This window comes from Aestuariibaculum suncheonense (genome assembly GCF_014596935.1).
GTDB classification, from domain to species: domain Bacteria; phylum Bacteroidota; class Bacteroidia; order Flavobacteriales; family Flavobacteriaceae; genus Aestuariibaculum; species Aestuariibaculum suncheonense.
Genome location: NZ_JACVXC010000001.1, coordinates 1 through 57,671 on the forward strand (window position 1 = coordinate 1; position 57,671 = coordinate 57,671).

Sequence of the window (57,671 nt, forward strand, 5' to 3'; positions counted from 1 at the left end):
AAATAACACTAAATTTAACCACAAATGAATAGATTTTGAGCACTTAGTTTACTATGCTCACTTTGACCCGCCGCGGGTAGCTCACTTTGTCCGCCCTATCCATGTACCTTCATAATTTTATAAAGCTTGAATTATGAACGACCATTTAAAGGTGTTTATTGTTTACAGTTTTAGAGATGCTTGTTACTTAAAGCTATACTATACACCTCTGTGGTTCCCTCGAGGGTGAGACTGGAGTATCTTATTTGTGGTTGTATGTTGTCTGTTGTGAGGCGTGATTCTTTGACCCTACGACCTCTCGGCAAGCTCGAGGCAGGCTAAGCTTAGGGTGACAGTGAGGTGTTGTCTGTTGTGGGTATTTAATCTCAGTCTCAGGTTACAATTATAGATCTCGCTCATTGTATTTTGTTTAAGGTTTTACTCTTGTTTAATTCAGGTATGCTATTCTCAAAATAAAGCAATTATCAAGAAAATAATCGTTGTATGGGCATGATCTATTGAAGAAAAGTAAAAAGCATAGTTAAATAGTATGAATTCTCTTGCTAGGACGGTTTAATGTTTTATTTTTGCCAAGTGAGTTAAAAAGTACACTTTTTCGAATTATAATTAATGAAAGTATTAATAACTGGAATAGCAGGATTTATTGGGTTTTATCTAGCAAAAACGCTTTTAGAAAAAAACATAAAGGTAGTTGGAATTGATAATATTAATAATTATTACGATACTAATTTAAAATATGCTAGACTAAATGAATTAGGGATTAACAAGAAAAATATTTTAGCTGATGGTAGTCTAGTAAAAAGTGAAATTTATTCAAGTTTAGGTTTTGCTAAGTTGGATATTATTGAGTTAAAAAGTATAGAAAAATTGTTTCAAGAAGAAGGTTTTACTCATGTTGTAAATCTAGCTGCTCAAGCAGGAGTAAGATATTCTTTAGAAAACCCGCATACTTATGTACAATCTAATCTAGTTGGTTTTGTAAACCTTTTAGAGTGCTGTAGACATTATAATGTGAAACATTTTGTTTACGCATCTAGTTCTTCGGTTTATGGGGCTAATTCTAAAATTCCTTTTTCAGAAAAGGATAGAACAGATGAACCTGTAAGTTTATATGCTGCAACTAAAAAAAGTAATGAATTAATGGCATATACATACAGCCATTTATATAATTTACCAACAACAGGACTTCGTTTTTTTACGGTTTATGGGCCTTGGGGTAGACCAGATATGGCGCCTATGTTATTTGCTTCTGCAATTTTAGAAGGAAAACCTATAAAGGTATTTAATAATGGTAATATGCAACGAGACTTTACCTATGTTGAAGATATAGTTAAAGGGGTTGAGTGTATTTTAGATGTTTTACCAGAAAAAATGCCTAAAGCCGATATTTTTAATATTGGAAATTCTAAACCAATAAAATTAATGGATTTTATTTCGGAGTTAGAAACAGCATTGGGTGAACAGGCAATTAAAGAGTTTTACCCTATGCAAGATGGTGATGTTCAAAGAACTTATGCCGATGTTTCTCATTTAACGGAGAGAACAGGATATAAGCCAAAAACAAATTTAAGAGATGGAGTAAAGGAGTTTGCCAAATGGTTTTTAAATTATGAGCGATAATTTATTTATGATTAGATTTCTATTTAAAGCAGTTAATTATTTTAAGCGAATAATACTTTTCCATTATTTTAAATTTCATAGGAATATAAAAGTTGGTAAAGGAATTATGTTTCATAATAAGCCTTTAATCCATATACATAAAGGAGCTTTGTTAGATATTGGAGACAACGTAACTATTAATTCTAAAAATTTAGGATATCATGTAAATATGTATTCTAGATGCAAGTTGATGGCAGACAGGGATGGAGCAATAATAAAAATAGGAAATAATACTAGGCTTCATGGGAGTTGTATCCATGCAATTGAAAAAATAGTTATAGGGAAAAATTGTTTAATTGCTGCTAATTGTCAAATTATAGATGGAAATGGACACGATCTTTCTTTTTCCAATGTTTCTAATAGAATTAATACAATAGGAAATAGTAAGCCAGTTATAATTGAAGATGATGTATGGTTAGCTACTGGAGTTATAGTTTTACCAGGAGTAAAAATTGGAAAGGGGAGTGTAATAACCGCTAATAGTGTTGTAAATAAAGATATTCCTGAAATGGTTATTGCAGGAGGTAATCCAATAAAAATTTTAAAAGAATTTCCTTAATAAAACAAAATTAACACGTAGTTTTATAAGTATAGATGGGTATTAATGTAGATTTGAGAGATTTAAGGAATAATTTTATTTCTTTATTGGTATTAAGAGCGGGTAATTATATAATTCCATTATTAACGCTTCCCTTCTTAGTCAAAGTTTTAGGGGTAGAAAAATTTGGATTAGTTGCATTTGGAGAAATGATTGTTTTGTATTTCAAATCAGTTGTTGACTATGGTTTTGATTTAACAGGGACAAGATCTATTTCTGAAAATAGAGAAGATCATAAAGTATTAGATAAACTTATAAATACAATTTTTGGAGCCAAACTATTGCTTCTTTTAGTTTGTTTTTTGTTTTTAGTTTTTCTGATATTAATTTTTCCTAAGCTTAACGAAATTAAGTTACTTTTAATTTACTCGTATGGTATTGTTTTAGGCAATGCTTTGTTGCCTACATGGTATTTTCAAGGAATTGAACAAATGAAATATATAACAATAGTAAACTTAATATCTAAAATTAGTTATCTCTTGTTATTATTCCTTTTAGTAAGTAATGAATCAGATTATATTTATGTTCCCTTACTAAATGCATTAGGATTAGTTATTGGAGGATTAGTTTCATTATATATAATGAAAAGGAAATTCAATATTAACTTCTATTTTCCTAAACTTGAGGATGTTTTTTTTAGATTAAAAGAAGACTTTAATATTTTTATTTCAACTTTAGCTCCTAATTTATATAACAATTCAATGGGAGTTTTATTGGGTGTTTTTACAAATAATATTCAGGTAGGGTATTATTCTGCGGCCACGAAATTAATTGAAGTTGGAAACTCCATTATCAATATAATTTCAACTACAATTTTTCCCTATTTGAATCGGAATATAGATTATAGGAAAAAGCTAATTAGTTTAACACTTATCGTAGGATTCTTTTCCTCAATGTTCTTTTTAATCTTTAGTAAGACTATTGTGGTATTTTTATTTGGGGATGAAATGTTATCCAGTGTTTTTATTTTAAAAATACTGTCTTTAAATCCACTTTTTATTGCTGTTATGAGTGCCTATGGTATTAACACTTTAATTCTACAAAAAAGAGATGTTTTAGTGAGAAATATAATATTATTTTATTCAATTATTGGTTTTTTGTCTGGGATAATTTTTATAGAAAAATATGGAATAATTGCAGCAGCGATAATATTGGTTTCGATAAGAGGATTGATAGGATTAACTCAGTTTATTGTAGTTAAGATAAAATATTAATAAAGTGGTATAATGAAAGATATTTATAATTTTTATAAAAAAAGAAAACGTTCCTTTTTTATAAAACCGTTAATTTTTGGTTATAATCTTTTTAGGTATAAAATAATATCTGAAAAATTATTTATTCTTCTTGAGTATAAAAAAATCTTTGGAGTTTATCCTAACTTGGAATCCCCAAAATTATTTACGGAAAAAATACAATGGCTTAAATTATATGATAAGAATCCTCTTTATACAAAATGTGCTGATAAATATGAAGTTAGAGAATATGTTAAAGAGAAAATTGGAGAAAAACATTTAATTCCACTAATATTAGTAACTGAAAATGTAGAGGATATAGCTGCTGAAAATTTACCCAATTACCCGGTAATAATCAAAACAAATCATGATAGTGGAGGAGGTATTATAGTTAGACAAAAAAATAATGTTAATTATAAAGAGATACATAAGTTACTAAAGAAAAGATTAAGTAAGAACTATTACAATTTGAATAGAGAATGGGAGTATAAAGATATCAAACCGAAAATCATTGTAGAAAAGCTTATGTCAGATGAAAGTGGTAATACATTACTTAATGATTATAAAATATTTTGTTTTAATGGTAAGCCTAGATATATACAAACCTTATTAGATAGAGAGACAGGTGTCAAAGAAGATTGGTATGATATTAATTGGAATAGACAAGAATTCAGATACTTTTCTGAGGAAAGTAAAGAGATAGAAAGGCCAAAGGAGTTAGATTTAATGCTTAAATTGAGTGAGAGATTAGCATCAGATTTTAAATTTGTTCGAGTTGATTTGTATAAAGTTAAAGATGAAATATACTTCGGAGAATTAACTTTTAAACCTTATTCAGGATTGATGATTTGGAATCCTAGACAATGGGATTTTGAATTAGGAAGTCAATTAGATTTGAAAATATCAAAAGGTGAGAAATGAGAATAAATATTTTTATTATTATTCCTAGTTTGGAAGGAGGAGGAAGTGAAAGGGTGATTTCAAATGTTGTTAAGTATTTAGATCAAGAAAAGTTTAATATAACATTAGTTTTAGGTTGTAAAAAAGGGAAATATTTAGAAGAAATACCCAAATCAGTAAATATAATTGATTTTAAAAAGGCCCGGGTTAGATATGCTATTTTTCCAATTATAAATTTTATTAGAGGCCATAAGCCAGATATTGTTTTATCGACCTTAGGACATTTAAATTTATTAATTGCTTTTTTTAGACCAATACTACCAAAAAGGACTAAATTTATTGCAAGAGAATCAAATACGATTAGTATAAGAAACAAAGACGAAAGATATCCTAAACTTTTTGATTTTTTATTTAAAACAGTATATAAGAATTTTGATTTAGTTATTTGTCAGGCTAAATCAATGAAGAAAGATTTAATTATAAACTATAACTTTCCTGAGCAAAAATTAAAAATTATTAATAACCCTGTAGATTTTGACAAAATAGAATATTTAAGTACTAAGGACATAGAGGTGGTGTCTTTACCTAAAGATAAATATAATTTATTAGTAATAGGTAGATTAACTCACCAAAAAAGAATGGATCATGCGATAAAGGTAATGTCGTGTATGCCTGATAATTTTCATTTAACAATTGCAGGAGAAGGCGAATTAAAAGAATATTTAGAAGAGTTAGTCGTTAATTTAAACCTGAAAGATAAAGTAACATTTAAAGGGTTTGTTAAAAATCCATATGTTTTACTTAAAGAGGCAAATTTAGTGCTATCTACATCTAGGTATGAAGGCTTTCCTAATGTTGTTCTTGAAGCTAATGCTTGTGGTAAACCTGTATTAGCTTATAATTATGTAGGGGGCATTGATGAGATTATAGAAAACGATGTTAATGGAGAATTAATTGAAGATGGGAATTTGAAGCTCTTATCTGAAGCTCTTTTTAAAATATTTCAATCAAATAATTATAATGGTGAAATAATTCGCAATTTAACCAAGCAAAAATTTAATGTTAAGCATATTGTTGCAAAATATGAATCTGAGTTTTTTAATATTTTAAAGTAATGATATGCCAGAATCATTTAGCATTACATCCAGTTGGATTCAAAATAAAATATTTTGGTTATTATTAATTGTTCCGCTTTGTTTTAAAATTGAAATATTGCCAAGTGTCATAATAATGCCTCAAGAAGTAATACTACCTATTCTTATTGGATTATATTTTTTAGCAAAAGGTAAGTTCAATACAAAGATGTCAATAATTTCAATGCCATATATATACTTGTTAATGGCATTAATATTAACACTAATATTAACCGTATTTTCTCTGTTTTATAGTTTTGATTTGGTTGGGCTTTTAAAAATAATTAAATACTCTATTTATGTTATTGCTATTATAATTATATCAAATTATACTCCGACCAATTTTATAAAAATACTTAATAAGATAACTATAACCACAATAGTATTAACGTTAATTATATTTTACCTAAATAAGATAGAATCAGGTAAAATTTGGGCTACCTATGTAGCAATGGCTACTTATGTAAGTAGTTATATGCCGACAGGTTTTTCAAATAGAGTATTAAATTTACAATCTGGCTCATTTGTAATTTATTCTGGAAATCACGGAATTTATGGAAGCTATTTAGCGTTAATTTTATTCTTTAATTTTTCTAGCATATTAAGAAGTAAGAGAAAAAACTTTTTGGGGTTACTCACAATTATATTATGTTTTATTAATTTAATGCTATTAACATCTAGAGAAACTTTCTTACTTATTTTTATAACGATTTTTACTTATTCTTTTTATTATGTGTCATACAAGAAGTTTAATCCTTCTAAATTAGTTTCGGTTTTTATTTTGTTTGTTTTGTTTTTATTATTAATAATATGGGCAGTAAATTATTTTGATATTGAATTATCTATAATAAACAAAGTAGAAAATTCTATTCGTAAATTTAGAGAAGAAGGAGGTGATGGAAGTGTAGATGTAAGGTTGAACACATGGTTATTAATATTAATTTTTTTATTTACTAATCCTCTAAGAGTAATATTTGGAACAGGGTTTAATCCAACTCTTTTTCGAGAAAAAATAGATTTTGTTGCCAGTCAAAATCCAGATATAGGCAAATATGTAGGTATTCCTGAAAGCCTGTTTTTACAGTTTTTATCTTATGGTGGAATAGTATCCTTATTTTTTATTTTTTTATTTTTTTATTCATTATATAAGAATGTATGGAAGGTAAAAAACATATCAGTGAATGGGATGTTTATTCCTTTTTTTTTGTTGGGTTTATTTGTTACAAACAATACAGGAGCATCAATCTTAGCTGAACTCCTAATGACGCAATTTGCCCTAGTATATGTTTTTATAATGAATGATAATATTAATGAATATGAAAAAAATTCTTTTAGTAACTGTTAGAGCAGATATAGGAGGAGGACCAATTCATGTTAATGAATTAATAGAAGGAATTGATCATGACTCATTTAAATTGTTTTTAGGGTGTCCGTTTGAAGGATATATGTATGATGAATGTTGGAAAAATAGTAGTAGAATTAGGGGGTTAGTGAAAATTCCGTATAGATCTTTTTCACTAAGATATTTTTTACATCTAAAAGCATTTGTTAAAAGGCACAAAATTGATATTGTTCATTCTCATGGAAAAGGGGCTGGAGTCTATTCCCGGTTATTAAGATTAACAAGTAAAAAGGTTATTGTAATACATACTTTCCATGGCATTGGAAATGTCACAGAAGAAGGTTTTTTTAATAAGATTAAAAATGTTTATACAGAAAGATTATTAAAACGTTTTACCAAATTATTTATTTCAGTAAGTCTAGGTGAAAGAAAATTAGCTGTAGATGTTTTGGGAATCAAAAAAGAAAATGTAAGACTTATTTATAATGGAGTTCGAGATTACTCATTAATAAATAAAGTGAATGCTCCTAAAAGAGTTGTTATGTTTACAAGGTATTCTTATGAGAAAAATATGGAATTAGCTTATAATATTTTGAAAAAAGTAAATCCTAATATAATATTTTGTTGGGTAGGAGATGGTGAAGAATTTAAAAGATTTAAAAGATTGAAGAGTGATGACAATGTGAAAAACCTTATCATGATTGGATTTGACAATAGTCCTCAGAAATACTTAACAGAAGGTTCCATTTATCTTTCTACTTCACGGCATGAAGGGTTGCCATTATCTCTTTTGGAAGCCGAATCTAGTGGTGTTCCAATTGTTGCGACAAATGTAGTTGGTAATAATGAGGTGGTTACAGAGGGTTATAATGGATTTCTATTCGATTCAAATAATCCTCAAAAAGCAGCAAGTAAAATTGAGCAGTTGTATTTTGATAGCAGTTTATATTTAAAAATTTCTCAAAATGCAAGAGAAGACTACTTGGCTAGATTTACAAGGGAAAAAATGGTTGTAGAAACAGAAAAACTTTATTATGAGTTTAGTTAAAAAAAATATTTTAAATATTAAAATAGAACTTTTAGTAGGGCTCTTATTTATAAGTATATTATTTAATAATATTATTTCTCCAATAATTGTTTTTTTATTGTGTTTAATAATTTTTTTAGATAAAAAGAATTATGTGTTTAGATTAAGTTATAAAAATTCGATTGTTTGTTTGTTTTTCGGTTATTTGTTAATAAGAGAATCATTTAGCTCAGATATAAAAGGATGGAGTTATTTGTTTAGACTTTTGCCTATTCTAATTTTTATATTTACAGTAGGTTTATATAAATTTAGTAAGAATGAAGAAAAAAGAATTGCCTTATTACTCATAATCATAAATTACTTTTTTTATGTTTTAACTTTTGTGGTGATTTTATTTGTGCATTATGATAATTATAAAAGAGGTGTAAAATTGGATTTTAGTTATTACCAATGGATTGTACCCATAAAAATAGGGATTCATCCACCATATTGGGGTTTTTTTATAAATTTAAGTCTGATAACTATAATTAATGAAAATAAAATTAGGAAAGCTGTTAAGCTGATCTTTTGTTTTGTTTCCTTTTTATTTCTTCTTTTTTTATCTTCTAGGGTTGCTCTATTTGTTTTTTTTGGGGTTGTATTAATTGAATTAGTTCTAAATAATCAAATAACTATAAAGACAAGATTATTTGTTTTTGTACTATTGTCGGTTATAGGAGTTTTTATAGGGAGTCAATCTTCATATTTGTTAAAGAAAATGAAAAATAATGAAGGGGTATCAAATCGTCTAAAACTATGGGAGGCCTCTATTGAGGCTGTAAATGAGAATTATTTATTTGGAAACTCAATTCCGGAAGGAAGGTTTTTAATTAAGTACTTTTATGAAAAGAACAACAAAATAATAAAGGATAATTATGATCCTCATAATCAATTTTTATCTTTTACGGTAAATTACGGAATTATTGGCTTGATTTTGTTTGCTGGATTTTTGCTTTACCATGAACGTTTAAATATCCTTTATTTTGAGTTTTTGTTCATTATCTTTATATCTTTTTTAACAGAAAGTATTTTAAATAGGCAAATGGGGGTAATTTTATTTGCTTTTTTCCTAAGTTATTTTTCAAATAATAATACTTATAAATTATTAAAATGAAAAAAGCACTGATTCATGATTGGTATTATGTAAATGGAGGCGCAGAGAAAGTGCTTAAATCGTTGAATAACATTTGGTCAGATTTTGATCATTACGCTTTAATTGATTTTCTTTCTCAAAAAGATAGAGAAGAAATTTTTGTTGGAGATAAAAGTTACGTTAATACCTCTTTTATTCAAAAATTACCAACCTCAAAATCTAATCATCGTAAGTTTTTAGAGTTCTTTCCATACGCAATTGAACAATTTGATTTATCTGAATATGATTTGATAATTTCCTCTTCAGCATCTATAGCTAAAGGTGTATTAACTAATTCTAATCAATTACATATTTCTTATATTCATTCTCCTATGCGTTATGCATGGGACTTGTATCATCCTTATTTAAAAGAGTCTAAGTTAAAGGGGATTAAAGCTTGGTATGCCAAACGCGTTTTAAGTAAAATAAGACTCTGGGATGTTTTAAGTACGAATAGGGTGGATTATTTGATCGCAAATTCTAATTATATAGCTAAACGCATAAAAAAAGTATACAGAAGAGATTCAATAGTTATTTACCCGCCTGTCGATATTTCTAGTTTTGCATTAGAAAAAAATAAAGAGGATTATTATGTTACAGCTTCAAGATTTGTGCCTTATAAAAAAATTGATTTGATTGTTGAGGCTTTTTCAAAAATGAAGGATAAAACGTTAGTTGTGATTGGGGATGGTCCAGAAAAGAAAAAGATTCAATCAAAAATGTCTTTAAATATAATTTTAACTGGACATATTGAATTTTCTGAGGTGATACGTTATTTTCAGAAGGCAAAAGCTTTTATTTTTGCAGCTGAAGAAGATTTTGGAATTGTCCCTGTTGAGGCTCAAGCTTGTGGAACACCTGTATTGGCATATGGAAAAGGAGGGGCATTAGAAACTATAGAAGATGGTGTTAGTGGAACTTTTTTTTATGAACAATCTGTAGAAGCTATTATTAATGGGGTTTCGAAAATAGATAAAATGGAATTTGCCCCTGAAAAGGTAAGAGCTAATGCTGAAAAATTTGGTAAAGAGCGATTTGAAAAGGAGTTTAAAGAAGTAGTAGAAATATTCTACAAAGACTGGAAGGAGAAAATAAATAATTAGTTTTAAATAAAATGAATGTTAAAAATATTTGTTGCCTAGGTGCTGGCTATGTAGGCGGACCAACAATGGCGGTTATCGCACAACAATGTCCACATATAAATGTTACCGTAGTCGATGTTAATGCAACACGCATAGCGGCTTGGAATGATGCCGATTTAGATAAATTACCAGTGTTTGAGCCAGGACTAGACAACGTTGTTGGTGAAGCACGTGGTAGAAACTTGTTTTTCTCTACGGATGTTGATCAAGCCATCGATGAAGCCGATATGATATTCATTTCTGTGAATACACCTACAAAAACCTATGGTAAAGGTAAGGGTATGGCGGCTGATTTAAAGTATATCGAGTTGTGTGCGCGACAGATTGCTTCAGTTTCAAAGACAAACAAAATAGTCGTTGAAAAATCCACATTGCCGGTACGTACAGCTTCTGCTATTAAAAATATTTTAGATCATACGGGTAATGGTGTGGAGTTTCAGATTTTATCTAACCCTGAATTTTTAGCAGAAGGTACAGCTGTAGACGATTTATTGGCTCCAGATCGTGTGTTGATTGGCGGAGATACGTCGGATAAAGGTCAGGAGGCCATTCAGGCTTTGGTGGATGTCTATGCCCATTGGGTGCCTAAAGAACGCATTTTAACCACTAATGTGTGGTCTTCGGAATTGTCGAAACTTACTGCTAATGCCTTTTTGGCGCAGCGTGTGTCTTCCATCAATTCTATGTCGGCGCTTTGTGAAAAAACCGGAGCCGATGTGAATGAAGTGGCAAAAGCTATTGGACTAGACTCCAGGATAGGCTCTAAGTTCTTAAAATCTTCTGTTGGCTTTGGAGGGTCTTGTTTTCAAAAAGATATCTTAAATCTTGTTTATATTGCCAAAACCTATGGATTAAACGAAGTGGCTGATTACTGGGAGCAGGTCATCATTATGAACGATTATCAAAAAAATCGTTTTTCAAACAATATTGTTTCTACACTCTATAATACGGTTTCAGGTAAAAAAATAACCTTTTTAGGTTGGGCGTTTAAAAAGGATACCAACGATACCCGTGAGTCTGCAGCGATTCAAGTAGCTGATAATTTACTGAATGAACAAGCGCATATTGCGGTGTACGATCCTAAGGTAACCGAAGAACGTATTTACGCCGATTTAGATTATTTAAATACTCGTGCTGAAGAAGAAAACAGAAGTTTATTGAATGTTAAAAACGATCCGTATGAGGCGTGTAAAGATTCCCATGCTATTGCGGTCTTAACTGAGTGGGATGAGTTTAAAACTTACGATTGGCAAGCTATTTATGATAACATGTTAAAGCCAGCTTTTGTTTTTGATGGTCGTGGTATTTTAGATATAAAATCTTTAGAAAATATTGGTTTTGTATGTTATTCAATAGGAAAAGGTTTCAATAAATAATTTAAAGATGAATAGGGTTCTAATAACAGGTGCTGCTGGATTTTTAGGATCACATTTATGTGATCGGTTTATTAAAGAAGGTTTTTATGTTATTGGCATGGATAATTTTATTACCGGCGACCTAAAGAATCTCGGGCATTTAGAGAATCATCCGAATTTTGAGTTTATAGAGCACGATGTTACCGAGTTTATTCAAATAGAAGGAGAATTAGATTATATTCTTCATTTTGCCTCGCCAGCCAGTCCGATAGACTATCTTAAAATACCTATTCAAACCTTGAAAGTAGGTTCTTTAGGAACGCATAATCTGTTAGGTTTAGCCAAAGCGAAAAACGCAAGGATAATAATTGCTTCAACGTCTGAGGTGTATGGCGATCCTTTAGTGCATCCGCAGTCGGAAGATTATTACGGAAATGTCAATACCATTGGCCCTCGTGGGGTTTACGACGAAGCCAAACGTTTTCAGGAATCTATAACCATGGCCTATCACCGGTTTCATGGCCTGGAAACCCGCATTGTGCGTATTTTTAATACTTACGGACCAAGAATGCGATTGAATGATGGTCGTGTGATTCCTGCGTTTATGGGACAGGCTTTACGAGGAGAAGATTTAACGGTGTTTGGTGATGGGTCTCAAACGCGATCGTTTTGTTATGTAGACGATCAGGTGGAAGGTATTTACCGCTTGTTATTCAGCGATTATGCTTATCCTGTTAATATTGGTAATCCGCATGAAATTTCAATTAGAGATTTTGCAGAAGAAATCATTAAATTAACAAACACAAACCAAAAAGTAATTTATAAGACATTACCTGTTGACGACCCGTTACAGCGCCAACCCGATATCACTTTAGCAAAAAAACTATTACATTGGGAGCCTAAAGTGAATCGAGAACAGGGCATGAAGTGGACGTTTGATTACTTTAAAACCCTGTCGGAAGAAGAGCTATTTAAAAGTGAACACAAAGATTTTAAACAACATATCAAAAAGTAAATTGAGAACAACCCAAAAAGGACGTTTTTCGAAATTCATTAATCCGCTATCACGTTGTATTGATATTGGGCTCATGATTGGAACTATTTTTATATTTCCCATAAATTTCAATCATGTATATTTATTCCTATTGTATTTGGTGATCTTTTGGGAAGCCATTGCCTTTTATAATCGTTTTTACGAGGTACAACGCCACACAAGGTTGTTTCAAATCGTGGCTTTGTTATTGAGGCAGTTTGTCTTATTGGCATTTGCCTTATACGCATATATAGGATTTTTTAAGCAGCCTAATATTAGTCGTTTGGCTTTAGGGGAATATTTGGTTTCTGTATTTCTTTTGGTATCTTTTTTTAAAATTTTAACCTTTTTTCTACTGAACAGGTATCGTGCTGTTTTAGGAGGAAACTTAAGAAATGTTATTGTTTTAGGAAATACGGAAAAGTCCAGACAATTAATTAAAATTTTTAACACCAAACTTCATTTTGGTTATAAGTTTAAGAAACAGTTTGTGGTTAAAGATGATGACTTTTCTCTAAAAAAATGTTTCGATTATGTTGTTGATAACGATATCAATGAGATATACTTTTCGGTAGCTGATTTATCAAATAAACAGATTAACAAACTTATCGATTTTGCCGATAATAATTTAAAAGAGTTAAAATTCATCCCCGATAATAAGGATATTTATTCAAGAAAATTAAAATATGAGTATTACGATTATATCCCAATCTTATCTTTAAGAGATATTCCTATTCAGGAACCTGTAAATAAATTTGCGAAACGCGCCTTCGATATCATTTTTTCATCGTGTGTAATCATTTTTTTATTATCATGGTTAACACCGATTTTAGCGATAATTATCAGATTAGAATCTAAAGGGCCAATATTCTTTAAGCAATCCAGAAATGGATTTAATTATAAGGAATTCGATTGTTATAAATTCCGATCTATGACGCCCAATGACAATGCGCATGAACAACAGGCAACAAAAGGGGATATGCGAATTACAAAGGTGGGTGCTTTTATTCGAAAAACGAGTATCGATGAACTTCCGCAGTTTTTTAATGTGCTTTTTGGAGATATGTCGGTGGTAGGACCAAGACCTCATATGGTGAAACATACCAATATGTATGCAGAGCGAATCGATAAATTTATGGTGCGCCACTTTGTGAAACCTGGTATTACCGGTTTAGCTCAAACCAGTGGATTTAGAGGTGAGATAGAAACCGATAAGGATATTGTAAACCGCGTTAAATACGATATATTCTACATTGAAAACTGGTCCTTATTACTTGACTTAAAAATTGTAATACAGACGTTTTTAAATGCTGTTAAAGGTGAAGAAAAAGCATATTAATGGATGGTTTAGTTTCAATAGTAACGCCTTCTTTTAATTCGGCAAAGTATATTACTGAAACTATTCAATCGGTTCTTAATCAAACGTATCAACATTGGGAATGGATTATTGTTGATGATGGCTCGACTGATAATACGATTGATATTGTAAAATCATTTATTTCTAGAGATTCGAGAATACAATTCATTCAGTTAGCATCCAATTCAGGTCCGGCTATTGCCAGAAACAAAGGGATTGATCAAATTAGCGGTCAGTACATGACCTTCTTGGATTCCGATGATATCTGGTTTCCGGATTTTATTGAAAATAGCATCAAGACCATTAAAATTACTAAAATTCCGTTTGTATTTTCATCTTATAAAAGAGCAGACGAGGATTTAAATTTTGTGTATTCCGATTTTATTGTGCCTAAAAAGGTGACGTATTACGACATACTCAAGTCTAATTCCATTAGTTGCTTAACGGCTTTTTTAGATGTTAGTGTTTTAGGAAAAAAACATATGCCTGAAATTAAAAAAAGACAGGACATGGGTTTGTGGCTTCAGTATTTAAAAGAGATTCCGTTTGCTTATGGTGTTCAAGAGTCTAAGGCCATTTACAGAATTCGAAAACATTCGCTTTCCAGAAATAAAAAGGGCTTAATAAAATATCAATGGCAGTTTTATAGAGAGGTTGAAAATCTAAACTTCATAAAATCAGTTTATTATATGTGTCAGTGGATGTGTAGAGGTGTTCTAAAATACAGAAACTAAACAAAAGAGGTAAACTGCTTTAATTTGCCGCTTTTTTCACGGTTTAACCGCTCTTTCCTTTCAAATTGGATGGTTAGCCCGGATTCTAAATAGGTTTCAATTGCAGCTTTTATATTGGTTTTATCTGCATCAGATAAAGGATTGTTGCTAACATAACTGATTTTAAACCTATCGATTTGGGTTTGTTCAATAACAAATTCTTTTACGTTCCCCGAATCTTCAATCACGGTTTTAGTCACGTAATAAAAGGTTAATCCGGCGGCCTTTTTTCCGCTTGGCAGCTTGACAATATCGTTGGTGCGGCCGGTTAAATGTTTAAGTATTGGGGTTTTCAAGGTGCTGGATTCTGCTAAAGTTCCTATATCGCCTAAGTCGTAACGAATAAAGGGGTGTGCTTTATTGTAGAGAGATGTAACAACTATTCGACCTTCTCGATCATAAGGAAGAATACGGTTGTTTTCATCTAATATTTCTACATATAAATCTTCACTATTTACAATCCATTGATTTGTGATATTTTGAAAAGCAATAATCCCTAATTCGGCTGCGCCATATTCGTTAATAATCGGAATCCCGAATTGCGTCTCTAAAAGCGTTTTATCATCTTCAAAAAGCATTTCGGAAGTTGTCATACACAGCTTTAGTGTCGGACAAAGCTGTTTGAGTACAATCTCTTTTTTTTGAAGAAATTTTGCAAACTGAACGATGGGACTGGTGTATCCGTTCAAATATTCAAATTTGGTGGTTCTGAATTTCTCAAGGCATTTTTCTAATGCAGTATCGCTCAAATCGAAAACCGAGAAGCGATGCCTTTTGCTTAAAATATCTTTAAAACGTTCTTTGGAATAGCCTTTTTTGTCTAAAGGAATGCCGTAAAACCGAGCTTGTTTTGATTTGTTTAAATCAATTTCATACCAACCATAGCAATCAAAAATGTCCGACCATGTTAAAGCATGACAAAATTTATCTTTTGCGAAAATAAACGGGTCTCCAGAAGAGCCGGAAGTCTTATTTACAAAAACTTTTTTTTTTGAAAAACCTTCAGAAAGTCTATGAGATAATGGTTGCTGTAAATCCCGTTTGGTCATAACAGGAATGCTGTTCCAATCGTCCGGATTTATATCTTTTGCAAAGTTTTTGTAAAACGGATTATGTTTTAAATGATAGGTAACAATTGCCTTCTTTTGTGATTCTAAGTGTTCTGTGTAGTGTTCTTCAGGTAAGCTTTGAATTTGCTTTAAAAGTCGGTTAGTTTCCTCAATGGGAAAGCCTTTTAGCTTTAAGGATAGGTTAAACAAATTCAAGACGACACATAATTTTTGTAAAGTAAATAAAAAAAAGTCGTGAATTCGAGGCATTAATTTTATTTTTGCTCACGGAAAAATCAGTTTTAGTGCTTAGCATTAAAAAACAATAATTTGAAATCCCACGAAAAAGGGAAATCTAAAAACGTAAAACAGATGAATATATTAGTTCTTGGTTCAGGGGGAAGAGAACATGCTTTCGCTTGGAAAATCGCTCAAAGCCCGTTATGTAATGAATTGTATGTAGCACCTGGAAATTCAGGTACTGCTAATGTAGCGACCAATGTAAATATTGGAGTAACCGATTTTGAAGCTATTAAAGAATTAGTGTTGGACAAGAAAATCGATATGGTCGTTGTAGGGCCAGAAGATCCTTTAGTACAAGGGGTTCACGATTTCTTTTTGAATGATGATGAAATCAAGCATATTGCTGTTATCGGGCCGCAAAAAGTAGCTGCAGAATTAGAAGGTAGTAAAGAATTCGCTAAAGAATTTTTATACCGTCACAACATTCCAACGGCGGCTTACGAGAGTTTTACGGCTGAAACAGTTGAAAAAGGCTATGCCTTTTTAGAAACGTTAAACGCACCATATGTATTAAAGGCCGATGGTTTAGCTGCTGGAAAAGGGGTTGTTATTTTAAATGACTTAGAGGAAGCTAAAGCGGAATTAAAAAGCATGTTAGTAGATGCTAAATTTGGCGAGGCGAGTACAAAAGTGGTGATTGAAGAGTTTTTAGATGGAATCGAGTTAAGCTGTTTTGTATTAACCGATGGTGAAAATTATAAAATATTACCAACAGCTAAAGATTACAAGCGTATTGGAGAAGGGGATACCGGATTAAATACCGGTGGTATGGGAGCTGTTTCTCCGGTGCCTTTCGCTACAGACGAGTTTTTAAATAAAATTGAAGAGCGCATCGTTAAACCAACTATTGAAGGCTTTAAGAAAGATAAATTACCTTATATAGGGTTCGTATTCATAGGATTAATCAAAGTAGGAGACGACCCTAAAGTGATTGAATACAACGTTCGTATGGGCGATCCAGAAACAGAAGTGGTATTACCAAGATTGAAGAATGATTTCGTTGAGGTGTTACAGGCTATGGCTAACGGCACATTAAATGAAATTGACATCGAAATTGACGAGCGTGCGGCGACTACGATTATGATGGTGTCTGGAGGATATCCTGAAGCTTACGAAAAAGGTAAAGAAATTACAGGCTTAGAAGCTGTTACAGAGTCTATTCCGTTTCATGCAGGAGCACAGTTAAAGGATGGAAAAGTAGTGACTACAGGAGGTCGTGTTATTGCGATTACCTCATACGGAGAGACGTACCAAGAGGCCATAAAAAAATCTTACCAAAGCATAGATAAACTAAACTTTGATAAGATGTATTATCGTAAAGATATAGGATTCGATTTATAAAAACGAGTGCGAAGAAACAGTTTTGTCTTCTTCGTTATTGTCGTTAAATTTTTTAAGTTGTAACATCCAGTACACGATAGCTACTAGACAAATCACAACAAAAATCCAAGATACGATACTTGCAGCGAACCAGTTTTCAAGTTCTAAAGCACGTAAAGCATCTAAAGGTTTAAAAAGAACATTAACGAATAAATCCTGTATCGCATAAAAAAAGTCTTTCATGAGTGTGTTATATTAATTTTTTAAGGCTCATGTCACAGTCAATATTTAAAATTTCAAATAGAATTAATTTAAATATATCAGTTTCATAGTTAGTATATTTACGTAGCAAAAATACAAAAACGGTTAATGATAGCAAGTCTTTTTAGTAAATCTAAGCCAATAAATTTTGTCGTAGTACTTTTTATTACGCTTTTAGCTTTTACTATGGCTAGAATTCCAATAGTAAATCAACCGGTAACCATTGCTTTTATTTTTAAGCAGTTATCGGTTTTTTTATTGTGTTGTATTACCATTTTGGTGGTTAATTTTATCATCTCGAAGAATAATTTAACTAAGAAAAACAACTACGATATCCTGTTGTATAGTGTGTTCCTGCTTACGTTCGTGCAAACAACAGGCGATGTGAATATCTTGTTTTCTAACTTTTTTTTCCTGCTCGCGTTACGACGAATAATGAGTCTGCGCACAGAAAAAAGTACGAAGAAGAAATTGTTTGATGCCGCCTTTTGGATTGCCATTGCCTCCTTGTTTTATTTTTGGGCGATTCTCTTTTTTGTTTTGATAATCGTGAGTTTATTGTTGTATTCCGACAACGATTTACGTCATTGGATTGTGCCTTATACCGGTGTTGCAACGGTATTTATATTATCGGTTTGTACCTCGATTGTTATAACCGGAGATTATTTCGATTTGTTGCATATTAATCCTGAAATTGGTGCTGATTTTACAGCTTATAATACAGTAAAATACCTTATAGGAATCACGATGTTGCTTTCCTTTGGTATTTGGGCTTCTATGTTCTATCTGAAAAATTTAAGAAGTAAAAAGAAGTCTTTTAGAGCCTCATTTCAAATTATTATTATTGCCTTTTTAGTAGCTGCTTTGGTGATTGCTATGGCACCAGATAAGACGGGAAGTGAATTTTTGTTTGCCTTTGCACCCTTAGCGATTATCATTACCAATTACCTGGAAACCATCGATGAAAATTGGTTTAAGGAAGTGTTTTTGTCGATGTTAGTTGTCGTGCCTTTTATTTTGCTATTGCTGTAATTTTTGTCCGAACGCTAAATCGCCTGCATCGCCTAATCCAGGAACAATATAACTGTTATCATCTAGTTTTTCGTCAATTGTGGCAATCCATAAATGGGCATTAGTGTCAAAATGCTGATTGACTAAATCGACACCTTCTGGCGCACCTATTAAACTCACCAAATGCACCTCTTTTGGTGTTCCAAAGGGCTTTAAGGCTTCATAAGTAGCAATCATCGATTGTCCGGTGGCTAACATGGGGTCAGCGAGAATGAGTGTCTTTCCTTCTAAACTTGGGCAGGCTAAATATTCGACTATAATTTCAAAGCTTTCAGGTTTGTGTTTATGGTGGCGATACGCTGAAATAAAGGCATTTTCAGCTTTATCAAAATAATTTAATAAGCCATTATGTAAGGGCACACCAGCGCGTAAAATGGAACATAACACAATATTATTGTTAATTAAATTCATCTGACTTGTACCTAAAGGCGTGGTGATTTCCTGAGTTGTATAGTTAAGGGTTTTACTCATTTCGTAGCTTAAAATCTCACCAATACGTTCAATGTTTCGTCTAAAACGCATGCTGTCTTGTTGAATATTTACATCTCGCATTTCAGCAATAAAGGTATTTATGATAGAATTTTCAGCAGAGATATTATGGATTTTCATGCGTTCAATTTTAGAATTCAACAATAAAGTTAATTAATTAGGCTTATATTTGTGCTCCAAAATATTATTACATCATGTTTACAAGTAAAGCCAATAAAATATTTCAAGAGGTTATTGAAAAATACCACGTTGTAGATTCAGTAGATCAGCCATTCGAAAACGCTTATCCTGAAAGCGATTTAATCGAGCATTTGTTGTACAGAAAGTGTTGGATTGATACGGTACAATGGCATTACGAAGATATTATCCGCGATCCGCAAATCGATCCGGTAGCGGCTTTAAAATTAAAACGTCAGATTGATGCTTCTAATCAGGATAGAACCGATATGGTGGAGTATATTGACAGTTATTTTTTAGAGACATATAAAGATGTTGAAGCTAAAGCTGATGCGACGATCAATACGGAGAGTCCGGCTTGGGGAGTGGATAGATTATCTATTCTTGCTTTAAAAATCTATCACATGAATGAAGAAGCAACGCGTACTGATGCTTCCGATGAGCACCGAGCGGCTTGCCAAAAGAAATTGGACGTTTTATTAGAGCAACGTGTCGATTTAAGTACGGCTATCGATACTTTATTAAGTGATATTGAAAAAGGTGATAAGTACATGAAAGTGTACAAGCAAATGAAAATGTACAACGATGACGAGCTTAACCCGGTTTTAAGAGGTCAGAAATAATAATTGTCATCCTGAACTTGTTTCAGAATATCATTTAACATACATCTCATGCCAAAATCACCGGAACATATTCTTGTTATTCGCCTTTCGGCAATGGGTGATGTGGCTATGACGGTTCCAGTACTTCGTGCATTTACAAAACAATATCCTCTGGTTAAACTTACGGTGTTAACCAGAGGTTTTTTTATGCCCTTTTTTAAGGATATTGCCAATGTTACTGTGTTTCCGGCCGATTTGAAAGGAAAGCACAAAGGCGTATTCGGGTTGTATAAATTGTCTAAAGAATTAAAGGCTTTAGGTATTACTCAGGTGGCCGACTTGCACAACGTACTTCGGACAAACATTTTAAAAACCTTCTTTTTAGGAACCAAAGTGGTACAGATTGATAAAGGTCGTGCTGAAAAGAAAGCTTTGGTTTCGGGTGAAATATTTCAGCAATTAAAATCCACCCATCAACGTTATGCAGACGTGTTTGAAGCCTTAGGTTATCCTGTCGATTTAAGTCAGCCGGAATTTCCAGAACCAAGTCCGTTAACATTAAAGGGCTTTGAATTTAAATCTGAAACATGGATTGGCATAGCGCCTTTTGCTGCTCATGAAGGTAAAATGTATCCTTTAGAATTGATGAAGGAAGTTATTGCTGAATTTGCTGAAGATTACTGTGTAATTTTATTTGGTGGCGGAACCGAGGAGACTCAAATTCTTGAAGGGATTTCTGAAAATTTTGAAAACGTAACCAATACCGCAGGACAGTTAAAGTTTGAGGAAGAACTAGATGTAATTTCAAATTTAGATGTGATGCTGGCTATGGATTCAGGTAATGGGCATATGGCGGCTATGCAAGGTGTAAAGGTTGTTACCATTTGGGGTGTGACACATCCATATGCTGGCTTTGCGCCATTCAATCAGCCAGAGGATTATGCTTTGGTAGCTGATAGAACTCAATTTCCTTTAGTGCCGACTTCTATTTATGGTAATAAATATCCAGAAGGTTACGAGAAAGCGGCCGCGAGTATTGCTCCACAAACCATCATAGAAAAAATAAAGGCTATCATCTAATTTGATAACAGCCTTTTTATATTCAAAATTTAATTTCAGTAATAATTATACATCGTCGTAATCAACAGTAATGGTTGCTGTTGTTGGATGTGCCTGACAAGTTAAAATTAAACCTTCCGCAACTTCTTGTTCGGTTAAAATACTGTTTTGACGCATGGTTGCTGCTCCTTCTTTTACACGAGCTAAACAGCTACTGCAAATGCCTCCTTGACAAGAATATGGCGCATCTAAATCTTCGTCTATGGCTGCTTCCAAAATGGTTTGCTTTTGAGACATTTCGATAACGGTTTCTTCATCGTCAACTATAATGGTTGCTTTAGTCGTTCCACTTGCTGTAGATGTTGCAGATGTCTCAATAGTTTCGGTTTTTGCGGCTTTAAATAATTCGTAATGAATACGGTCTGGATTTGCGTCGTTTTCAGTTAATACATCTTTAACCGTATGAATCATAGCTTCCGGTCCACATAAGTAATACGCATCAACATCGATGTGTTTGTGCTTGTTTTTCATCACATAGTTAACCGTGCTCTTTTCGATTCGACCAAAAATGGCGTTTTCTTCATCGGCCTGACTAAATACAAACTGAACAGAGAAGCGGTCTTTGTATGCATGTTGAAGTTCTAGTAATTCGTTTAAGAACATGGTGTCTTCAGTCGTTTTGTTTCCGTAAACTAAAATCACATGGCTGTGAACTTCTTCTTCTAAAGCACATTTTATGATGCTTAAAACAGGCGTAATACCACTACCTGCAGCAAAAAGTGCAATGTTTTTAGTGATAGAATCGTTAGGTTCAAAGGTAAATCGTCCTTTAGGCGGAGCCACTTCTAAAACATCGCCTTCTTTCAATTCTTTATTGGCGTATGCCGAAAATGTTCCGTCTTCAACTTCTTTAATGGCCACTTTTAATTCACCACTTTTTGGAGATGAACACAGCGAATAATCACGACGTACTTCATTACCATTTACGGTTGCTTTTATGGTAATGTATTGTCCAGCTTTAAATGAAAATGTATTGGTTAAAGCTTCAGGAACATCAAAAGTTATACTAATGGCTTTTGATGTCTCACGATTTATATTTTTAATGGTAAGATTATGAAATGATGACATGTGTAAATTTTTCACAAAAATAGTGAACTTGCCGTTGAAAAATTAAATTTGTTAGAAACAATTGGGCTAAAAAAAATATTAATTTGTATAATTTTGTAAGAATACACTCAAGTATTAACCAATTAAAAATCAATAAAATTGAAAAAACTTTTATTTGCTTGCTTATTTGTTGTGGGAACTGCTATGCATGTTCAAGCACAAGACAATTCAGAATTTAAAAAGGAAACGATTGAATTTATTAAACTAACAGGGGCAACTTCGGCCTTCGAAAATGCTATTTCTCAAATAGGTGGCATGGTCGCCGACGATAAGAAAGAAGCCTACATGGAAGAAGCTAAAGGGACTTTGGGAGGTTTGTATGAAAAAATGGCCGGCTTGTACATGGAAGAATTTACTCGTGAAGAAGTAAAGGAACTGACAGTATTTTACAAAAAAAAATTAGGTGAAAAATTAGCTGGAAAACAATTCGATTTAGCACAAAAAGCCATGATGTTTGGTCAGAGGTGGGGAATGGAAGTTCAGGCAATCGCTCAAAAATACATGTAAAATGTTGCGATTGGCTTTCATGTGTCGAGTTTTAATGGGCATTTTATCGCTTAATCAAAAAAGATGTTTATTTTTACCTGCTTACATAATATAAGTAAGAGTTTACAGTTATTTAATTAGACTAAAAACACCAACGTTGAAAGCATCATTTAAGGTTCCATCTGTTATAGCGTGTTCCATTCTTTTGGTTGTAGGTTGTTCCAGAAAGAAGGACAAATTCATCAGCCGAAATTTTCATGCGGTAACGGCAGAATTTAATGCGCTTTACAACGGGTATAATGCTTTAGAACAAGGTAGAGCGAGTCTTAATGAAAGCTATACCGATAATTACTGGGAAGTCTTACCAATTGAACGCCTTGAGGTGTTTGATGATGTTATTTTGCCAGGGCAATCGAAAAATGAAACCTTTGCTACCGCTGAAGAGAAAGCGGTAAAGGCTATTCAAAAGCATAGCATGAACATTGACGGTAAGGAAAAAAATCCACAAATGGATGAAGCTTACTTACTGTTGGGAAAAGCACGTTACTTCGATCAGCGTTTTGTGCCGGCTTTAGAAGCTTTCAATTATATTCTTTATAAATATCCAGCTAGCGACAAAATTAATCAGGCTAGAATATGGCGTGAGAAAACCAATATTCGTTTAGACAATGACGAACTTGCTATTAAAAATCTAAAACGTTTATTAACGCAGGAAGAATTAGAGGGCCAGGATTTGGCTGATGCCACATCGATGCTGGCTCAGGCGTATTTAAACACCAAGGCTGCTGATAGTGCGATTACGCAGTTGGAAGTTGCTTCAAATGCGACAAAGAGTAACGACGAACGTGGTCGCTATCGTTTTATTCAAGGGCAGTTATATAATGAATTGGGTTATAAAGACAGTGCTAATATGGCTTTCGATAAAGTCATTGAGCTGAATAGAAAAACCCCAAGAATTTATATGATTAGTGCCCATCTCGAAAAGATTAAAAATTTCGATTACGAGACAGGCGATAACATGGCGGTTTTAGAACTTTTAACCGATTTAGAAGAAAACCGAGAAAACCGACCATTCTTAGATAAAATTTATTTTCAAAAAGGGCAATATTATCAAAACACCAATGTTGAAGCCTTGGCGGTGGAATATTATAACAAATCTCTTCGAACCAACTCCAGAGATCGCTTATTAAGAGCTAAGAATTACGAGATTTTAGGAGATATATATTTCGATAATTCCATTTACAGGGAAGCGGGAAATTATTACGACAGCACCTTAACCAATCTTGAGATGAATTCTAAGCCTTACCGATTGATTAAACGTAAGCGTGATAATTTAGAAGATGTTATTTATTACGAAGGTATTGCCAAAACAAACGATAGTATTTTACGATTGGTGCGTTTGCCTGAAGCTGAGCGTGTGGCGTATTTTAAAAGTTTTGTAGAAGATTTAAAAACAAAAGCTGAAGCTGAGCAAGAAAAAGCTGAAGCATTAGAGCGTAACAAAGGTTTAGCAACAGTTAATGCAGGAGGCAGACAAACCACCCCATTTCAGGGGGTGGGTGCTCCAGCAGAAGCATCATTCTATTTCTACAACCCTACGACGGTTGCTTACGGAAAAAACGAATTTGTAAAAATTTGGGGCAACAGACCTCTAGAAGATAATTGGCGCTGGTCTAGTAAGTTGGCTATAGGTAATCCAGGTGGCGCTGCCGCAACAGATATTGTTGCCACAGCAACCGAAGAACAGTTGTACGATCCGCAGTTTTATATTTCCAGAATCCCTTCTGAACCAAAAGAAATAGATAGTATTTCAAAAGATAGAAACTATGCGTATTATCAGCTAGGATTGATTTATAAAGAAAAGTTCAAAGAATATGAGTTGGCGAAAGACAAGTTTCAGGAGTTGTTACAAAGTAATCCAGAGGAACGCTTAATCTTGCCCTCAAAATACAACTTGTATAAAATTTATGAATTGTTAGGTGAAACTAGTGAAGTTACTATTGCCAAAAACGAGATTATAAATAATTATCCGGATACGCGATATGCTTTGATTTTAAGTAACCCTGATATGGTGTCTGATGAAGATGAAAATAGTCCAGAGAGCTTATATCAGGCCTTATACGTGCAATACGAAAATCAGGAATATGCAGAAGTTATTTCTAAAAGTGAAGAGTATATCAATCGATTTGAAGGTGATGCTATTGTACCTAAGTTCGAACTGTTAAAAGCCACAGCCTCCGGGCGCTTATATGGGTTTGATGCGTATAGTAAAGCGATAAACTTTATTAGTGTGACCTACGCTAATAAGCCAGAAGGTAAGGAAGCTCAATATATTGAAACCAATGTGCTGCCCGTTATCGCCAAAAAGGAATTTGTAAAAGATATAGATAGCATCAGACAGCAATTTAAAGTGGTGTATACGTTTAAAGATGCAAAAAGAGAACAGTTAGAAGGTTTTAAGACCGAATTAGATACCGTGTTGAGTCATATAAAATACTATAAATTACAATCGTCGGTTGATGTTTATGATCCGAATACCAAATTTGTGGTTGTGCATGGTTTAACCAATAAGCAGGTAGCTAATACCTTTGAGCAGTTGTTTGCTAAGGAAGATAAAAAGAAAATTAAAGAACCCCATTTCGTAATATCGTCTGCGAATTATCAAATTATTCAGATTCATAAGAACCTAAATGATTTTTTAAACGTAGATACAAATTAAAACTAATAGCAATTATGTTTTCCGAAAACAAAAAAGACAAAAAAATGACAGAAGGAACCAATAGTCAAAATATTATATCACAAGGCACTAAATTAGTTGGAGACCTAACCAGCGAAGGAGATATGAGAATTGACGGTACTATAGAAGGTAATATTACTACTAAAGGAAAAGTAGTAGTAGGTAAAGCTGGCTTTGTTAAAGGCACTTTGCAAGGTACCGATGCTTATTTTGAAGGGAAATTTTCAGGTAAGTTGGCCTTATCAGGAACGTTAACATTAAAAGATTCTGCCGTAGTAGAAGGCGAAGTGTCTGTTGCTAAGTTAGCCGTAGAGCCAGGAGCAGCATTTAACGTAACCTGTTTAATGAAAGGTTCTGTAAAAGAAATAAACAGTGGACAACAATCGAAATCAGCCGAAAAAACAGCTTAATAAGTATGTAAGGTTTACATCCATTGCACTTCAAATGGGTTTAACCATTTATTTGGGGAGTAAATTAGGCGAGTGGCTAGACCATAAATTCGGCAACGCCGATCAGTTATATTATAAAATAGTAACATTGCTAGCAGTTTTCCTGGCAATGTTTTCTGTTATTAGGCAAGTACTTAATATTACCAATAGCGATAAGAATGATTAAAAGAATACTCGTTTTTACATTAATTGTAGTTCTGCTTTTTGCAATTGCATTAACCGCACATCAATACTTTATTACAGAACCTATGGCATTTCCATTATGGCAGGTATACTTGTTTCATGCCATAGCGACAATTATAGTCTATGCCAGTATTGAAGGTATTTGCAGTATCATGCCTAATAATGCGGGGTATGCTTATCTGGCATTTATGTTTTTAAAAATAGGTTTGTTCTTATTAATTTTTAAAAATGCCGTATTCGAAAATGAGAGTTTAACGCAGACCGAACGTTATGCCTTAGTACTGCCTTTATTCTTGTTTTTAACTACCGAAGCTATCGCTGTAGGAAAGTTGCTTAACAGCAAATAGTTATAGAATATTTTCATCGGAAAATGATATTTACGCAACATAAAAAAAACTAACTAAAAAAAGGGTTTGGGTTTTTAAATTATTGTGTACATTTGCACAAAATTTTAGAGAGCGTAATTTCATTAGTTTAGAAAATATGATGGTAGCAACAAAATCTATCAAGTTTATTGCAATTTTAGTTTTAATGATGACTTCGGTTTTTGCCTTTGCAAACGAAGGAGAGCATGATAATCAGCATCATGAAGGAGGAAATAAAATTGATACTCCAGAAGAGATTAAAGAATACATTGCACACCACTTAAAAGATTCTCACGATTTTCATTTATATACTAATAATGAAACCGGAACGCATGTAAGCTTTCCGTTACCTGTTATTGTATGGACTAGTGAAGGGTTAAGAACGTTTATGTCTTCAGAATTCCACCATGATGATAACGGTCATGTTATCGTAGAAAAAGATGGTGTTAAGTTAACTAAAATCCATAGTAAAATATATGAATTAGAAGCTGGCGCTGATGAGGTTGTTTTTGACGATCACCACCATGCTGAAAATGCACACAAAGTTTTAGACTTCTCTATCACTAAAAGTGTATTTGGTATGTTATTAGCAGGTCTTTTAATGATCTTAGGGTTTGGAGCTTTAGCTAAAGGATACAAAAAAGGAGCTATCCCAACTGGTTTTGGTCGCGCTTTAGAGCCTTTAGTAATTTATGTGCGTGACGAAATTGCACGTCCGAATATTGGTGAGAAAAAATACAGAAAGTTCATGTCGTTCTTATTAACGGTATTCTTCTTTATCTGGATCTTAAACTTATTGGGGTTAACGCCACTTGGGTTTAACGTAACAGGTCAAATTGCAGTAACTGTATGTTTAGCAATTTTCACAGTGGTTATCTATTTATTTAGCGGAAGTAAAGATTTCTGGGGTCACACGTTATGGATGCCAGGAGTACCTTATATCTTAAGACCTATCTTAGCAGTAATAGAATTAATTGGTTTCGTATTAATTAAACCATTCTCTCTGTTAGTGCGTTTATTTGCTAACATGACTGCAGGACACTTTGTGGTTATGAGCTTAATAGCATTAGTGATTACCATGAAAGAAGCCTTTGGTCCGGTAGCATCAACAGGTGTTTCTTTAGCACTAGCATTATTTATCTCGGTTATCGAAATACTGGTAGCCTTTTTACAAGCGTTTATTTTCACGATGTTATCATCGTTATTTATAGGAATGGCTGTTGAAGAACACGACCATCACTAATTAAGAATTTGTTTAATTAATATTTAAAATCAATTAGTATGTACAATTTAATTGGAGCAGGATTAATCGTAATCGGAGCTGGATTAGGTTTAGGTAAAATTGGTGGTAGCGCTATGGAAGCTATCGCTCGTCAACCAGAAGCTGCTGGAAAAATCCAAACAGCAATGATTATCATCGGAGCTTTATTAGAAGGTTTAGCATTCGGTGCATTAATCTTAGGAAAATAATTCCTAAAAGAAACAAAATAGAAACAGCATTCTGTAACGGTTGGTTGCAGAAGCTGTTTTTAAAAGATTAAACAAAACACAAAAACGAAACTTATTATATAGTTACATATGGATCAGTTATTAAATGATTTTTCACCAGGATTGTTTTTTATGCAAGCCATCATCTTATTAATCTTAATTGTATTAATGAGAAAATTTGCTTGGAAACCTATTTTAGAGTCTTTACAAACTCGTGAAGACGGGATTAAAAATGCATTAGATTCAGCAGAGAAAGCAAGATTAGAAATGCAAAATCTTCAAGCAGATAATAAGAAATTATTAAACGAGGCTAGAGCGGAAAGAGAAGCGATGCTTAAAGAAGCACGTGAGATGAAGGATAAAATGATTGAAGCTGCTAAAACGGAAGCTGAAACACAAGCAAACAGCATTATCGAGCAAGCACATGCTGCTATTGAAAGCGAAAAGAAAGCGGCTATTGCAGAATTGAAAAGTCACGTTGCTGGTTTATCTATCGAAATCGCAGAGAAAGTATTACGCGAAGAACTGTCTGATAATAGCAAACAACAAAAGTTAGTAGATTCTTTAATTGGAGAAGCTACCTTAAACTAATATTACTATGGCAGGAGAGAGAGCAGCGATACGTTACGCAAAAGCAGTTTTAAGTTTAGCATCAGATAAAAATGCAGCCGAGGCTGTAAATGCTGATATGACTTTAATTGCGAACACCATTGCAGAAAGCAAAGACTTAAACGGTGTGCTTCAAAATCCTATCGTAAGATCATCTGTTAAAAAATCAGTAATTCAGGAAGTATTTAAAAATACTAACGCATTAACTGGAAATTTAGTAGATACTTTAATTAGCAACAAAAGAATAGCTTTAATTGGCGAAGTAGCAAAACAATATAGTGTGTTATTCGACCAGTTAAAAGGTTCTCAAATCGCTAAGGTAACCACAGCAGTACCATTAACAGCAGAATTAAATGCTAAGGTATTAGCTAAAGTTAAAGAACTTACAGGAAAAGAAGTAGAGGTTCAAAATATTATAGACGAAAACATTTTAGGTGGTTTCGTATTACGTGTTGGCGATATGCAGTACGATGCAAGCATCGCGAATAAATTAAACAAGTTAAAAAGAGAATTTACATTAAACTAAAGATAGTTTTATCTTAAATAAATTATAAGATGGCAGAAGTTAAACCAGCTGAAATATCAGCAATCTTAAAACAACAACTTTCAGGTTTTGAAGCAGGAGCTTCATTAGACGAAGTAGGAACAGTATTAACTGTTGGTGACGGTATTGTTCGTGCTTACGGACTTTCTAATGCACAATACGGTGAGTTAGTAGAGTTTGAAGGCGGATTAGAAGGAATCGTATTAAACCTTGAAGAAGATAACGTAGGTATTGTATTGTTAGGTCCTTCAGTAGGAGTTAGTGAAGGTTCTACAGTAAAACGTACTAATCGTATTGCATCTATTAATGTAGGTGAAGGTATTGTTGGACGTGTGGTTGATACTTTAGGTAACCCTATCGATGGTAAAGGTGCTATCTCAGGTGAAACTTATGAAATGCCATTAGAGCGTAAAGCGCCTGGTGTTGTTTTCCGTGAGCCGGTAACTGAGCCGTTACAAACTGGTATTAAATCTATCGACGCGATGATTCCTGTAGGTAGAGGACAACGTGAGTTGGTAATTGGTGACCGTCAAACTGGTAAAACTACTGTTTGTATCGATGCTATCTTAAATCAAAAAGAATTCTACGATGCTGGTAACCCAGTATACTGTATATATGTTGCTGTTGGGCAAAAGGCTTCAACTGTAGCAAACATTGCTAAAACATTAGAAGAGAAAGGCGCTTTAGCGTATACAACTATCGTTGCTGCTAACGCTTCAGATCCAGCTCCAATGCAGGTTTATGCTCCTATGGCGGGTGCTGCAATTGGTGAATACTTTAGAGATACTGGTCGTCCTGCTTTAATCGTATTTGACGATTTATCTAAACAAGCAGTTGCTTACCGTGAGGTATCTTTATTATTACGTCGTCCACCAGGACGTGAGGCGTACCCTGGAGACGTTTTCTACTTACACTCTCGTTTATTAGAGCGTTCTGCTAAAATCATCAACGATGATGAGATTGCAAAAGGAATGAACGATTTACCAGATTCATTAAAATCTGTAGTTAAAGGAGGAGGTTCGTTAACAGCTTTACCAATTATTGAAACTCAGGCGGGAGACGTATCGGCTTATATTCCTACAAACGTAATTTCTATTACAGACGGACAGATTTTCTTAGATGGTGATTTATTCAACTCTGGTGTACGTCCGGCAATTAACGTAGGTATTTCTGTATCTCGTGTTGGTGGTAATGCTCAGATTAAATCCATGAAAAAAGTATCTGGTACTTTAAAATTAGACCAAGCACAATTCCGTGAGTTAGAAGCTTTTGCGAAATTCGGTTCAGATTTAGATGCTGTTACTTTAAATGTAATCGAAAAAGGTAAACGTAACGTAGAGATCTTAAAGCAAGCTCAAAACGATCCATTTACAGTTGAAGACCAAGTGGCTATTATCTACGCGGGTTCTAAAAACTTATTAAAAGATGTTCCTGTAGAGAAAGTGAAAGAATTCGAAAGAGATTACTTAGAGTTCTTAAGAGCGAAACACAGCGATGTATTAGCGACTTTAAAAGCAGGTAAATTAACTGATGAAGTTACAGACACGTTAGCTGCTGTAGCAAAAGAATTATCAGGAAAATATAGAGCATAATTAATATTCCTGCTTCGGCAGGAGTCTTATTTCATATTTTAAAATATGGCAAATTTAAAAGAAATACGTAACAGAATAACATCGGTATCTTCAACGATGCAGATTACCAGTGCCATGAAAATGGTATCGGCTGCAAAGTTAAAGAAGGCACAAGATGCTATTACAGCAATGCGTCCTTATGCAGATAAGTTAACTGAGCTTTTACAAAGTTTAAGTGCAACTTTAGATGAAAATACAGGAAGCAAATACTCTACACAACGCGAGGTAAATAAAGTGCTTATCGTTGCAGTGACTTCAAACAGAGGTTTGTGTGGGGCATTTAACTCTAACATCATTAAAGCTGTAAATAGATTAACTACTGAAACGTATGCTAATCAAGAAGTATCTTATTTAGCGATTGGTAAAAAGGCAAATGATGCTTTTAAAAAGACCAATAGAGTTATAGCTAATAAGAGTGCGATTTTTGATGACTTAACTTTTGATAACGTTGCTGAAATAGCACAAATGTTAATGGATAAGTTTGTTGCAGGTGAATTCGATAAAATTGAGATCGTCTACAATAAATTTAAGAATGCAGCGACTCAGGATGTTATGACCGAGCAGTTTTTACCAATTGTGCCGGTTTCATCTGATGACAATGTTAACTTAGATTATATTTTCGAACCATCGAAAGTTGAAATCGTAGAAGCCTTAATTCCGAAGTCATTAAAGACACAACTTTATAAAGGTATCAGAGATTCTTATGCTTCTGAACACGGTGCTCGTATGACGGCAATGCACAAGGCAACAGATAACGCAAAAGAGTTAAGAGATCAGCTTAAATTAACTTACAATAAAGCTCGTCAGGCAGCTATTACTAATGAAATCCTTGAGATTGTTGGTGGAGCTGAAGCTTTAAATAACTAAGATTTGATTTAGATTTCTTAAAATCATAATATCAAAACCTCTCATACTTATGAGAGGTTTTTTTATGCTATAAACTAAATGCTAAAACTATATTAAAAGCTTCATTGTGGCCTGTGTTTTTTATAATTTTCCGAATTATTAAAACTTAATCAATGAAACCGAAATGATTATTTTCAATCATCAAAGGTTGCATGTGACTATTGAAATACAATAAAAATTAACACATGAAAAAATTATGTATCATCCTCTTATGTCTGCAAGCATTAGGATGTAAAACATCTCAACAGGAAAGTCAGTCTACAGAACGACTAATTTACGATCATGTTATCTTCTATAATGGTTATGGAAAAACCGTTGATGAACCTGTACCCAAACACGTAATAAGGCTTAAGAACTCAAGTTATGTAAAAAAGTTAACAGAAGATGATTTAAGTGCGATTAGCGATAATCTAAATTTGCAGGTTACTCTACACGCTAGATGTGATAATTATGATCGCTTAGGTCATGTGGGACTTAATTTTGTGAAAAAGGGAGCGCCTTATACCGATGAAAATGTGGTAATGACTCAAGAAATTGCACGTTTTATAAGCCCGTTTATGAATAAAAATAAGATGCCTAATAGTGTCGATTATTTATATGAAATTAACAACATAGGGCGTTTATTAAACAATAAGGAGTTAAGAGCAACTTACGATTTTTGGATTCAGTTTGATTTGTTTGGAACTCCAGATGCGGCGCAAAAAGAAGTGCCTGGTTGCGAAGGTCGTGGTGATATTTACGGGGGTAGTATGAAGTTGGTGTCTTCGACTAAGAATTACATGAATAAAGATGAAAAATTAATTCATTTGTACTCACGCGATAAGTTAGATAATTATAAACATACGGATGTGGAAGGTGAAACGATCAAGATGAATGAGTTCATTTTAGAAAAGCCTTTAAAGAATGCGCGATTGTATGTTATAACATCTAATCACGGAGCGAATAAAGCCGGAGAGGAATATATTCGTCGTGAACATATTGTTTATTTTGATGGAGAAGAATTAGCAAAGTATACTCCTGGAGGCGAAAGTTGTGAAGAGTTTCGTGTCGTTAATACACAAGGGAACGGGATTTACGGAAAAAGACCTAAGAAACTTGAAGAATGGGCACGTTGGAATAACTGGTGTCCGGGTAATAAAATTCCAATTAGAATTTACGATTTAGGCAACTTAAAATCAGGAAAACATCAGTTTAAAATGGATGTTCCGGAAGCCGAGTTTAAAGATCAAAAAGGATATATACCTTTAACGGTTTATATTCAGGGTGAAGAATAAGTAAATAAAAGCCTCATAATTTATGAGGCTTTTTTTATGGCATCACTTTTGAAAATGTTACCTTGAATACAATAAAAATGAGAAGTAATGAATATTTTAAAGTATATAGTAAACTTTAGTCTGTTGGTTTTTTTAGTCTTAAGCTTGTGGAATTGTATCGGAGCAAAACAATACAAAACAAGTGAGCCTATGGAAATTACAAAAGTTTACTTCCAGAATGTTGATAGCGTAAAAGCAATCTATGTAGTTGCCAATGTAAAGCAGAAGATCATCTTAGATCATGTTTACTTTAAAGGAAAACAAGCCCGGTTAGAGCAGGTGAACGATAGTTTGTTTATTGGTCATTTTTTTAAGGATAGTTTAAAAAAAAAAGATGTTATTATGACGAATGAGCCTTATGGAGAATACGGTAATACCTTGCCCCATTTACCTGAAAAATCACCTTTCGATTTAAAAGAAAATGAATGTATAATTGCCTTTAAGGTAGGTGATGAAGTCCATTTTTTAAAATATTCTAATGTTGAAAAACGTTAGATCCTATAACAATGTAAGCTTCAAATGGGTTTCTTTGGTTTACGTTGCGTAAAAGTGTATTTTTAGCCATAAAATAAATTAGCTTTTGGGCGGACTTAAAACATTATTTAAGCAAACATTTATCTACGGATTAGCAACGGTGCTTCCTAGAATGTTAAGCTTTTTATTAGTACCACTGTATACAACCGATGGTGTGTTATCTTCGGTTGCCGAATACGGAGAGGTTAATGTCATTTTTTCCTGGTTTGTCATCTTTAATGTGATTTTAGCTTACGGAATGGAAACGGCTTTTTTCAGGTTTTTTCATAAGGAAGAGGATAAAAATCTGGTGATTGGTACTTCGGTGATGTCTTTAATTCTGTCTTCTTTTGGATTCTTCACTTTAGCATTAATTTTTCGAAATCATATTGCAGCCTTAACAGATATCGATGTAAAGTATATCAATCTGGTCATTTGGATACTGCTTTTAGATGCTTTGGTCATCATTCCTTTTGCCTGGCTGCGAGCGATGCAAAGACCTATGCGATATGCCATAATTAAAATCTTAAATGTTGCCATTAATTTAGGTTTGAATCTCTTTTTTCTGCTAGCATTACAACCATTAGCATCGCATTTTCCTGTATTTGAAAGTATTTATAAACCGAATTTCGAAATCAGTTATATATTCATTGCAAACTTAATTGCCAGTGCAGTGACTCTGACTTTTATGTTGCCGTTTTATACAAAGATTAGTTTTAATTTTAATGCTAAACTTTGGAAACAAATGATGACATACGGTCTTCCTGTGCTTGTTGCCGGTATTGCGTTTTCAATAAATGAAACCTTCGATAGAATTTTGCTTAAAGAACTGTTGCCCGCAACTATTGCCGATACGCAAATCGGAATGTATTCGGCTTGCTATAAGTTAGCCTTGTTTATGACGTTGTTTGCAACGGCTTACAGACTAGGCATTGAACCTTTCTTTTTTAGCCAGGCCAATGCGAAAAATGCAAAGGAAAGTTATGCTAAAATACTGGAGTTTTTTGTTGCTTTTGGTTCGGTGATATTACTTGGGGTTGTAGTGTTCGCTGATGTTTTAAAGGTAATTATTGTTAGAAGTGAGGCTTATTGGGAAGCTATGTGGATTGTTCCAATTATCTTGTTGGCTAATTTCTTTTTGGGGATTTATCATAACCTTTCGGTCTGGTATAAAATTACAGATAGAACGAAGTTTGGAGCCTATATTTCAGTAGTTGGTGCTTTGGTAACTTTATTTATAAACATTGTTTTTATTAAAGAATTCAGTTATAAAGCTTCGGCTATAGCAACATTAGCTGCTTATTTTGTTATGATGGTTCTATCTTATGGCTATGGCAGAAAATATTATCCTATTCCGTACAACCTAAAAAAAATAGGGTTGTATTTAATCCTATCAATAGGGTTTTCTGTACTGTCATTTTATAAATTTAGAGGTATGTATGGTATGGGAATACTAATGTTAATTGTATTTTTGACCATCATTTATATTTCAGAAAAAAAACAAATCAAACAGCTTTTAAAACGATAATATGCAAATAAAAATCATCAATAAATCCAGTCACGACCTACCGAATTACGAAACAATTGCTTCGGCAGGAATGGATTTACGGGCTAATTTATCAGAACCACGAACCTTACAACCTTTAGAGCGCAGTATTGTAGGTACGGGTTTATTTATTGAATTGCCAATAGGCTATGAGGCACAGGTACGTCCACGTAGTGGTTTGGCAGCTAAAAAAGGAATAACGGTATTAAACGCTCCAGGAACTGTCGATGCTGATTACCGTGGGGAAATTGGTGTGATTCTGGTAAACCTGTCTAACGAAGAGTTTGTGATTAACAATGGAGAGCGCATCGCGCAGTTAGTTATTGCGAAACACGAGCGTGCTGAGTGGGTTTCTGTAGAAGCACTATCAGAAACCGATAGAGGCGAAGGTGGCTTTGGAAGCACCGGTGTAAAATAGAAGTTTAATGTAAAGAGATATCCACTTTTGCGGACAAGAATATGAAAATAATAGTACCGATGGCAGGTCGAGGTTCTCGCCTGCGTCCACATAGTTTAACAGTACCTAAACCATTAATTCCGGTTGCGGGGCAGCCGATCGTGCACCGTTTGGTTAAAGATATCGCCAAGGTGTTAAAACAACCTATAGAAGAAGTCGCTTTTGTTTTAGGAGATCCGGCTTGGTTTGGTGACGACGTTGTAGAAAGCTTAGAAGCACTTGCTCAAAGTTTGGGCGCTAAAGCATCTATTTATCGTCAGGATTTACCCTTAGGAACCGGACACGCCATTATGTGTGCAAAGCCATCGCTTTCAGGTCCGGCGGTTATTGCTTATGCAGATACTTTGATTCGTGCGGAATTTGATTTAGATCCGACCGCAGATAGCGTCATTTGGACTAAAGAAGTTGAAAACCCTGAAGCTTACGGAGTGGTTAAGCTTAACAACAAACAAGAGATTGTAGAGCTGGTTGAGAAGCCTCAAACTTTTGTCAGTAAGCAGGCGGTTATTGGTATTTATTACTTTAAAGATGTTGCCGTTTTAAAAGATAAATTACAAGAGGTTTTAGATGAAAATGTAACCAATGGAGGCGAATATCAGATAAACGATGGTATTAAGCGCATGATGGCAGACGGTAAGATATTTAAAACCGGAACCGTTGACGAATGGATGGACTGCGGAAATAAAGCCATTACCGTTGATACTAATGGGAAAATGCTTCAGTTTTTAAAGGCTGATGCTGAAGAGCAAATGATAGCTTCATCAGTAACGCTTGATAATGCCGAAATTATTGAGCCTTGTTTTATAGGTGAACATGTGGTGTTAAGAGATTGCGTTATTGGCCCTAACGTATCTATCGGTAATGATTGTGTTATTGATAATTCAATTATTAAAAATAGCTTAATACAGAACCATACGAACATAAAAAATGCTAATTTAGATGAAGCAATGATTGGTAACCATGTAAAATATAATGGTAACTTTAGCAGTGTCAGTATTGGTGATTACAGTGTTTTAGAATAGTATTTATATCATAATTTATGAATTGGGTTCTTTTGGTAATAGCCGGTTTATTTGAAGTTGCTTTTGCATTTTGTTTAGGAAAAGCCAAAGAAACCACCGGTCAACCTATGTACTTTTGGTATATTGGTTTTGTGCTAACATTGTTCGTTAGTATGAGCTTATTAGTTAAAGCAACCCAAACTCTACCAATAGGAACAGCGTATGCCGTATGGACAGGTATTGGAGCTGTTGGAACCGTTTTGGTTGGTATTTTTATTTTTAAAGAGCCGGCAACGTTTATGCGTATATTTTTTTTAATAACCTTAATAACTTCCATTATCGGACTTAAAGTTTTGTCGCATTAGTAAGATTTGAAATGAAAAAAGTGATTTACATCATAGTCGTTTTATGGAGCGTTACCACAAGCTATGCTCAGGTCGATTTTAACAAACGACCGGATGACGATTTGGGTGATGTTGAAGATAAATTTCAGGAATACTTTTACGAAGCACTAAAACAGAAAAGCATCGAGAATTACGATCGATCTGTTGAAGCCCTTTTGAAATGTATCGACTTAGATAATTCGGTGCCAGTATTGTATTTCGAGTTGGGTAAAAACTATATGCAACTTAAAAATTTCGGTGCTGCCGAAGATGCCTTAAAAAAAGCCGTTAGTAAAGCTCCGGATAACGAATGGTTTTTAGATGAATTGTATGGTTATTATATCGTTCAAAACGATTATGATAAGGCGATAAAAACCGTTAAGCAATTGGTTAAATACCACACTGATTATAAAGAAGATTTGGCCTCGTTATACGTTAGAAACAAAGATTACAAAGAAGCCTTAAAGATTTTGGATGAGTTGGATGCCGAATTGGGTATTTCACCACGTCGTGATGTGATGCGTAATCAGATTTACAGTGCCACCGGAAAGAAAAATGATCAGATTAAAAATCTGGAAGCCCGTGTTGAGAATGATCCGGATCGTGAAGCCAATTATCTGGCTTTAATATTCCGTTACAGCGAAAATAATGAAAAGGAAAAGGCCTTTGAAACCGCTAAAGAACTGCTGAAAGTCAATCCTAATTCACAATTGGTACATTTGGCTCTTTATAAGTTTTATTTAGATGATAACGATGCTGAAAAAGCTATCGAATCAATGAAAATTGTAGTGAAGAGTAGTGAGATAAAACCAGAAGCCAAGTTGAAAGTGCTAACCGATTTTGTTCAGTTTGTGAGCGAACATCCCGAATATGAAGGCGATTTGGTTGAGGCAACAGCACTTGTTGGAGATACCAATAACAGTAAAACCCTAGCCGAGTTAGGGCAATATTATCTGTCTAAAAATGATAAAGTAAAAGCCTTGGAATATTTCGAAGCATCATTAAAAATAAATTCAGAAAACTTTAATGTCATTCGTAATGTGTTGTTACTTTACATAGATTTGCAACAGTATACAAAGGCAGAGCAAAAAAGTAGCGAGGTGCTTCAAAGATATCCGTCTCAACCGTTGTTTTATTTAATAAACGGCGTAGCACTAAACGAATTAAACGCCCCTAAAAAAGCGGTTAATAGTTTAGAAATGGGCTTGGATTATATCATTGATGATGCTAAAATGGAGCATGATTTTTATACGCAGTTAAGTAAAGCACACACCTTGTTAAACAATACGGCCAAGGCAAAAACGTTTAGTGATAAAGCAAAACAATTAGAAACCTCGAATTAAATGAACAAACTTAAATACATCATATTAACCCTGGCCCTGGGTTTGATGTTTAATTGTAAGTCTTCAAAACATATTAGTGGCAGTGAGGCCAGTTTAAGGCTTTCAACCCGTCAGCTAATAAAGGAAAACGCTAAGCAGGTTGCCTATTTTAAAACCCTTCAGTCTAAATTAAAAATTAATTATCAGGATGGCGATAAGTCACAGACCTATTCGGTGAGTTTCCGTGCTGAAAAAGATAAAGCCATCTGGATGAGTGCCGCGTTTTCGGTGGTTAAAGTGTTAATCACTCCGGAAAAAGTAAGCTTCTACAATAAGTTGGATAACACCTATTTTGAAGGAGACTTCAGTTACTTAAGTCAATTGTTAGGGACAGAGTTAGACTTTCAAAAAGTTCAGAATCTACTTTACGGAGAAACCATTTATAGTTTAAAGGATAACGACTATACATCGGAAGTAAGTGATAATTTATATGTGGTTCAACCCAAAAATCAACGCGAATTGTTTGAGATTTTCTTCTTGTTAGATCCGTTACGATTTAAGGTGCAATCGCAGCAAATTTCACAACCTAAAGCATTCAGACATTTACAAATCGATTATTTAGCTTATCAGAGTATCGATAAACAATTACTTCCAGAGAACATTAAAATTATTGCCGTAGAAGGCAATGAAGAATTGATTGTGAATCTGGAATTTAAAAATGTTAGTCTGAACGAAGACTTGAGATTTCCGTTTAAAATACCATCAGGTTTTAAAGAAATAGAACTTTAATGAGCTGTAAAACTTCTGCATATAAACTGTTTTTTATACTGGCTATAACCCTAAGCAGTACGCTGGTATTGGCGCAAAGCAATAAACAAAAGGAACTGGAAACCCGTAGGCAGGAGTTACGTCGTGAAATTCAAAAAATCAATCAGCTTCGCGCTGAAAATAAGTCAAAGGAAAAGTCGGAGTTATCGTTAATTGAAGGTTTTAATTATAAGATTAATGTGCTCGACAATTTAATAAAAGTTACCAATCAGCAGGCGAATTATTTAACACGTCAAATCAATACGAATCAGAAAAAAATCACCGATTTAAGAGATGAATTAAAGGTGTTGAAGGAAGAATATGCTGCTATGATTGTCAAGTCTTATAAGAGTAAAAATCAGCAAAGTCGTATTATGTTTTTACTGTCTTCAAACAATTTTAAGCAAGCCTATAAGCGGTTGCAGTATATGAAGCAATATGCCGATCATCAAAAGCAGCAAGGCGAAACCATCAAGTTAAAAACGGTAGAATTACAGGAAACAAATACTAAATTATTAGCTCAGCAGGAAGAAAAGAAAAAACTGATTGCCGAAAACAAGGAAGTGCAGCGCTCGTTGGAAGCCGAACGCAAGCAGCACCACGAGTTGATGAAAACCATAAAGAGTAATTTAAATCTTTATGCGGCTCAAATTAAAAAGAAGCAACAGGAAGCCGATAGGATAGATGCTGAGATAGATCGTATTATTAAAGAAGCTATCGCAAAATCTAATAAGAAAGCGGGTAAGTCTACGACATCGTCCAGTTTTGCGCTTACAGCTGAAGAAAAGGTGCTTGCAGCCAACTTTGTGTCCAATCGCGGTAAATTGCCTTGGCCGGTAGAAAAAGGCTATGTAACGCTTCGTTATGGGTCGCAGCCGCATCCTTTAGATAAATCGTTAACCATTAAGAGTAATGGTGTGCGTATTGCCACCGAGAAAGGTGCTGAGGTACGTGCGGTGTTTAGCGGAGAAGTGATTGCAATTGTTTCTATGAAAAATGTAAATCCTATCGTGATGATTAAGCATGGTAACTACATTACGGCTTATAAGAACTTAGGAAAGGTTTATGTTAAAACCGGTGATAAAGTATCCACAAAGCAATCTTTAGGTCAGGTGTTCACTAATCCCACCAACGGAGAAACGATTTTAAGTTTTTCAATTTCAAAAGGAACCAGTACAGAGAATCCGGCCTCGTGGATTTATAAAATGTAAAATCCCGACAGAAGTCAGGATTTTATATATGTTTTATAAATCAAATAGAAAAGTATTACTCTTCCATAAAAAGGGCTTTCAATTCGGTAGCCTCACTCGGTTTCATTTTACCAGAAAGTAATAAACTCAATTGTTTACGGCGTAAAGCAGCAGCAAAACGTGATTTCTCTAAATCGGTTTCAGGAATCAGTTCAGGAATTTCTATCGGGCGTCCTGTTTCATCAACTGCTACAAAGGTGTAAATGCCTTCGTTAGCTTTGTTTTTAGAGCCAGACTCACGGTCTTCAATCCACACATCAATAAACACCTCCATAGAGGTTTTAAACGCTCTGGATACCTTAGCCTCAACCGTAACAACACTTCCCAGTGGCACAGCTCTGCTAAAAGCAACGTGATTTACCGAAGCCGTTACAACAATTCGTCTGCTATGGCGTCTGGCAGCTATAGCAGCACAGCGATCCATTCTAGCCAGGAGCTCACCTCCAAATAGGTTGTTTAACGGATTGGTTTCACCAGGTAAAACCATATCGGTCATGATGGTTTTTGATTCTGCAGGAGTCTTTCCCTTCATTACGTACATTTTAATTTTGCCGCAAAGGTAAAAGGATTTTTAGAAATCAGAAGGAATAAGTGCATTAAAGCATGCTTAATCTAAGCTTCTTACGTCAAGCCAAGCTTCTTTATTATGCTCTTTTTTAATGGTTCTTAAAGCTTTTAATGCTTCAAGGCGATCTTCGTAACTGGCATAAACCACTTCGTGTAAGCCAAAACGGTTAACACCTATTTTACGAGCGTTAAACCCTAAAGCTTTTAGTTCAGTAATTTTGGCATCACAGTTTTCTTCAACTCTAAAAGCACCGGCAACAATATGGTAAATTCCTGATTGTTTCGTCACTTTTAAATTAGCTGCCGGAAGCGGATTTAAACTAAATGTCGCTTGTTGTATTTTGTTATCCAGTTGCTTGTAAGCTTCTTCCTGTGCAATTTGGTTATGCTGTTCAATTTGATTTACATAGAAGTTAGAAGCTATAAAGCCTCCAAGGGTTAAGGCTATAACAGCAATAGCAGCATATTTAAAGTATGGTCTGTTTTTACGTTTTTCAGCGGTAATAGTCAACGGAATCACCTTTTCAACGGCTTCAACCTGCTCTTTGTAAGTTTCTCGAGCGACCGACGGCGATACAAATTGCGATAAACCAAACGCGTCGGTTAAGTAATTCACCTGATACGATGGTTCGAACATGATTTTCCCTTCACTGTTAAAAATTAGGGTTCCAATGTTTTTAAAATTAAGGGTTTCACCTTGTGTTAAGTTAGCTTTTAAAACGTCTACACGTTTTGCGATTTTCTGGTTAGCAGCCTCGAAAGAAATCTGCTCTACATCGGCAATATAATGCGCTAATAAGCCGTCATTCTTTTGAATTTGCTCATTAAACGATAGTATTTTCTTTGGCGGAAAAAACGCATTTGAAGTTTCATCTATAGTTGCAGATACACGCTGAGTTAAAAATGAACCAAACTCAGGAATGGTAATACACTCGTATCTATACAGTAAATCGCTTATGTAAGTTTCTAATTGCATATTAACAAAGTTAAAAAATTATGCATTCGATAAAAATTTACTTTTATATTTTTTTTAGCAGTGCGAAAATTCTTTTATTGTAGACTGAAATTCAGAAGTATACCATGAGTGAAGATCAGTTACTTTATGCCTTAGCTTTACAGCATGTCCCTAATATTGGAGATATTATGGCAAAGCGGCTTATTGCGTATTGCGGCAGTGCCGAAGCAGTTTTAAAAGAAAAACGGCAGAATTTGCTTAAAATTGATAATGTTGGTGCAATTACGCTGAAGCATTTGTTTGAAACAGAACATCTCAAAGCTGCTGAAGCCGAACTGAAGTTTATTCAAGAGGAGAACATAAAAGTATCGTATTTCGAATCGGAAGATTATCCTGAAAAGCTGAAGCATTGTATTGATGCACCCATTTTACTGTTTGAAACCGGAAATATTAATTTGAAACAGCAACACCTCATCAGTATTGTCGGTACCCGGAAAATCACCACCAGCGGAATGGCGTTTTGTGAACAATTGGTTGAAGAATTGGCTGTTTTTGATCCTGTTATTGTTTCTGGGTTTGCCTACGGAACAGATATTACGGCGCATAAAGCCGCCCTAAAAAACAAGCTGCAAACTATAGGTTGTCTGGCGCATGGTCTGAACCAGATTTATCCGAAAGTGCATAAAAAGTACATGGCGGAGGTCGAACAAAACGGTGGATTTTTTACCGATTTCTGGTCTACTGATGCTTTCGATAGAAATAATTTTTTAAAGCGGAATCGTATTATTGCTGGTTTGAGCGAAGCGACTATAGTCATTGAGTCGGCGGAGAAGGGCGGAAGTCTAGTAACAGCAGATATTGCTAATTCGTATAATCGCGATGTGTTTGCAGTTCCCGGACGTACGACCGATATGCAAAGTACAGGCTGTAATAATTTAATTAAGCAGCAAAGAGCACACATGTTAACCACACCTCTCGATGTCCCTTATATTTTAAACTGGCAACTGGAGGAAGCCTCAAAGCCTGTTATTCAAAAGCAGTTGTTTATAGAGTTAGATGACACCGAAAAGTTAATCTATCACTACCTTAAAAATGAAGATAAACAACAGTTAGACATGATTGCCATTAACTGTAATTTGCCCATTTTTAAAGTAGCCAGTATTTTGTTGAATATGGAACTGAAAGGGGTTGTGCGTCCCTTACCAGGGAAATTTTTTGAATTGATTTAGTAACCTACTTTTTCTCGCACTTTAGCTAAAACTTTATCGGCAACTTGTTTGGCTTTTTCAGCGCCTAGAGCTAAAGCTTTATCAAGTTCGTTTAAGTTGTTCATGTAATAGTTGTAACGTTCGCGTTCGGTAGCAAATTTCTCAACAATCAATTCAAATAAGGCTTGTTTTGCATGACCGTAACCATAATTACCATTTTCGTAGTTGGCTTTCATGGTTACGATTTGATTGTCATCAGCCAATAAATTGTAAATCGCAAAACAGTTACAAGTAGACCAGTCTTTAGGTTCTTCTAATGGTGTGCTATCAGTTTTAATAGCCATAATTTGTTTGCGAAGCTTTTTATCGGTTTCAAAAATATTGATGAAGTTGTTACGAGATTTACTCATTTTTTCTCCATCGGTTCCAGGAATAAGCATAGTGTTTTCCTGAATTTTTCCTTCAGGTAACACAAAAACGTCTCCCATTTTCGCATGGAAACGCGACGCCACATCACGGGTCATTTCGATATGTTGTAACTGGTCTTTTCCAACTGGAATAATTTCGGCATCATATAATAAAATATCGGCCGCCATAAGCATCGGGTAGGAGAATAAACCGGAATTTACATCTTCTAAACGGTCTGCTTTATCTTTAAAGCTATGTGCTAATGTTAAACGCTGATATGGGAAAAAGCAACTTAAATACCATGATAACTCGGTTACTTGTGGAATATCGCTTTGTCTGTAAAAAACTGTTTTTTCAATATCTAAACCAAAGGCAAGCCAGGTTGCAGCCACCGAATACGTGTTGTTGCGTAATTCTTCAGCGTCTTTAATTTGCGTTAAAGTGTGCAAATTAGCGATAAATAAAAAGGAATCGTTTTCAGGTTGTTCGGCCATTTTAATAGCTGGAATAATTGCGCCTAAAATGTTTCCTAAATGAGGTGTTCCTGTACTTTGTATACCTGTTAATACTCTTGCCATAATTGTTATTTACGCGATAGCGGAAATGGTTTAAATTAAACGAAAGCGCAAATGTAATTATACTTGGCAACATAAAAAAGCGTTTCTAAGAGGCGCTTTCAGCGAAAGCGAAATATTATTTAATTGTGAGAGAACTGAGATATACTTTGCAAATTTTTAAAAATGAAGTTGCCTAGAATAGAATCAATTTAAAAGGCTATTTTTGTTTGTATGAGAGTGTTTAAATATCTGTTCTGGATTTTATACCGCATTTGGTTTTATGTGCTTGTAGCCTTGCCAATTGTGTTCCTGTTTCCGTTGCTTTTTGTTTCAATATTAAAGGAAAAATGGTATCCGTTTTTCTTTAAGTTAGCTCGAATTTGGGCAAAGTTTATATTGATAGGCATGGGCTTTTATTTTAAAATTGAACGGGAGCAAACACCTGAATACGGTAAAAGTTATATGTTGATAGCTAATCATACTTCTATGGCCGATATCATGCTCATGCTGGTAACGGTTAGTAATCCGTTTGTGTTTGTTGGGAAGAAAGAATTGGCTAACATTCCTTTATTCGGATTTTTCTATAAACGCACCTGTATTTTGGTAGATAGAAGTTCGGTAAGAAGCAGACAGGCGGTGTTTTTACGAGCGCAGCGTCGATTAAAATCAGGTTTGAGTATTTGTATTTTCCCTGAAGGGGGTGTTCCTGATGAAGCTATTTTACTTGACGACTTTAAAGACGGCGCGTTCCGTTTGGCCATTAATCATAATATTCCTGTGGTTCCTATTACTTTTGCTGATAACAAAAAACGCTTTTCCTATACTTTTTTTAGTGGAGGTCCCGGAGTAATGCGCGTTAAGGTGCATACTTTTTTACCAACGGAAGCGTTGCAAATAGAGCATACAAAATCGCTTAATCAAACCTCCAGAAACATTATTTTAAATCAGCTTAAAAGCTTCGGATAGTTTGGTTTATACAAAATAGTAAAAGGCTGCTCTGGGCACCGAGCAGCCTTTTTATGATATTGATTTAGGGCACAATAAAATCAATATCCAGATCTAACCAAAAAATCTAAAATTTAATCGAGAATCCGCTGTAAACCCCAATAAAATAAGGTTTAAAGTCTCCCGACGTGTTTTCGAATGTGTTAATCTGGTACTTAAACATAGGTTCTAAGTTCAGGTCTAATTTTTTTGTCACTTTATAATTTAAGCCCAATCCTAAATTGGCACTATAACTCACATTATTTATGTTTACGGCTTCCCCGATGTAGGTTCTGGATCCGTTTATTGGTTGAGAGTACACTTCGTTATTATTTAAAAATAGGGAGCTAAAGCCGCCAATAACATTGATACCTAGTTTTTTATCCGTAATGGCATATTCAATTTCTAAAGGAACTTCAATAAACCCGAACGATTGATTTAGTGAAGTGTTGAAGCTTTTAAAGGTTTCCGGAGCTTTGCTGGCCTCGGAAATATTGTTTGAGCTAATGACTGTAAGTGTGCTTTCGTTGTTTTTAACACCGGTAGGATTTACGTTTTTCATAATACCGGAACTGCTGCTAAATGCGGTCGATTCGTAGACAACGACATCGTTGGTGTTATATCCTAAATTAACGCGGTTAATTCCCGATCTAATGCGTACTTTTTTGTTAATCGCATAACTGGCATTAATACCGTAACTCATATTGACTTCTCCGGTTTTCGAGTTTTTTACAAATTGTTGATCTAATGAAGAGCCTTCGCCTAAAGAATTAAAATATACCGGTGCCACGTTAGGCGCAATACTCCAACGGTTAAGCTTGCTGTTATTTTCGGCAACGGTTTTACTGTTTTCTATAGCTTCTTCAATAGTTAAAGTCGTTTTCTCATCTTTTGGAGACTGCGTATTGGCAATAGCATTTTCAACAGTATTATTGAGGTTTTGTGTGCTTTTCGTGATTTGAGATTCAGAATTCTCAATGTTGCTTGTATTAGAGTTATTGGTAACTATAGTGTTGACATTATCTTCTGAATTATTCTGAGAAATAGCATTGTTAAGGGATGCTACATTTGGTTTTAAATTGTTGTTTTTAGAAACAGCTTTTTCAGTTGAGGCAATAGAAGCCTTACTGTTTTGTTGAATAGGGTTTGTAATTTCAGATGATTTTTGGTTTAAGCTATCTTCAGAAGTTAAGGTTTCATTATTTTTTGAAGAAATCTTGATTTTACCAGGGTTTGAAGCGTCGGTAGAATTATTCGTGTCTACAACGGTGGGAACTTCAATAGAATATGGTTCATCATTAATAAATTGATTGCCTAAAGTAAGCAATATTAATAATACAGCTGCAGCGCCAGCATAGCGCCACCAAATAGGAATGACTCTTTTCTTTTCTTTTTTACCAAGCTGAGCTTCGATATTTTTCCAGACAGCATCTTTAGGAGTCGCTTCAAAATCCTTAAAGCGTTCCTGGAAAAGTCTGTCTATATTTTTTTTATCATTCATTATTATAATGATTGTAAATTTTGTGATGCCAGATACAATTCTATAGTTTGTTTTAAAATCTGCCTGGCGCGTGCGAGGTTAGATTTTGAGGTTCCTATATTAATACCCAGCATGTCTGCTATATCTTTATGAGAATAACCATCCAGTACATAAAGGTTAAACACCAAGCGGTACCGGTCTGGTAATTCCTGAATGATTTGTAATAGATAGTCAATAGAAACGCGTTCTTCATTAACTTCTACTTCAACATCTTCTATAGTATTGTCGTGAGCAATTTCAAAAATCTTTTCTTTTCTATAATGCTGCAAAACGGTGTTTACAGTAATGCGCTTTAACCAACCTTCAAACGAGCCTTTATTTTCGTATTGGTCTATTTTTTTAAAGATGGTTAAAAAAGCATCTTGTAAATTATCTTCGGCCTCAGTGTAATTACGTGAGTACTTTAAGCACAAAGCAAACAACTTACCCGAAAAGAGTGTGTATAGTTCGCTTTGTGCCTTAATATCATGTTTCTTGCACTGTTCTATGAGTTGATTCAAACTCAAATTAGCCGTATTAGTTATACTTCTTTAGTTTACTCTACAACCGGAACTTCAATGGTTAAATACAGGTCTTCACCATTTTCATCTTCGCCTTGCCAGAATTTAAACACATAAGACCCATTGCTGGTTACGATAAAATTAAAGGTAACATCTTCCTCAAACTCTACCAAAGGTTGACAATTATTATTGTCATAAACCGTCATAATAGGTGCTACAGTTCTTTGGTTGTTTTCTTTGGCGTAGTATAGGTTTCTGTAAACATAGCAAGACGATGGTTTTTCGTAAGTAACGGTAATGGGGTAGGTTTCTCCCATAACAAACTCCTCTGGAATGTCTACGCTTTTTACAGGTAGAATTTCGAAGTAATAGTCGTCGTACTTGTCGTCATCAATGTCACAAGACACAAAGAGTAATAAGCTTAAACTTAATAATAGTAACTTTTTCATAATAAATTAGATAATTTTTCTTTTATGCTTTTTGTTACTAAGATGCTAAACTGTTTAAAGGGTTGCGTATGTAAATAAAAAAAATCCCGATTTTATCGGGATTTTTATTGTTATTCGCCTTCAGAAGCTGCTTTGGCTACCGCTCTTACTTTCGCTTCGAGCTCTTCCATAAGTTCAGGGTTGTCTTTTATAAGGGCTTTGACAGCATCGCGGCCTTGACCAAGTTTGGTGTCTTCATAGCTAAACCAAGAACCACTTTTCTTAATGATTTCGTTTTCGACAGCAATGTCTAAAACTTCACCAACTTTACTTACACCTTCTCCATACATGATGTCGAATTCGGCAGTTTTAAACGGAGGTGCCACTTTATTTTTAACCACTTTAACACGGGTTTTGTTACCGGCTACATTTCCGTCTGTTTCTTTAATTTGAGTAGAACGACGAATATCTAAGCGTACTGACGCGTAGAATTTTAAAGCGTTACCCCCAGTAGTGGTTTCCGGGTTACCGAACATCACACCAATTTTTTCACGTAACTGGTTAATGAAAATAACTGTACAATTGGTTTTGCTGATAGAAGCGGTAAGTTTTCTTAAAGCCTGAGACATTAAACGGGCATGTAATCCCATTTTAGAATCTCCCATTTCACCTTCAATTTCACTTTTAGGTGTTAAAGCAGCCACCGAATCGATTACTACAATATCAATAGCTCCTGAACGGATTAAGTTATCGGCAATTTCTAAAGCCTGCTCACCATTATCTGGTTGCGATATGATTAAGTTTTCTAAATCGACACCTAATTTTTCAGCATAAAATCTATCGAAAGCATGCTCGGCATCAATAAAAGCAGCAATACCACCTGCTTTTTGTGCCTCAGCAATCGCATGTAAGGTAAGGGTTGTTTTACCTGAGGATTCTGGTCCGTAAATTTCTATGATACGTCCGCGAGGATATCCCCCAACACCTAAAGCAATGTCTAAGCCTAATGAGCCCGATGAAATCGCATCAACATCTACAACTGCCTGATCGCTCATTTTCATTACAGTACCTTTTCCGTAGGCCTTATCTAATTTGTCTAATGTAAGTTTTAGCGCTTTTAATTTCGCTTCTTTTTCGTTGCTCATTTCGTATTGTATTTTTTTCTGAAAATTGTATGCTAAAATACTACATCTTTTATCATCATACAATTTTATGACGCAACCTTTTTAAACATTTTGCATCTAGTAAATAACTAGGGAAATTATTGCTATGAAATTTACCAGTGAAACATTTTAAGTTGACTAGCTCGAAATGATTTTAAAAGGCGCTTAATACTGTATTGAGCGCTTTTTTAATGCTCTTGGGTGTTGTGTTTAAATTGTTTACCTTTGCGCCATTAAAATATAATCTTTAACCTTAAAAATTAGTATAGCATGCAACTGTACAATAAATTAAGTGCTAAAGAGAGAGCAGAATTAATCGACCAGGCAGGAAAAAATCGATTAACGCTTTCTTTTTATCAGTACGCCAAAATTGACAATCCTCAAACATTTAGAGATCATTTATTCTTAACCTGGGACGCTTTAGAAGTGCTGGGTAGAATTTATGTGGCTCACGAGGGTATTAACGGCCAGTTATCTTTGCCAGCCGATCGCTTCAATGAGTTCAAAGCGCATTTAGACACCATCGATTTTTTAAAGGATATTCGTTTAAATATTGCGGTAGAGCAAGACAATAAATCATTCTTGAAACTGAAAGTGAAAGTGCGTGAAAAAATTGTTGCCGATGGATTAAACGATGATACATTTGATGTAACCAACAAAGGCGTACACTTAAAAGCGGAAGATTTTAACCGTTTTATTGAAGACGAAAATACCGTATTGGTTGATATGCGTAACCATTACGAAAGTGAAATAGGTCATTTTAAAAATGCGATTACACCAGATGTCGATACCTTTAGAGAATCGTTGGATATTATTGAAGAAGATTTAAAAGACCATAAAGAAGATAAAAACTTGGTCATGTATTGTACTGGAGGTATTCGTTGTGAGAAAGCCAGTGCTTATTTCAAACATAAAGGCTTTAAAAATGTATTTCAGCTTGAAGGTGGTATTATCGAGTACACGCGTCAGGTAAAAGAACAAAACTTAGAAAATAAATTTTTAGGGCAGAATTTCGTATTCGACGAGCGTCGTGCCGAGCGTATTAGCGAGGATGTTATTGCTCAGTGCCACCAATGTGGTGAGCCGTTCGATGTACATACCAACTGTGCTAACGATGCGTGTCATTTACTGTTTATCCAGTGTCCGAAATGTCAGGAAGAAATGGAAAACTGTTGTTCTACAACCTGTATGGAAATTAACAGATTGCCATATGAAGAGCAAAAGGCATTACGTAAAGGACAAGGAAACAGTAACGATATTTTCAAAAAAGGTCGTGCCGACCACTTACCTTATAAAAAAGATTTAAGAAACATTTTCGAGCATTTCAAAACCGATAAAGCCTAATTTGTTATGCAAAAGATTGAGTTAATGGCACCTGCAGGGAATTTCGAATCACTGCAAGCCGCGTTAGATAATGGTGCAGATTCTATTTATTTCGGTGTCGAGCAACTTAACATGCGTGCCCGAGCATCGATCAATTTCACTTTAGATGATTTACCGGAGATAGCCGAGCGTTGTCAGGTGAAAAATGTAAGGACTTATTTAACCTTAAATACCATTATTTATGATCACGATTTATCAATCGTAAAAACGTTGATTCAAAAAGCCAAAGATTCTAATATTACGGCAGTCATAGCTATGGATCAGGCGGTAATTATGGCGGCTCGTGAGATTGGTATGGAAGTGCATATTTCTACACAAATCAATATCACTAATATTGAAACCGTAAAGTTCTATGCGATGTTTGCCGATACCATGGTATTAAGTCGTGAGTTGAGTCTGCGTCAGGTAAAAAAGATAACTGAACAAATTGAAAAAGAGCAGGTAAAAGGTCCTTCAGGGAAATTAGTAGAAATCGAAATTTTTGGTCACGGCGCCTTATGTATGGCGGTTTCCGGAAAGTGTTATTTAAGTTTACACTCGCATAATTCTTCGGCTAATCGTGGCGCTTGCAAGCAAAATTGTAGAAAAAAATACACGGTTATTGATCAGGAGTCTGGTTTCGAAATAGAATTGGATAATGAGTATATGATGTCTCCAAAAGATTTATGTACCATCGATATTTTAGACCAGGTGGCCGATGCCGGTATTAAAGTATTGAAGATTGAAGGTCGCGGTAGAGCACCGGAATATGTAGCCAACGTAATTAAATGCTACCGTCAGGCCATTGATAGTCTAGAGGAAGGTACTTTCGATAAAGATAAGGTGGTATCCTGGATGAAGGAACTGGAGAAAGTCTATAATCGAGGCTTCTGGAACGGGTATTATCTTGGACAAAAACTCGGAGAATGGAGTGTCGGGTCTGGTTCTCATGCCACACAGAAGAAAGTGTACATTGGTAAAGGACAACACTATTTCCCAAAATCGCAAATTGGTGAATTTAAAATTGAAGCCTTTGATTTATCGGTAGGCGATACTATTTTAGTAACGGGACCGACCACAGGCGCTAAAGAAGTTGAGGTGGCGCAAATGCTGGTGAATGACGAGCAATTATCTAAAGCTTCAAAAGGTGATTTAGTAACGATTCCATTAGGATTTAGAATTCGCCCTTCAGATAAATTATATAAAATTGTAGAAAATAAAGTAGAGGCTTAATGGTTGTTGTTACGCTACAACGATATAAATGTATTGGGTGCAATTACTGTGTGGAATTAGCACCCAATCAGTTTCAAATGTCGAAAAAAGATGGAAAGTCGGTGTTGTTGAAAAGTGTAGAAAAGAAAGGTTTTTTCACCATTAAGTCTAACGATCATACCATTTTAGGAGACTGCGAAAATGCTTCAAAAGCATGCCCCGTAAAGATAATTGACGTAAAAAATATTTAATTTTTTATCCATTTAGATAGTCTGTATAATAATCTTATCTTTACCTTTTAGAAATAATATGAACCTTCATTCGCAATAAGCTAATTATTAGCGAATTCAATATATATAAATTTATGGCTTGTAACAGTTGTTCAACTGGTAAAGATGGTCAACCAAAAGGATGTAAGAATAATGGCACCTGCGGAACAGATAGTTGTAATAAACTAACCGTTTTTGATTGGTTGTCTAATATGTCGCTTCCAAGTGGAGAAAAACCATTTGACTGGGTTGAAGTTCGCTTTAAAAACGGAAGAAAAGACTACTATAAAAATACCGAGAATGTAACCCTAAGTATTGGTGATGTCGTGGCTACTCAGGCTCCAACGGGGCACGATATAGGCATGGTAACCCTTACGGGGGAATTGGTGCGTATTCAAATGAAACGCAAAAGCATTTCAGAAACACCCGAGGAAGTTTTAAAAATCTACCGCAAAGCCAATCAAAAAGATATAGATATCTGGCATGCTGCTCGCGATCGCGAGGAGCCAATGAAAGTTAAAGCAAGACAGTTTGCTATTGATTTGAAGTTGGAAATGAAAATTTCTGATATCGAGTTTCAAGGTGATGCCAGTAAAGCCACATTTTATTATACTGCAGAAGAGCGTGTCGATTTCCGTGAGTTAATTAAAGTATTTGCTCGTGAATTCAGAACGCGAATCGAGATGAAACAGGTTGGATTCCGTCAGGAAGCTGCCAGACTTGGAGGTATTGGGTCTTGTGGACGTGAATTATGCTGTTCTACTTGGTTAACCGATTTCCGTTCGGTAAGTACATCGGCAGCACGTTATCAGCAGTTGTCCTTAAATCCTCAAAAATTAGCAGGACAATGTGGTAAGTTAAAATGTTGTTTAAACTACGAACTGGATACGTATTTAGATGCGTTGAAAGATTTTCCAAAATCTGATATCAAACTTCAAACCGAAAAGGGAGTCGCCATTTGTCAGAAAACCGATATTTTTAAAGGTCATATGTGGTACGCTTATGAGGGCGAATGGATTAACTGGCATAAAATAACAGCCGATCAGGCGAATGAAATTATTGCTTTAAACAAGAAGAATAAGAAGGTTGCCAGTCTGGAGGAATACGCTTCAGATCTTATTGAAGATACTAAAACCGAGTTTGAAAACGTTGTAGGACAGGATAGTTTAACACGATTTGATAGTCCGAAACCTAGTAGAAAACGTAAAAACAATAAAAGTAAGAATGCCAAGCCGCAAGGTAATAAGCCAAAAGGCCATTCGAATAATAAAAACACAGCAAATAAAGGTACTGCAGATAAAAGTTCTAATTCAAAACCTAATCCAAAGGAAAAAAGCACAGGAACAGCTCCTACTAATGCTGTTAAAAACGCTGGAGGGAATAAGAATAAAAGCAGGAATAATAGGTCTAAAAATAAAAAGAAACCTCAAAACCCAAACCAAAGTCAAAAGAATAAGGATGTTACGAAGTAATGCGTTATTGTTTTTAGCGATAGTTTCATTAGTATTTGTGTCTTGCGACTCAAATCGTGTGTTCGATGAGTACAAATCGGTTCCCAATGCATGGCATAAAGATTCTGTTGTTAGTTTTAATATTACGCCACCAGATTCTTCAAATGCCTATAATTTATTTGTCAACCTTAGAAACACCAATGCCTACAAATACAACAATTTATTTTTAATTGTAGAAATGGTATTTCCGCATGGTAAAACTGTAAAAGATACTCTAGAATATCGTATGGCCGATTCTTCAGGAAAATTGTTAGGTACGGGTGTAACCGATACTAAAGAAAACAAGCTTTGGTATAAGGAAGGTGTTGTATTTAGCGAATCAGGCAACTATCAGGTAAATATTCAGCACGCGATGCGCGAAAATGGAAAGGTGAATGGTGTGGATGAGCTTGAAGGTATAACCGATATTGGTTTTAGAATAGAGCATATAAACAGTAATAAGTAACTATAGAATTTGTAGAAAATGATCTATAGACATTGTTCAAAACGTATTTATAAATAAAAGTACATGGCAACAAAAAAACAAGAAGCAGAACCTACTACAAACTTCTCTAAATATATACGTTGGTTTTGGATGCTATTTACGGCTGGAGTTCTGGCGGTAGTCTTAATATTTTTACTGGCATCTTGGGGCGCTTTCGGCGAAATGCCCGACCATACCGTTTTAGAAAATCCAAAAACAAACTTAGCTACAGAAATTATTTCCTCAGATGGAAAAACGCTTGGTAAATTTTACTTTAACGATAATAGAACGCCGGTAGGTTTCGACGATTTACCTAAGGATTTAGTCAATGCTTTAATAGCTACTGAAGATGCACGTTTCGAGCAGCATTCGGGTGTCGATGCTATTGGTACACTTAGAGCTGTGGTAAAGTTAGGAAGTGGAGGTGGTGCCAGTACCATTTCGCAACAGTTAGCCAAGCAGTTGTTTCATGGAGAAGGTTCTAAAAACATAGTTGAACGTATTCTTCAGAAAGTAAAAGAGTGGATTATTGCTATTCGTTTGGAGCGCCAGTACACCAAAGAAGAAATTATAGCGCAGTATTTCAATATTTATGATTTCTTGAATAATGCCGATGGTATTCGAAGTGCGGCAAGTATTTATTTCGATAAAGAGCCGATGGAATTAGACTTGAAAGAGTCGGCCATGTTGGTGGGTATGTTTAAAAATGCAGCGTTATTTAACCCAAGGGTACGCGAAGAATTAACGAGACAAAGACGTAACACGGTACTATCTCAAATGGCTAAGTATGGCTATATTACCGATGCGGTTAAAGATTCCCTTCAAAAAACTGAACTGGATATAAAATATACCCCACAATCGCATCGCGATGGGATTGCAACGTATTTTAGAGGATACCTTGATACTTTCATGAAAGATTGGATTAAGAATAATCCGAAACCTGATGGCACAAAATGGAATCTATATAACGACGGATTAAAGATTTATACAACCATCGATTCCAGAATGCAGCAATACGCTGAAGATGCCGTACAAAAGCACATGGCGAAGCTTCAAAAAGAATTTTTCCATCAAAATACACCGGATAGAAATCCAACGGCACCCTTCTTGGATTTGTCTAAAGAAGAGATTGATGCACTTATGAAAAATGGTATGCGTCAGTCTGAGCGCTGGAGACATATGAAATACGATTTAGGAAAATCGAATAAAGAGATTGAAGCATCGTTTCAAAAGCCGGTTCCAATGTCGGTATTTGCATGGAAGGAAGGTAAACCTTCAGAAATAGATACGATTATGAAACCTATCGATTCTATGCGTTATTACAAATCGTTTTTGCGTACCGGAATGATGTCTATGGATCCGCAAACCGGACATGTTAAAGCCTGGGTAGGCGGTATGAATTATCGTCACTTCCAATACGATATGGTAAAGCAAGGAAAACGTCAGGTGGGATCAACGTTTAAACCTTTTGTCTACGCCACAGCTGTTGATCAGTTGCACTTATCACCTTGCGACGAATTTCCTAATACGCCATTCTGTATTGAAAAGCTGAAGTATGGAAATATGGAAGACTGGTGTCCTAAAAATTCCGATGGGAAATACGGTGGTATGATGACGCTTAAAAATGCTTTAGCAAATTCTGTGAATACGGTTACTGCACGTTTAATGGATAAAGTAGGTCCTGAAACCGTAATAGAGTTGGTTGATAAATTAGGTGTGGATTCGGAGATTCCTCCGGTGCCATCCATTGCTCTGGGAACTGCCGATTTAAGTGTTTATGAAATGGTGGGTGCTTATTCGACTTTTGCGAATAAAGGAGTGTATACCAAACCTGTAATGGTAACCACAATTGAAGATAAGAACGGGACGATTTTATATCAGTTTAAGCCAGAAACCCGCGATGTAGTAGGTGAAGAAACCGCTTATGTAACGGTTAAACTTTTAGAAGGTGTTACACGGGGAGGTTCAGGAACTAGATTGCGTGGAAACTGGGGTGTAAATAATCAGGTTTATAAGGAAGTGATAACAGGGTATCCGTACGAACTAGAAAACCCGATTGCAGGTAAAACAGGAACAACACAAAATCAGAGTGATGGTTGGTTTATGGGAATGGTGCCGAATTTAGTGACCGGCGTTTGGGTAGGTGGAGAAGATCGTTCTGTACATTTTAAATCGATTACTTACGGACAAGGAGCAACCATGGCGCTGCCAATTTGGGGTATGTATATGAAGAGTTGCTATGCCGATGAAACATTGAACGTGTCTAAGGCAGATTTTGAAGCACCAGAAAACTTATCCATTCATGTAGATTGTGATAATATTCCGGAAGGCGACACAGTGATTCAAGATGAAAAAGACACACCAGACGATTTAGAGTTTTAAATAATTCAATTTTATAAAAATATGTTAACCCGTTCAGCAATAGAACGGGTTTTTTATTTCACAATATTTTGCACTTGTCATTTTGTTATTCGTAAATTTATGCAGCTAAAACTAATAATAATGATAAATAAGAAAGTTGATAATATACAGGAGGCTTTAGAGGGTGTAACCGATAATATGACCTTCTTGGTCGGCGGGTTTGGCCTAAGTGGTATTCCTGAAAATGCTATTGCCGAGTTAGTGAATTTGGACGTAAAAGGGTTAACCTGTATATCTAATAATGCAGGAGTAGACGATTTTGGGTTGGGTTTATTACTTCAAAAGAGGCAAATAAAAAAGATGATTTCTTCCTATGTTGGAGAAAATGAAGAGTTTGAACGCCAGATGTTATCGGGAGAACTGGAAGTAGAATTGATTCCGCAAGGCACTTTAGCCGAACGTTGTCGTGCTGCTCAGGCAGGTATTCCTGCATTTTACACACCTGCCGGTTATGGAACCGAAGTTGCCGAAGGTAAAGAGTCGCGTGAGTTTAATGGTAAAATGTATATCCTAGAACAGGCCTTCAAAGCCGATTTTGCCTTTGTTAAAGCCTGGAAAGGGGATGAAGCAGGAAATTTAATATTCAAAGGCACAGCAAGAAACTTTAATCCAGTGATGTGTGGTGCTGCAAAAATTACGGTTGCCGAGGTTGAGGAGTTGGTTCCTCTTGGCGCATTGGATCCTAACCAGATTCATATACCCGGAATTTTTGTACAACGCATTCTACAAGGCGAGCGTTACGAAAAGCGAATTGAACAACGAACAGTAAGACAAAGAAATTAATTATGTTAGATAAAACAGGTATAGCACAACGTATTGCTAAAGAAGTTAAAGATGGCTACTATGTAAATCTTGGCATTGGTATCCCAACGCTAGTGGCCAATTATGTGCGTAACGATATTGAAGTCGAGTTTCAAAGTGAAAATGGTGTATTGGGTATGGGACCCTTTCCGTTTGAAGGGGAAGAAGATGCCGATGTAATCAACGCCGGAAAGCAAACAATCACAACATTACCAGGAGCCAGTTTTTTTGACTCTGCGTTAAGTTTTTCGATGATTCGAGGGCAGCATGTCGACTTAACGATTTTAGGGGCTATGGAAGTCGCTGAAAATGGAGATATAGCCAATTGGAAAATTCCCGGAAAAATGGTTAAAGGTATGGGGGGAGCGATGGATTTAGTAGCTAGTGCTGAAAATATTATTGTGGCCATGATGCATACTAATAGGGAAGGCGAGTCTAAGTTGTTAAAGCGATGCTCTTTACCTTTAACAGGTGTAGGTTGCGTTAAAAAGATTGTAACGAATTTGGCGGTTGTTGAGGTTACTCCAAATGGGTTTAAATTATTAGAGCGTGCTCCCGGAGTTTCTGTTGAAGAGATTCAAAAGGCGACTGAAGGAACCTTAATTGTTGAAGGCGACATTCCGGAGATGGAGCTTTAAGTGTAAGAAAGCATATTAAATTTGTAAGATAAATTCGGTGAAATGTTAAAAATAAATGTATTTCATCGAATTTATGTGTTTTTTAGCGATGATATTGAAAAATAGTTGCATCTTAGTAATCCCCAAAGAAACCAAATTATTAATCAAGATTTACCTAAATCTATCATAAACTTAACGCTTATGAATTTTGCAACAAATCTACCTGACCAACCTACAATGACGGAGAGTAAATTCAAAGAAACTATGCGTGAAAACCTTAGGTTTTTAAAGAGTTTATTCTATTTAACTAAGAAAGTGTTCATGTTATAATCCTTTCGGGATAGCCTTTATTAATTTTTTAGTGTAAGCAGAATTGGGTGTGCTGTAAATGGTATCAGCATCACCCAATTCTTCTATTTTACCCTGATTCATTACCAGTAATTGATCCGACATGTATTTTACTACGGCTAAATCGTGGGAAATGAATATATAGGT

59 protein-coding genes (1 of these 59 running past the window's edge) are annotated in these 57,671 nt (G+C 34.8%); 47 read left to right on the plus strand and 12 right to left on the minus strand.

Annotated features, from left to right (window positions below):
* Window positions 1-609 precede the first annotated feature (609 nt).
* The 13 genes from ICJ84_RS00005 to ICJ84_RS00065 all read left to right on the plus strand — a co-directional run bounded on the left by ICJ84_RS00005 (window position 610) and on the right by ICJ84_RS00065 (window position 14,683).
* Entirely contained in the window at window positions 610-1,620 is a 1,011-nt protein-coding gene (locus ICJ84_RS00005) for an NAD-dependent epimerase (RefSeq protein WP_188214309.1), read from the plus strand.
* Window positions 1,610-2,218, plus strand: coding sequence for a DapH/DapD/GlmU-related protein (locus ICJ84_RS00010; protein WP_241748649.1), 609 nt, complete (start codon window positions 1,610-1,612; stop codon window positions 2,216-2,218). The genes ICJ84_RS00005 and ICJ84_RS00010 overlap by 11 nt, the downstream gene beginning before the upstream one ends.
* A 35-nt stretch (window positions 2,219-2,253) precedes the next feature.
* Entirely contained in the window at window positions 2,254-3,471 is a 1,218-nt protein-coding gene (locus ICJ84_RS00015; protein WP_188214310.1) for an oligosaccharide flippase family protein, read from the plus strand.
* Between the two features lie 12 nt (window positions 3,472-3,483).
* Window positions 3,484-4,410: an ATP-grasp fold amidoligase family protein gene (locus ICJ84_RS00020; RefSeq protein ID WP_188214311.1), complete on the plus strand. Its 927-nt coding sequence runs from the start codon at window positions 3,484-3,486 to the stop codon at window positions 4,408-4,410.
* Window positions 4,407-5,504 carry a glycosyltransferase gene (locus ICJ84_RS00025; protein ID WP_188214312.1) on the plus strand — a complete coding sequence of 366 codons (1,098 nt, stop codon included), beginning with the start codon at window positions 4,407-4,409 and terminating at the stop codon, window positions 5,502-5,504. Before ICJ84_RS00020 ends, ICJ84_RS00025 begins: the two co-directional genes overlap by 4 nt.
* A 4-nt stretch (window positions 5,505-5,508) precedes the next feature.
* Window positions 5,509-6,867, plus strand: coding sequence for an O-antigen ligase family protein (locus ICJ84_RS00030; protein WP_188214313.1), 1,359 nt, complete (start codon window positions 5,509-5,511; stop codon window positions 6,865-6,867).
* On the plus strand, window positions 6,839-7,912 hold the full coding sequence (locus ICJ84_RS00035) for a glycosyltransferase (RefSeq protein WP_188214314.1): 1,074 nt from the start codon (window positions 6,839-6,841) through the stop codon (window positions 7,910-7,912). The genes ICJ84_RS00030 and ICJ84_RS00035 overlap by 29 nt, the downstream gene beginning before the upstream one ends.
* Window positions 7,899-9,044 (plus strand): O-antigen ligase family protein, encoded by a 1,146-nt coding sequence (locus ICJ84_RS00040; protein WP_188214315.1) that lies wholly within the window; start codon window positions 7,899-7,901, stop codon window positions 9,042-9,044. The genes ICJ84_RS00035 and ICJ84_RS00040 overlap by 14 nt, the downstream gene beginning before the upstream one ends.
* On the plus strand, window positions 9,041-10,165 hold the full coding sequence (locus tag ICJ84_RS00045) for a glycosyltransferase (protein ID WP_188214316.1): 1,125 nt from the start codon (window positions 9,041-9,043) through the stop codon (window positions 10,163-10,165). Before ICJ84_RS00040 ends, ICJ84_RS00045 begins: the two co-directional genes overlap by 4 nt.
* 11 nt (window positions 10,166-10,176) lie before the next feature.
* Window positions 10,177-11,580 (plus strand): UDP-glucose 6-dehydrogenase, encoded by a 1,404-nt coding sequence (locus ICJ84_RS00050; protein ID WP_188214317.1) that lies wholly within the window; start codon window positions 10,177-10,179, stop codon window positions 11,578-11,580.
* A gap of 7 nt (window positions 11,581-11,587) precedes the next feature.
* Entirely contained in the window at window positions 11,588-12,574 is a 987-nt protein-coding gene (locus tag ICJ84_RS00055; RefSeq protein WP_188214318.1) for a UDP-glucuronic acid decarboxylase family protein, read from the plus strand.
* A 73-nt stretch (window positions 12,575-12,647) separates the two neighbouring features.
* Window positions 12,648-13,931 (plus strand): undecaprenyl-phosphate glucose phosphotransferase, encoded by a 1,284-nt coding sequence (locus ICJ84_RS00060; protein ID WP_188215403.1) that lies wholly within the window; start codon window positions 12,648-12,650, stop codon window positions 13,929-13,931.
* Window positions 13,931-14,683, plus strand: a complete 753-nt coding sequence (locus ICJ84_RS00065) for a glycosyltransferase family 2 protein (protein ID WP_188214319.1) — start codon at window positions 13,931-13,933, stop codon at window positions 14,681-14,683. The genes ICJ84_RS00060 and ICJ84_RS00065 overlap by 1 nt, the downstream gene beginning before the upstream one ends.
* On the opposite strand, the gene ICJ84_RS00070 is transcribed toward ICJ84_RS00065, so the two are convergent.
* Window positions 14,680-15,987, minus strand: a complete 1,308-nt coding sequence (locus tag ICJ84_RS00070; protein WP_188214320.1) for a phenylacetate--CoA ligase family protein — start codon at window positions 15,985-15,987, stop codon at window positions 14,680-14,682. The two genes, ICJ84_RS00065 and ICJ84_RS00070, sit on opposite strands and share 4 nt — an antisense overlap.
* Window positions 15,988-16,143: 156 nt before the next feature.
* Between ICJ84_RS00070 and purD the strand changes: the two genes are divergently transcribed.
* Window positions 16,144-17,415 carry a phosphoribosylamine--glycine ligase gene (purD, locus tag ICJ84_RS00075; RefSeq protein WP_188214321.1) on the plus strand — a complete coding sequence of 424 codons (1,272 nt, stop codon included), beginning with the start codon at window positions 16,144-16,146 and terminating at the stop codon, window positions 17,413-17,415.
* Here purD and ICJ84_RS00080 read toward each other — a convergent pair.
* A complete protein-coding gene (locus tag ICJ84_RS00080; protein ID WP_188214322.1) occupies window positions 17,410-17,637 on the minus strand; it encodes a DUF6341 family protein in 228 nt (75 codons plus the stop codon). The genes purD and ICJ84_RS00080 overlap by 6 nt on opposite strands.
* A 126-nt stretch (window positions 17,638-17,763) precedes the next feature.
* Here ICJ84_RS00080 and ICJ84_RS00085 point away from each other — a divergent pair, with 126 nt between their 5' ends.
* Window positions 17,764-18,687: a DUF6427 family protein gene (locus ICJ84_RS00085; RefSeq protein ID WP_188214323.1), complete on the plus strand. Its 924-nt coding sequence runs from the start codon at window positions 17,764-17,766 to the stop codon at window positions 18,685-18,687.
* Here ICJ84_RS00085 and upp read toward each other — a convergent pair.
* Entirely contained in the window at window positions 18,676-19,335 is a 660-nt protein-coding gene (gene upp, locus ICJ84_RS00090; RefSeq protein WP_188214324.1) for a uracil phosphoribosyltransferase, read from the minus strand. The genes ICJ84_RS00085 and upp overlap by 12 nt on opposite strands.
* A gap of 74 nt (window positions 19,336-19,409) precedes the next feature.
* Here upp and ICJ84_RS00095 point away from each other — a divergent pair, with 74 nt between their 5' ends.
* Entirely contained in the window at window positions 19,410-20,015 is a 606-nt protein-coding gene (locus tag ICJ84_RS00095) for a DUF4254 domain-containing protein (RefSeq protein ID WP_188214325.1), read from the plus strand.
* Between the two features lie 48 nt (window positions 20,016-20,063).
* On the plus strand, window positions 20,064-21,074 hold the full coding sequence (locus tag ICJ84_RS00100; RefSeq protein WP_241748650.1) for a glycosyltransferase family 9 protein: 1,011 nt from the start codon (window positions 20,064-20,066) through the stop codon (window positions 21,072-21,074).
* 45 nt (window positions 21,075-21,119) lie between these two features.
* On the opposite strand, the gene ICJ84_RS00105 is transcribed toward ICJ84_RS00100, so the two are convergent.
* Window positions 21,120-22,181: a ferredoxin--NADP reductase gene (locus tag ICJ84_RS00105; protein ID WP_188214326.1), complete on the minus strand. Its 1,062-nt coding sequence runs from the start codon at window positions 22,179-22,181 to the stop codon at window positions 21,120-21,122.
* Window positions 22,182-22,319: 138 nt separating this feature from the next.
* Here ICJ84_RS00105 and ICJ84_RS00110 point away from each other — a divergent pair, with 138 nt between their 5' ends.
* The 20 genes from ICJ84_RS00110 to ICJ84_RS00205 all read left to right on the plus strand — a co-directional run bounded on the left by ICJ84_RS00110 (window position 22,320) and on the right by ICJ84_RS00205 (window position 40,171).
* Window positions 22,320-22,727: a DUF2059 domain-containing protein gene (locus tag ICJ84_RS00110; protein WP_188214327.1), complete on the plus strand. Its 408-nt coding sequence runs from the start codon at window positions 22,320-22,322 to the stop codon at window positions 22,725-22,727.
* A 136-nt stretch (window positions 22,728-22,863) separates the two neighbouring features.
* A complete protein-coding gene (gene porW / locus ICJ84_RS00115; RefSeq protein ID WP_188214328.1) occupies window positions 22,864-25,425 on the plus strand; it encodes a type IX secretion system periplasmic lipoprotein PorW/SprE in 2,562 nt (853 codons plus the stop codon).
* A 14-nt stretch (window positions 25,426-25,439) separates the two neighbouring features.
* The gene (locus ICJ84_RS00120) at window positions 25,440-25,853 is read left to right on the plus strand and encodes a bactofilin family protein (RefSeq protein WP_188214329.1); all 414 of its coding nucleotides are present in this window, start codon (window positions 25,440-25,442) and stop codon (window positions 25,851-25,853) included.
* A complete protein-coding gene (locus tag ICJ84_RS00125; protein ID WP_317173613.1) occupies window positions 25,816-26,058 on the plus strand; it encodes an AtpZ/AtpI family protein in 243 nt (80 codons plus the stop codon). Before ICJ84_RS00120 ends, ICJ84_RS00125 begins: the two co-directional genes overlap by 38 nt.
* Window positions 26,051-26,422, plus strand: a complete 372-nt coding sequence (locus tag ICJ84_RS00130) for a DUF6168 family protein (protein WP_188214331.1) — start codon at window positions 26,051-26,053, stop codon at window positions 26,420-26,422. The genes ICJ84_RS00125 and ICJ84_RS00130 overlap by 8 nt, the downstream gene beginning before the upstream one ends.
* A gap of 136 nt (window positions 26,423-26,558) precedes the next feature.
* Window positions 26,559-27,683: a F0F1 ATP synthase subunit A gene (gene atpB / locus ICJ84_RS00135; RefSeq protein WP_188214332.1), complete on the plus strand. Its 1,125-nt coding sequence runs from the start codon at window positions 26,559-26,561 to the stop codon at window positions 27,681-27,683.
* Between the two features lie 38 nt (window positions 27,684-27,721).
* Complete coding sequence (atpE, locus tag ICJ84_RS00140; protein ID WP_057782517.1) at window positions 27,722-27,910, plus strand: ATP synthase F0 subunit C; 189 nt, start codon at window positions 27,722-27,724, stop codon at window positions 27,908-27,910.
* A 108-nt stretch (window positions 27,911-28,018) separates the two neighbouring features.
* Window positions 28,019-28,519: a F0F1 ATP synthase subunit B gene (locus tag ICJ84_RS00145; RefSeq protein WP_188214333.1), complete on the plus strand. Its 501-nt coding sequence runs from the start codon at window positions 28,019-28,021 to the stop codon at window positions 28,517-28,519.
* Between the two features lie 7 nt (window positions 28,520-28,526).
* The gene (atpH, locus tag ICJ84_RS00150; protein WP_188214334.1) at window positions 28,527-29,063 is read left to right on the plus strand and encodes an ATP synthase F1 subunit delta; all 537 of its coding nucleotides are present in this window, start codon (window positions 28,527-28,529) and stop codon (window positions 29,061-29,063) included.
* Between the two features lie 29 nt (window positions 29,064-29,092).
* Window positions 29,093-30,673: a F0F1 ATP synthase subunit alpha gene (gene atpA / locus ICJ84_RS00155; protein ID WP_188214335.1), complete on the plus strand. Its 1,581-nt coding sequence runs from the start codon at window positions 29,093-29,095 to the stop codon at window positions 30,671-30,673.
* A gap of 45 nt (window positions 30,674-30,718) precedes the next feature.
* Complete coding sequence (atpG, locus tag ICJ84_RS00160) at window positions 30,719-31,579, plus strand: ATP synthase F1 subunit gamma (RefSeq protein ID WP_188214336.1); 861 nt, start codon at window positions 30,719-30,721, stop codon at window positions 31,577-31,579.
* Window positions 31,580-31,803: 224 nt separating this feature from the next.
* The gene (locus tag ICJ84_RS00165) at window positions 31,804-32,892 is read left to right on the plus strand and encodes a peptide-N-glycosidase F-related protein (protein ID WP_188214337.1); all 1,089 of its coding nucleotides are present in this window, start codon (window positions 31,804-31,806) and stop codon (window positions 32,890-32,892) included.
* A 189-nt stretch (window positions 32,893-33,081) separates the two neighbouring features.
* Window positions 33,082-33,426, plus strand: coding sequence for a hypothetical protein (locus ICJ84_RS00170; protein ID WP_188214338.1), 345 nt, complete (start codon window positions 33,082-33,084; stop codon window positions 33,424-33,426).
* Between the two features lie 85 nt (window positions 33,427-33,511).
* On the plus strand, window positions 33,512-34,972 hold the full coding sequence (locus ICJ84_RS00175; protein ID WP_188214339.1) for a lipopolysaccharide biosynthesis protein: 1,461 nt from the start codon (window positions 33,512-33,514) through the stop codon (window positions 34,970-34,972).
* Window position 34,973: 1 nt separating this feature from the next.
* On the plus strand, window positions 34,974-35,408 hold the full coding sequence (gene dut / locus ICJ84_RS00180) for a dUTP diphosphatase (protein ID WP_188214340.1): 435 nt from the start codon (window positions 34,974-34,976) through the stop codon (window positions 35,406-35,408).
* A gap of 41 nt (window positions 35,409-35,449) precedes the next feature.
* A complete protein-coding gene (locus ICJ84_RS00185) occupies window positions 35,450-36,469 on the plus strand; it encodes a sugar phosphate nucleotidyltransferase (protein ID WP_188214341.1) in 1,020 nt (339 codons plus the stop codon).
* Window positions 36,470-36,486: 17 nt separating this feature from the next.
* Window positions 36,487-36,813 carry a DMT family transporter gene (locus ICJ84_RS00190; protein ID WP_188214342.1) on the plus strand — a complete coding sequence of 109 codons (327 nt, stop codon included), beginning with the start codon at window positions 36,487-36,489 and terminating at the stop codon, window positions 36,811-36,813.
* An 11-nt stretch (window positions 36,814-36,824) separates the two neighbouring features.
* A complete protein-coding gene (locus ICJ84_RS00195) occupies window positions 36,825-38,174 on the plus strand; it encodes a tetratricopeptide repeat protein (protein ID WP_188214343.1) in 1,350 nt (449 codons plus the stop codon).
* Window positions 38,175-38,942, plus strand: a complete 768-nt coding sequence (locus tag ICJ84_RS00200; protein WP_188214344.1) for a DUF4292 domain-containing protein — start codon at window positions 38,175-38,177, stop codon at window positions 38,940-38,942.
* Window positions 38,942-40,171 (plus strand): murein hydrolase activator EnvC family protein, encoded by a 1,230-nt coding sequence (locus tag ICJ84_RS00205; protein ID WP_188214345.1) that lies wholly within the window; start codon window positions 38,942-38,944, stop codon window positions 40,169-40,171. Before ICJ84_RS00200 ends, ICJ84_RS00205 begins: the two co-directional genes overlap by 1 nt.
* 55 nt (window positions 40,172-40,226) lie before the next feature.
* Here ICJ84_RS00205 and ICJ84_RS00210 read toward each other — a convergent pair whose 3' ends face one another.
* Together ICJ84_RS00210 and ICJ84_RS00215 are read right to left on the minus strand one after the other, a co-directional pair.
* Window positions 40,227-40,742, minus strand: coding sequence for an acyl-CoA thioesterase (locus ICJ84_RS00210; protein ID WP_188214346.1), 516 nt, complete (start codon window positions 40,740-40,742; stop codon window positions 40,227-40,229).
* A 75-nt stretch (window positions 40,743-40,817) separates the two neighbouring features.
* Entirely contained in the window at window positions 40,818-41,753 is a 936-nt protein-coding gene (locus ICJ84_RS00215; RefSeq protein WP_188214347.1) for an HU domain-containing protein, read from the minus strand.
* 104 nt (window positions 41,754-41,857) lie between these two features.
* Between ICJ84_RS00215 and dprA the strand changes: the two genes are divergently transcribed.
* Window positions 41,858-42,961: a DNA-processing protein DprA gene (gene dprA, locus ICJ84_RS00220; protein ID WP_188214348.1), complete on the plus strand. Its 1,104-nt coding sequence runs from the start codon at window positions 41,858-41,860 to the stop codon at window positions 42,959-42,961.
* Here the strand turns inward: dprA and trpS are convergent.
* Window positions 42,958-43,926 carry a tryptophan--tRNA ligase gene (trpS, locus tag ICJ84_RS00225; RefSeq protein ID WP_188214349.1) on the minus strand — a complete coding sequence of 323 codons (969 nt, stop codon included), beginning with the start codon at window positions 43,924-43,926 and terminating at the stop codon, window positions 42,958-42,960. The genes dprA and trpS overlap by 4 nt on opposite strands.
* 210 nt (window positions 43,927-44,136) lie before the next feature.
* On the opposite strand from trpS, the gene ICJ84_RS00230 reads away from it, so the two are divergent.
* Window positions 44,137-44,871: a lysophospholipid acyltransferase family protein gene (locus ICJ84_RS00230; protein WP_188214350.1), complete on the plus strand. Its 735-nt coding sequence runs from the start codon at window positions 44,137-44,139 to the stop codon at window positions 44,869-44,871.
* 106 nt (window positions 44,872-44,977) lie between these two features.
* Here ICJ84_RS00230 and ICJ84_RS00235 read toward each other — a convergent pair whose 3' ends face one another.
* The 4 genes from ICJ84_RS00235 to recA form a co-directional block, all read right to left on the minus strand.
* Entirely contained in the window at window positions 44,978-46,390 is a 1,413-nt protein-coding gene (locus ICJ84_RS00235) for a hypothetical protein (RefSeq protein ID WP_188214351.1), read from the minus strand.
* Between the two features lie 2 nt (window positions 46,391-46,392).
* Window positions 46,393-46,935, minus strand: a complete 543-nt coding sequence (locus ICJ84_RS00240; RefSeq protein ID WP_188214352.1) for an RNA polymerase sigma factor — start codon at window positions 46,933-46,935, stop codon at window positions 46,393-46,395.
* 29 nt (window positions 46,936-46,964) lie between these two features.
* Entirely contained in the window at window positions 46,965-47,378 is a 414-nt protein-coding gene (locus ICJ84_RS00245) for a hypothetical protein (RefSeq protein ID WP_188214353.1), read from the minus strand.
* A 110-nt stretch (window positions 47,379-47,488) separates the two neighbouring features.
* Complete coding sequence (recA, locus tag ICJ84_RS00250; RefSeq protein WP_188214354.1) at window positions 47,489-48,502, minus strand: recombinase RecA; 1,014 nt, start codon at window positions 48,500-48,502, stop codon at window positions 47,489-47,491.
* A gap of 288 nt (window positions 48,503-48,790) precedes the next feature.
* Here recA and trhO point away from each other — a divergent pair, with 288 nt between their 5' ends.
* The 8 genes from trhO to ICJ84_RS00290 all read left to right on the plus strand — a co-directional run bounded on the left by trhO (window position 48,791) and on the right by ICJ84_RS00290 (window position 57,197).
* Complete coding sequence (trhO, locus tag ICJ84_RS00255; RefSeq protein ID WP_188214355.1) at window positions 48,791-49,864, plus strand: oxygen-dependent tRNA uridine(34) hydroxylase TrhO; 1,074 nt, start codon at window positions 48,791-48,793, stop codon at window positions 49,862-49,864.
* 6 nt (window positions 49,865-49,870) lie between these two features.
* Entirely contained in the window at window positions 49,871-51,115 is a 1,245-nt protein-coding gene (locus tag ICJ84_RS00260) for a peptidase U32 family protein (protein WP_188214356.1), read from the plus strand.
* Window positions 51,115-51,345: a ferredoxin gene (locus ICJ84_RS00265; protein ID WP_188214357.1), complete on the plus strand. Its 231-nt coding sequence runs from the start codon at window positions 51,115-51,117 to the stop codon at window positions 51,343-51,345. Before ICJ84_RS00260 ends, ICJ84_RS00265 begins: the two co-directional genes overlap by 1 nt.
* Window positions 51,346-51,458: 113 nt before the next feature.
* On the plus strand, window positions 51,459-52,835 hold the full coding sequence (locus ICJ84_RS00270; protein ID WP_188214358.1) for a PSP1 domain-containing protein: 1,377 nt from the start codon (window positions 51,459-51,461) through the stop codon (window positions 52,833-52,835).
* Window positions 52,822-53,319, plus strand: a complete 498-nt coding sequence (locus tag ICJ84_RS00275; protein ID WP_188214359.1) for a gliding motility lipoprotein GldH — start codon at window positions 52,822-52,824, stop codon at window positions 53,317-53,319. The genes ICJ84_RS00270 and ICJ84_RS00275 overlap by 14 nt, the downstream gene beginning before the upstream one ends.
* A 63-nt stretch (window positions 53,320-53,382) precedes the next feature.
* Entirely contained in the window at window positions 53,383-55,719 is a 2,337-nt protein-coding gene (locus ICJ84_RS00280; RefSeq protein WP_188214360.1) for a penicillin-binding protein 1A, read from the plus strand.
* A gap of 120 nt (window positions 55,720-55,839) precedes the next feature.
* Window positions 55,840-56,541, plus strand: a complete 702-nt coding sequence (locus ICJ84_RS00285) for a CoA transferase subunit A (protein WP_188214361.1) — start codon at window positions 55,840-55,842, stop codon at window positions 56,539-56,541.
* A gap of 2 nt (window positions 56,542-56,543) precedes the next feature.
* Entirely contained in the window at window positions 56,544-57,197 is a 654-nt protein-coding gene (locus ICJ84_RS00290) for a 3-oxoacid CoA-transferase subunit B (RefSeq protein ID WP_188214362.1), read from the plus strand.
* Between the two features lie 303 nt (window positions 57,198-57,500).
* Here the strand turns inward: ICJ84_RS00290 and ICJ84_RS00295 are convergent, their stop codons facing one another.
* Window positions 57,501-57,671: the 3' portion of an ABC transporter ATP-binding protein gene (locus ICJ84_RS00295; RefSeq protein WP_188214363.1), read on the minus strand. It continues 1,509 nt past the right edge of the window; 171 of the gene's 1,680 nt are visible here — the last part of the coding sequence; its start codon lies off the right edge, out of view — the gene reads right to left on this strand; its stop codon occupies window positions 57,501-57,503.

Bases quoted from the DNA above. Each gene is read 5' to 3' on its own strand.
- ICJ84_RS00005 (WP_188214309.1), top strand. From the start codon at position 610: ATGAAAGTATTAATAACTGGAATAGCAGGATTTATTGGGTTTTATCTA.
- ICJ84_RS00010 (WP_241748649.1), top strand. From the start codon at position 1,610: ATGAGCGATAATTTATTTATGATTAGATTTCTATTTAAAGCAGTTAAT.
- ICJ84_RS00015 (WP_188214310.1), top strand. From the start codon at position 2,254: ATGGGTATTAATGTAGATTTGAGAGATTTAAGGAATAATTTTATTTCT.
- ICJ84_RS00020 (WP_188214311.1), top strand. From the start codon at position 3,484: ATGAAAGATATTTATAATTTTTATAAAAAAAGAAAACGTTCCTTTTTT.
- ICJ84_RS00025 (WP_188214312.1), top strand. From the start codon at position 4,407: ATGAGAATAAATATTTTTATTATTATTCCTAGTTTGGAAGGAGGAGGA.
- ICJ84_RS00030 (WP_188214313.1), top strand. From the start codon at position 5,509: ATGCCAGAATCATTTAGCATTACATCCAGTTGGATTCAAAATAAAATA.
- ICJ84_RS00035 (WP_188214314.1), top strand. From the start codon at position 6,839: ATGAAAAAAATTCTTTTAGTAACTGTTAGAGCAGATATAGGAGGAGGA.
- ICJ84_RS00040 (WP_188214315.1), top strand. From the start codon at position 7,899: ATGAGTTTAGTTAAAAAAAATATTTTAAATATTAAAATAGAACTTTTA.
- ICJ84_RS00045 (WP_188214316.1), top strand. From the start codon at position 9,041: ATGAAAAAAGCACTGATTCATGATTGGTATTATGTAAATGGAGGCGCA.
- ICJ84_RS00050 (WP_188214317.1), top strand. From the start codon at position 10,177: ATGAATGTTAAAAATATTTGTTGCCTAGGTGCTGGCTATGTAGGCGGA.
- ICJ84_RS00055 (WP_188214318.1), top strand. From the start codon at position 11,588: ATGAATAGGGTTCTAATAACAGGTGCTGCTGGATTTTTAGGATCACAT.
- ICJ84_RS00060 (WP_188215403.1), top strand. From the start codon at position 12,648: ATGATTGGAACTATTTTTATATTTCCCATAAATTTCAATCATGTATAT.
- ICJ84_RS00065 (WP_188214319.1), top strand. From the start codon at position 13,931: ATGGATGGTTTAGTTTCAATAGTAACGCCTTCTTTTAATTCGGCAAAG.
- purD (WP_188214321.1), top strand. From the start codon at position 16,144: ATGAATATATTAGTTCTTGGTTCAGGGGGAAGAGAACATGCTTTCGCT.
- ICJ84_RS00080 (WP_188214322.1), bottom strand. From the start codon at position 17,637: ATGAAAGACTTTTTTTATGCGATACAGGATTTATTCGTTAATGTTCTT.
- ICJ84_RS00085 (WP_188214323.1), top strand. From the start codon at position 17,764: ATGATAGCAAGTCTTTTTAGTAAATCTAAGCCAATAAATTTTGTCGTA.
- upp (WP_188214324.1), bottom strand. From the start codon at position 19,335: ATGAAAATCCATAATATCTCTGCTGAAAATTCTATCATAAATACCTTT.
- ICJ84_RS00095 (WP_188214325.1), top strand. From the start codon at position 19,410: ATGTTTACAAGTAAAGCCAATAAAATATTTCAAGAGGTTATTGAAAAA.
- ICJ84_RS00100 (WP_241748650.1), top strand. From the start codon at position 20,064: ATGCCAAAATCACCGGAACATATTCTTGTTATTCGCCTTTCGGCAATG.
- ICJ84_RS00105 (WP_188214326.1), bottom strand. From the start codon at position 22,181: ATGTCATCATTTCATAATCTTACCATTAAAAATATAAATCGTGAGACA.
- ICJ84_RS00120 (WP_188214329.1), top strand. From the start codon at position 25,440: ATGTTTTCCGAAAACAAAAAAGACAAAAAAATGACAGAAGGAACCAAT.
- ICJ84_RS00130 (WP_188214331.1), top strand. From the start codon at position 26,051: ATGATTAAAAGAATACTCGTTTTTACATTAATTGTAGTTCTGCTTTTT.
- atpB (WP_188214332.1), top strand. From the start codon at position 26,559: ATGATGGTAGCAACAAAATCTATCAAGTTTATTGCAATTTTAGTTTTA.
- atpE (WP_057782517.1), top strand. From the start codon at position 27,722: ATGTACAATTTAATTGGAGCAGGATTAATCGTAATCGGAGCTGGATTA.
- ICJ84_RS00145 (WP_188214333.1), top strand. From the start codon at position 28,019: ATGGATCAGTTATTAAATGATTTTTCACCAGGATTGTTTTTTATGCAA.
- atpH (WP_188214334.1), top strand. From the start codon at position 28,527: ATGGCAGGAGAGAGAGCAGCGATACGTTACGCAAAAGCAGTTTTAAGT.
- atpA (WP_188214335.1), top strand. From the start codon at position 29,093: ATGGCAGAAGTTAAACCAGCTGAAATATCAGCAATCTTAAAACAACAA.
- atpG (WP_188214336.1), top strand. From the start codon at position 30,719: ATGGCAAATTTAAAAGAAATACGTAACAGAATAACATCGGTATCTTCA.
- ICJ84_RS00165 (WP_188214337.1), top strand. From the start codon at position 31,804: ATGAAAAAATTATGTATCATCCTCTTATGTCTGCAAGCATTAGGATGT.
- ICJ84_RS00170 (WP_188214338.1), top strand. From the start codon at position 33,082: ATGGAAATTACAAAAGTTTACTTCCAGAATGTTGATAGCGTAAAAGCA.
- dut (WP_188214340.1), top strand. From the start codon at position 34,974: ATGCAAATAAAAATCATCAATAAATCCAGTCACGACCTACCGAATTAC.
- ICJ84_RS00185 (WP_188214341.1), top strand. From the start codon at position 35,450: ATGAAAATAATAGTACCGATGGCAGGTCGAGGTTCTCGCCTGCGTCCA.
- ICJ84_RS00190 (WP_188214342.1), top strand. From the start codon at position 36,487: ATGAATTGGGTTCTTTTGGTAATAGCCGGTTTATTTGAAGTTGCTTTT.
- ICJ84_RS00195 (WP_188214343.1), top strand. From the start codon at position 36,825: ATGAAAAAAGTGATTTACATCATAGTCGTTTTATGGAGCGTTACCACA.
- ICJ84_RS00200 (WP_188214344.1), top strand. From the start codon at position 38,175: ATGAACAAACTTAAATACATCATATTAACCCTGGCCCTGGGTTTGATG.
- ICJ84_RS00205 (WP_188214345.1), top strand. From the start codon at position 38,942: ATGAGCTGTAAAACTTCTGCATATAAACTGTTTTTTATACTGGCTATA.
- ICJ84_RS00210 (WP_188214346.1), bottom strand. From the start codon at position 40,742: ATGAAGGGAAAGACTCCTGCAGAATCAAAAACCATCATGACCGATATG.
- ICJ84_RS00215 (WP_188214347.1), bottom strand. From the start codon at position 41,753: ATGCAATTAGAAACTTACATAAGCGATTTACTGTATAGATACGAGTGT.
- dprA (WP_188214348.1), top strand. From the start codon at position 41,858: ATGAGTGAAGATCAGTTACTTTATGCCTTAGCTTTACAGCATGTCCCT.
- trpS (WP_188214349.1), bottom strand. From the start codon at position 43,926: ATGGCAAGAGTATTAACAGGTATACAAAGTACAGGAACACCTCATTTA.
- ICJ84_RS00230 (WP_188214350.1), top strand. From the start codon at position 44,137: ATGAGAGTGTTTAAATATCTGTTCTGGATTTTATACCGCATTTGGTTT.
- ICJ84_RS00235 (WP_188214351.1), bottom strand. From the start codon at position 46,390: ATGAATGATAAAAAAAATATAGACAGACTTTTCCAGGAACGCTTTAAG.
- ICJ84_RS00245 (WP_188214353.1), bottom strand. From the start codon at position 47,378: ATGAAAAAGTTACTATTATTAAGTTTAAGCTTATTACTCTTTGTGTCT.
- recA (WP_188214354.1), bottom strand. From the start codon at position 48,502: ATGAGCAACGAAAAAGAAGCGAAATTAAAAGCGCTAAAACTTACATTA.
- trhO (WP_188214355.1), top strand. From the start codon at position 48,791: ATGCAACTGTACAATAAATTAAGTGCTAAAGAGAGAGCAGAATTAATC.
- ICJ84_RS00260 (WP_188214356.1), top strand. From the start codon at position 49,871: ATGCAAAAGATTGAGTTAATGGCACCTGCAGGGAATTTCGAATCACTG.
- ICJ84_RS00265 (WP_188214357.1), top strand. From the start codon at position 51,115: ATGGTTGTTGTTACGCTACAACGATATAAATGTATTGGGTGCAATTAC.
- ICJ84_RS00270 (WP_188214358.1), top strand. From the start codon at position 51,459: ATGGCTTGTAACAGTTGTTCAACTGGTAAAGATGGTCAACCAAAAGGA.
- ICJ84_RS00275 (WP_188214359.1), top strand. From the start codon at position 52,822: ATGTTACGAAGTAATGCGTTATTGTTTTTAGCGATAGTTTCATTAGTA.
- ICJ84_RS00280 (WP_188214360.1), top strand. From the start codon at position 53,383: ATGGCAACAAAAAAACAAGAAGCAGAACCTACTACAAACTTCTCTAAA.
- ICJ84_RS00285 (WP_188214361.1), top strand. From the start codon at position 55,840: ATGATAAATAAGAAAGTTGATAATATACAGGAGGCTTTAGAGGGTGTA.
- ICJ84_RS00290 (WP_188214362.1), top strand. From the start codon at position 56,544: ATGTTAGATAAAACAGGTATAGCACAACGTATTGCTAAAGAAGTTAAA.